We start from the raw sequence: 57,671 nt of genomic DNA, 5'->3' as shown, positions 1-57,671 counted from the left end.
TATTCAAAAGGATGCATCAACATACCTGGACAGTAGATGATGAATATGCTGCTTTCAACTGGTCGAATGCCTATAATGGTGTTACCAATTGTAACAGGATCATTTACCAGATAGAAGCTGACATCATTCCTGTACAGGCAGGTAAAGAGGCGCTGATTGCAGAATTAAGGGCACTCAGGGCTTCCTATTATTATACGCTGATAGATAATTTCGGCAACATCCCCATCATCACAAAGTTTGATCTTCCTGAAGGATTTCTTCCCGAACAAAGCAACAGGAAGGAAGTGTATGCCTTCATCATAAAAGAATTAACGGAATCACTTCCATTGCTGAGTGAAGCAGCTGATAAATCTACTTATGGCCGTTTCAACAAATGGGCAGCACATGCCCTGCTGGCAAAAATGTACCTGAACGCCACCGTGTATGCAGGACAGGAAGAATGGGATAAATGCATTGCTTCCTGCGATGCCGTGATCCAGTCAGGCAATTATTTACTGGAAGACAACCGGAAAAATATATTTGTAACCAACAACGAAAATTCAAAGGAGATCATTTTTGCGATTCCGTATGATGAAATATATGCCGGCGGATTTTTTATACATATGCAATCCCTGCATACTTCCAGCTATCTGACCTATAATATGCAGGTAATGACATGGGGAGGCGGTGGTGCAGTGCCGCAGTTTATCAACACTTACGACCATGAAGATGCCCGTCTCAAAGATGACTGGATGCAGGGACAACAGTTTGCTGCTAACGGCGATCCGCTTGAATGCGTGTATGGTGCTTTTAAGGGCCAGCCACTGGTGTTGATCAACAGTGTACCCAGTATCGATTCAACAGCGGAATTTCATGCATTCAGGGCAGCGAAATACGAATATAAAATGGGAACCCTTTTTGATCTGAGCAATGATGTGCCACTTTTAAGATATGCTGATGTGTTGATGATGAAAGCAGAATGCCTGCTGAGAAAAGGTTTGTCTGGCGAAGCTGCTGAACTGGTTACAGACATCCGGAAAAGAAGCTTCAAAGATAATCCGGGCAAAGCCCAGGTAACCGGTGCGCAATTGTTGCAAGGGAGCAGCTACGTTTATGGCCGGTCAAAAAATGATGTAATAGCACCTGTTGAAGGTGGTAGTGATGTCAAGTACGGACGGTTCCTGGATGAACTGGGCTGGGAATTTGCCCAGGAAGCACGACGCCGGCAGGACATGGTTCGTTTTGGTGTGTTTACCGCCAAGTCATGGCTTTCCCACCAGCCAAACGGCAGTTACAGATCGCTTTTCCCCATTCCGCAACAGGAGTTAAACAAAAATATTAATCTGTCACAGAACACAGGCTATTAATTATGCAGCATATCCGATTTTTAAAACGTTTTATTCCCGGTCTTCTTTTTATGGTCGTCATCGCCTGTGGTGAGCGCCGGGAAAAACATTCATTTGAAGGCTGGTCTGTGGTAGGAGGAAATGCTTCCGGCAATAAATATTCGTCCCTGTCGCAGATAGATACCGCGAATGTACAGCAACTGAAAGTAGCCTGGACTTATCGCACAGGAGATGCAGATACGGCCGCCCATTCGCAGATCCAATGCAATCCCATCATCGTAAATGGCGTCTTATTCGGAACATCCCCGCAATTGAAGTTATTTGCCATCGATGCTGCAACAGGTCTGGAAAAATGGGCTTTCAGTCCTCTTCAACATGTCGAAGGCGACAAGAACGGGCATTTCAACCTTAACAATAACCGCGGTGTTGCCTATTGGACCGATGATAAAAAAGACGAAAGAATATTTTATGTCGCAGGCAGGTACATGTATGCCATTGATGCCAATACCGGGAAGCCTGTTGAAACGTTCGGAAAGGACGGGAAGATAGATCTTCATGACGGATTAGGCGCTGATGTGGACGACCTTTTTGTGACCCACACTTCGGCTCCTTCCGTTTACAAGGATCTGCTGATCACAGGTACCAGGGTGTCGGAAGCGATGGATGCCGCGCCGGGGCATATCCGCGCATACAATATCCGCACAGGCAAACAGCAATGGATATTCCATACCATTCCACAACCCGGTGAACCCGGTCATGAAACCTGGGAAGACCCAGACGCCTGGCAATTCACTGGTGGCGCCAATAACTGGATGGGCATGACCATAGATCACGAAAGAGGTATTGCCTACGCGCCAACAGGCTCAAATTCCATGGATTTCTACGGTGGCAAAAGAAGGGGTTCCAATCTCTATGCGGATTGTTTGCTGGCGCTTGATGCCAATACCGGAAAACGCCTCTGGCATTTTCAATACATTCATCACAATACCTGGGACTGGGACCCTTCCTCCTATCCTGTGCTACTAACGGTAAAGCATAATGGAAAAGAGGTGGACGCTGTAGCACAAACCACTAAAACGGGTTTTGTATTCATCTTCAACAGGGAAAACGGCGAGCCTTTGTTTCCGGTAGTGGAAACAAAGGTGGACACCGTGACCGCACTGACAGGTGAAAAAATGTGGCCCACCCAACCCATTCCTCAAAAGCCCGCACCTTTCGTAAGACAGTCCTTTACCGAAAAGGATATTAATCCATACCTGGATAAATCTTCCTATGAAGATGTACGCGACAGGTTAAGAACATATCACACAGGCAGGCTTTTTATTCCGCAATCAAAAGAAGGAACCGTCATATTTCCGGGGTTTGACGGAGGCGCTGAATGGGGTGGCCCTGCTGTGGACCCTGAAACCGGTATATTATATGTCAATGCCAATGAAATGCCGTGGATATTGAAAATGCTGGACGCAGAAAAGGACGTGGAAACCAGGGAAAATTTCGGGCAGGCAGGCCTACGGTTATACAAACAACATTGTATGTCGTGCCATGGTGGCGACCGCGCCGGCGCGGGAAATTATCCTTCCATACAGGAAGTGGGTAAAAAATATGACGCTTCAAAATTAATTGATTTTATAAACACGGGCAGAGGGATGATGCCAGCATTTCAGTATTTAAGCGATGATCAGAAAATGGCCATTGCCAGCTTTGTGCTGGATCTGAAAAAAGAACAGGAGAAAAACTACGAACAGCAATTAACGCCTGTAGAAAAATTCAGGAAGCTGCCTTACAATATTTCCGGTTACCATAAATTCCTGAGTAAAGAAAAAAAACCGGCCATAGCGCCGCCATGGGGCTCTTTAACAGCCATTGACATGAATACAGGAGAGCACGTATGGAAAAATGTATTGGGAGAAGATCCTGAACTTTCTGCTAAGGGTATTAAAGAAACAGGTACAGAAAACTATGGTGGACCTATTGTTACCAAAGGCGGATTGTTATTCATTGGCGCTACCAAAGACAAAAAATTCCGGGCATTCAATAAAACGACCGGAAAGCTGTTGTGGCAAACCGATCTGCCGGCTGCGGCTTTTGCAACGCCGTCTACCTATGAATCAGGTGGTAAGCAGTATATTGTTATTGCCTGCGGAGGTGGTAAACTAGGTACAGCATCAGGAGACTATTATGTTGCATTTGCATTACCCGATTAATCATTGTTAATAACCTCATCACCCCTTGCAAGCGGACAAATCATCACTCGTATGATTTGTCCGCTTGCTTTTATTCCCCACCCTTCATCAGCTTATTAATATTCTCCGTAACCATCTTTGTTGTTTTATTGATCTGTATGGTATCATTACCAGCCAGTTTTGTTATCATATCCATTAAGGCGCCCGGAGAAATAGCCGTGCGGTCAGGATTTTAGAGGTCACGCAAAAAAGATACATTCTGACAACTATTAGGTACTTATCGCATGAGTCAAATTACAAATTTTAGCTTCCTTTGAATACAGGTTAGCCATGTTAGCTGCTGATAAACGGCTTCCTCAAAACGGGAAACGAACGAGGAATCTGCTTATGCGGCTCTTCCATCTGCCCCAACAACTATTTCATCAATTACAGGTGTTATTTTTTCGCGTCATAAAAGATATACAAATGATCAGAAGTAATATTAAGATCAGCATACTTTCATTAATGGCGATTTTATATACCTCGTTTCTTTTAGCCCAAAATACGGTAGCGCAGCAACGGTTGGCACCAGCATATCCAATTATTTTACATGATCCATACTTCAGCATATGGTCTGCAAGTGACCTGTTAAATACTTCTACCACAAAACACTGGACCGGGGAAAAAAAATCGATGAGGGGCCTCGTTAAAGTGGACAACCAGATATACAATCTGCTGGGCAATGAAGAGGAAGAAAATGACCAAGTAATAAATGCACAACAAAAACAGGTTACCCTGAATGCCACTCAAACCATCTATGATTTCACCTGTGGTAGTATCGACGTCCGGATAACTTTTACATCGCCGCTATTGATGGACGACCTGGATCTTTTGTCAAGCCCGGTTTCTTATATTACTTATACCGCGAAGAGCAATGACGGGCTTCCTCACCGTTTCAAAATATACTTTGGCGCTTCCACAGATATAGCGGTAAATACGTCCGACCAAGAAATCATTGCACAAAAATATAAAGCGTCCGGGCTTAACATTTTAAAGGCAGGTACAGTTAACCAGCCTGTATTAAAAAAATCAGGAGATAATTTAAGGATAGACTGGGGATATATGTATGTCGCCGTTTCAGCTGTGGCAAACAGTAAACAATATATTACCGCTGCCGGACATCACCGTGATCCATTTATGACCAATGACAGTCCATCCACCTCTTCCACCCAAGGAAAGGGTTTGTTTCTAAACACAATCATTGATCTGGGCCTGGTGGGCAAGAAACCTCAGGAACGGGTGCTTATGCTTGGTTATGATGATGTTTATTCAATACAATATTTCCAAAACAACCTACGTCCCTGGTGGAACAGCAATGGAAGCAAGACTATAGAAAACCAATTGGCACGCAGTTCAGATAAATATCAAGAAACGATCAGGAAGTGTACTGTATTCAATAAAAAAATGTATGATGCCGCTATTAAAGCAGGTGGCAGACAATATGCAGATTTATGTGTGATAGCCTACCGGCAAAGTATTGCTGCACACAAACTGGTTAAAGATACACAAGGCGGATTACTGTTCTTATCGAAAGAAAACTTCAGTAACGGATCTATCAATACAGTTGATGTCACTTATCCCTCTGCACCTTTATTTTTGCTGTATAATCCCGATTTGTTAAAGGGTATGCTGAATGGCATTTTTCATTACAGCGAAAGTGGTAAATGGACCAAGCCCTTTCCTGCGCATGATCTGGGTACCTATCCATTAGCGAATGGACAAACCTACCCAGGAGATATGCCCGTAGAGGAAGCAGGTAATATGATTTTATTGACAGCGGCTATTGCCAAAGTGGAAGGCAATGCCGGCTATGCCCGGAAGCATTGGGCTTCTTTATCTACATGGGTAAAGTACCTGGAGAAAGATGGATTTGATCCTGCCAATCAATTATGTACAGATGACTTTGCAGGTCATTTGGCCCGTAATACAAATCTCTCCATGAAAGCCATTACGGGTATCGCAGCATATGCCCAGCTCGCAGGTATGCTGGGAGACAATGAAAAGGCGCAGAAATACAGGGATATAGCAATAGAAATGGCCGCGAAGTGGCAGGTTATGTGCGATGAGGGCGACCATTATGCACTGACGTTTGACAGGAACAACACATGGAGCCAGAAATATAACCTGGTTTGGGATAAGGTACTTCAGTTAAACCTATTTCCAAAAACTGTATACGACAAAGAGATCAGATACTATTTAACCAAACAAAATGAGTTCGGGTTGCCGCTGGATAGTCGTAAAACCTATACAAAAAGTGACTGGGTTTTATGGACTGCAACACTAGCTGACAATCAAAGTGACTTTGAGAAATTTATCATGCCCATTTATAAATATGCTACAGAAGGCTCTGTGCGGGTGCCGCTAAGCGATTTTCACGAAACCACTACAGGGAAAATGATCAGTATGCAAGCCCGTAGTGTTGTAGGTGGCTACTTCATGAAGATGTTGGAGCAGAAGATGTTGGGGAATGGAGATTGATTTATTACTGGTGCCGCAACAAAAATGTTACGTTCTGAATCATTTTTGATATACAGGGAATAGCACTATTACCGGGTTTAATTTTACTTTGTTAAAGAAAGGAAAGGCTGCTTTCAGTCCGCATAACAATGAATAAATTCAACCTTTATTAGCCAAATCAGCATTATTACCAATTTACTTCATTTCCTAGTTTATAGTGAAACGATTGTCAAAACAAAATAAAAGTAAGTTTCCGGCAACATGGACAACATCCTGATCACGGAGCAAAAGAGTAATGTCAAAAAAAATAACCGGTCATTCCCAAATACCGGACCTGAAAGTAAAAACAGTTCTCTAAAACAGCAATGCAGCTTAGGGCTGCTGGATTATTCAGCCAAGATCACTTCTTTGAATATTGTCCCGATTTACCCGGTTGCTTGCTAAACCACTTACAAACATAAAAAAGCACGTTAAAATGAGAAGAATCCCTGCTCTAAGCCAGCACCACCGTTTATTGGCTAGTTTGTTCATTTATTTTTTGATTTTCTGTCTTAATGCCAATGCATCACCATTGGGTATACCAATACAAGATGTTAACGGTAAGGTGGTAGATCAGTCAGGACAGCCAATTCCCGGGGCCTCAATAAAAATAAAAGGAAAAAAAGGAGGAGCTATAACCCATCCTGACGGCTCCTTTACACTTACTGCCGAAGCAAATGATGTATTAGAAATAACGGCTATCGGTTTTCAGCGGACAGAAGTGACGGTGGGTTCCAAAACTCCCCTGCAAATTACGCTGTCTGCTTCTATTGGTGCTATGAATGAGGTGGTGGTAGTTGGGTATGGTACGCAAAAGAAAGTAAATATTACCGGTGCCGTATCATCCATAAAAATGGAAAAGATTAATGATATCCCTGTTACTAATGTTTCCAATGCGCTGGCGGGAAGAGCGGCGGGTGTTACCGTGATTAATACTTCCGGGTTTGCGGGCGCTACTTCTTCCATCAGTGTCCGGGGAGCTTTTGGCGAACCGTTGTATGTAATCGATGGGATCTTAAAAGATAAGTCAACATTTGATGCAATGGATCCCAACGAAATTGATCAGATGAGCATCTTAAAAGATGCTGCTACAGCAGCTGTTTATGGCGCTCAGGCGGGTAATGGTGTGGTCGTAATAACCACAAAGAAAGGGATTATACAAAAACCTGTATTTTCTTTCCAGGTATCCAACACTGTGTCCACTCCTACACAAACCCTGCTGAGCAATATGACTAACGCGACCGATGAATTGACCTATCAGAACAGGGTGGCGCAATTCAATGCAGAACAGGCGCATACCCCATATACAGCGCCTAATAATTCTGAAGTTTTCGATTATTTCAAGAACAAGTCTTACAATGTTAGCGACTGGATATGGCGAAACCCTTCAAACCAGAAATATTTACTAAGTATAAGAGGAGGAAGTGATAAAATCTCCTACTATTCCATGCTGAGCTATACAAATGAAAAAGGCTCGTATGTCAATCTTGATTATGGTAAATTCAATCTCCGGTCCGATGTTACTGCTAAAATAAGCGATGCTGTTTCTTTAGATTTGAATATTGCTGCAGCTCAACAGAGCCATGATCGCTTTTACTGGCCATTTGAAGGCGATGACGATTATAACGTAGGTGATTTTTACCGTGTTACTTTTAACTGGCCTAAGCTATACCCTTTCTACCTTGAGAAGGATGGCACACCTGCTAACCACATCACGCCATACCCGGTACAAACACCTATGGGCAGTTGGCAGGCGTGGAATGTTATTGATCAGGTGGAGGGCGATAGATATATACATACACGCAGAAGGCAATTAAATTCCACTTTAACGCTCAATGTCAAATTAGATCAGTTTATTAAAGGATTGTCCGCAAAATTTGTGGGCAACTATGAAGCCAACGATTTCTATCGTAAATGGTTTCTTACTTTTCAAAAGAATTATGTTTTCATACCGGCAGACCCCTCTGGCAACCAATATATTCCCGGACCGCCAGACCCCAATCAAACCAATACTTTTACATTCGGGCAGAACCTGCCTATGCTGAGCTATAACATTGCAACCGGCTCCAAGTATCAATTGGATGGATATCTTAATTATGACCGGAAATTTGGCCAACATTCCGTAAATGCGATGGTTGTATTTGAACAGTCTGAAATCAGGGGTTACGGCAGTACTGCTACAGGATACTCCCCTGTTTCGAATATTGACCAGATGTTCTCCTACTCTTCCTCATCGGGAAACAGGTATGGTGACGCAAACGAGGCTCGGGAAGCTTACCAATCATTGATTGGAAGGGTTAATTATAATTTCGCTGATCGTTATATCGCTGATTTTTCATTTCGAGATGATGGCAATTATTCCTTTGCACCAGATAGTAGATGGGGATTTTTCCCCTCCGGGTCTTTGGCGTGGAGAGTTTCCCAGGAACCCTTTTTCAAAGATGCTGTAAGATGGGTAGATGAACTAAAATTACGCGCATCTTACGGATCCACAGGAAATATCGTAGATGTAAACAACGACAAAATCAGTCCGTTTTTGTATGGAACCAGCTATGGTAACAGCGGTGGATATATGCTTGGTAATACTTATTATACTGCGATCAGACCTGGGCAAACTCCAAACCCCAATATAACATGGGCTACCATACATGAGACAAATTTCGGGCTCGATTTTGCGATGCTGCAAAACCGCTTATCCGGTTCTGCTGACGTTTTTGTAAAAAAGATGGAAAATATTTTAGGCCCCCGTACAGTTACCTTACCTGCTTCTTACGGACAATCGCTCGCTCCCGAAAATTATGCAGCAAGATCTTTCCGTGGAACCGACCTATCCTTGCAATGGCAGGATAGGATAGGTAAGATTTCCTACTCGATATATGGCAATATAGGGTATGCTAAAGACAGGTGGGATATTCTGGACCAACTTGCCATATACAACCCAGGCGGGCAGCAAAGCTTTTATAATGCCATAGGGCAGCCGAGTAACAGATTATTTGGGTTTAAAGCTGATGGTATTATACGTACACAGGCAGAATTAGATGCACTAATAGCAAAAGGATATAATTACTATGGTAGACAGCCATACTTAGGGGCCATCCTTTATAAGGACATAAGAGGCCAGAACTTTAGTACTACTCCTGATGGAAAAATTGATGATAATGATATTGAACTGCTAAGCAATAATGGTAAGCCCCGTATTAATTTCGGAGTTGGTTTTAATGTAGGATGGAAAGGATTTTCCTTAGATATGTTGTTTCAGGGTGTAAGTGCTTATGATAAGATGATCAGCAATTTAGAGGGAGGGGGAATACGGCAATGGGGCGGAAATTTCCGTACCTATTATCCCATCTGGGCCGGCGATGTATGGACACCTGAGAACACCAATGCAAAATATCCGCGGCCTGTAGGGCAAAACTGGTTAGAATCGGGAACAGGCGCGTCTTCATTCTGGATGCGTAATGGAGCCTACTTAAGACTTAGAAATATAAATTTAACCTACAACCTGCCTGGCAAGTGGGTTGAAAGAATCGGGCTGTCAGGCACCCAGCTATTCTTTAACGGCACCAACCTCTTTACATTTTCAAAAATGAAAGAGTTTCAGGATCCGGAACAGCTTAATTACGATTCATACCCTGTCATGAAATCCTTCACGACAGGCATAAATGTAAAATTTTAAACCGGACTGAAATAAATCATTCACTATAGATACATGCTCATGAAAAAGCTATTTATAATTATTCTTATTGGATCACTGGGAAGTAGTTGCTCAAAAGTTTTAGACGTTCCCAATCTTAACGCCTACGACCCATCCCAGGTTTGGAACGATCCTAATCTTGCCAAAGCATATTTAGTTAATATTTATGCCAGTGCATTCGGGAACTGGAATGTGAGGGCAGATGTAAACAGCGACCAATTGTCAGGAATCGCATTTTCTCAGGATGCTGTAACTGTTACAAATGGAGGGCTGGGCAACTGGAACTATGGCCAGGCCCGGTTAATCAACCAGGCGCTGGCAGATATACCTGGTGGAGATCTTTCCAAGGATGTAAAAAATCAACTCCTGGGAGAAGCTTACTTTCTCAGGGCATATACCTATTTTGGAATGGTAAGAACTTATGGAGGGGTTCCTTACATAAAGATCCCTCAGGATAGATATAAAGACAGCTTGAATATTCCCCGTAATTCTACAAAAGACTGTTTCAATTTTATTATTCAGGATATTGACTCAGCTATAGCATTATTGCCGCAGCATATTTTGCCTTCTTCGGGAGATTGGGGGAAGATTGATGGGAATTTTTCACTTGCCTTTAAAGCTAAAGTACTATTGTACAAAGCTTCGCCACAATTCAATCCATCCAACCCATGGAACAATTCTTTCTGGAGTGATGCTTATACGGTAAATAAAAACGCATATGATAATCTGCAATCACAGGGATATAAATTAGTAGCTGATTATTCAAATATTATATTGTCAGAAAGAAATTCTGAAGTTGTTTTTTCTGTTATTAATCAATTCCCAAACAAAACATCTAATTGGGATTATGGAGCACGCCCCGGTTCGTTAAGCAGAGATCACGCCAGCACTTGTCCTACATGGGAGTTTGTGAAAAGTTTCCCCATGAAAGATGGTAAATTGTATAACGATCCTACCAGTGCTTATTACACTACCGATGCACAGTTCCTACAATCTTACTGGCTGAACAGGGAACCTCGGTTTAACAAATCAATTCTTTGGAATGCTGCAATTTTTCCTGTTGCCGGTACGCCTACAGGATACAGGCAATACACTTCACTTGGAATTGCCAATGCTTTAGACAACTATGGTATTAACCCCAATTCCGGTACAAAATCGCAAAACAACGACACATACACCGGTTTCTTTATCTTAAAAAATTGCGATCTAACACTTACACAGGCAGCTGTTCTTCAATATGATAAAGATTTTGTACTGATGCGTTTTGCAGAAGTGATGCTGAATTATGCAGAAACGGCCAATGAAACCGGACATCCTGCTGAAGCGATGGATATACTAAAACAAATACGGAAACGGGCAGGGATAGAACCAGGGGCAGATGGAAACTATGGAATTACAGCTACTACAAGAGAGCAACTAAGGGAAGCTATCATGAACGAAAATAATATCGAGTTCTGTTTTGAAGGACACCGGTTTAATGACCTTCGCCGCTGGAGAATGTTCAGTGTATTAAACAACAGCACCAAGCATGGTGTGGAGGCTATTGCAATAAATGCCGATGGCTCAGAAATGCCACTAACAAATGCTTCACAGCTTGGGGCAACTTATCAATTAACAGAATCAAATTTTAAATAGCATTCTACAGGCGCCTCAATCTGGGGTAAAGATTAATATAGTACCTGATAAATATTACTTTGCTCCTATTTCGCAAAGCATTATTTCCAATGCAAATAAGCTTGAGCAGAATATAGATTGGGGAGGAACATTTGACCCGACAATTCATTAATCGTGATGTTATTCATTGGATAAATTGTAATAGCTACTATCTGACAATACAGCGGATTGCGCATGGCCAGGTAGTAGCTATTATTATAGTTTATGGTGATGCTCCCACAAACTAATTAACCATCCCAAATACGATACAGTTAACATCGAAAACCAATGACTTCAACAATCCCATCCTTTTCCTGAAATCAGCAGAGCTCCCGCTGATTCCCACAACAAACAACTGGTTGGTCCGCCCATCAATTGCCCACTCAATATTCAGTGGAAACCAATATCCTTTGTTACGGGCAAATTTTTCTATCGCAATTACCCATCTGGCAATCATCAGCACCTGTTCATCTTCCAGGCAAAATCTGCATTGCATGATTTTATCTGTGGGGATAACAGCTGTTTCTTCATAAGGATTACTACCGTAGATCATCATTTTTCCTTTATCCCCCATTTTCTTCTCAATGATGGGAATACCGGGCTCTTGTAAGGTAGACCTAAGCACAACAAATTCATCTGCTGATACCTTCTTCTGCATCACCAATTGTCCAGGGCCATAAGATCCATTTATCACTACTGCCCCTGTAAACTTGCCTCCAGTATCCAGGGCACAGGCGAGGCCGGAAGCCGCCAGGCCGGGGCGAACCATTTTCCGGATACAAACAGACGTTCCTATATTGAAAAGCCGGTGCCCCATAGCATACCGGTAGCTTATCGCCTGATCAGTAAACTGGTCTGCAAAACATCTCTTTATTATATCTGTCAGCATTGCCGCGCCTCTGACATTTATGTATGCTTCCCGCTGAGAATCAAATAACAGATCAGAAACATCGTCTTCCACAACTGATGAATATATAGCAACATAAGTATCTGGAATATGGTATTGCTTAGATAAAGCATTATAGGAACTGATAATCTGCCTGTGCAGCTCTGCGGGAAATTTCGCGCCCAGGATTAATTGCCTGATTTTAGCCGATGCGCTATTCAATGACTTCTTATTATCGTACTCAATAGCACGTAAATACTTCCTTATTTGCGATTCGAGCTGATTCGAAGACAAAAAATGCTTATATGCCTGAGCCGTAATCACAAAACCATCGGAAATATTAATTCCCTGCTGACTTAAATCTTGTATCAATCCACCTAAAAGCCCACACCTGATTCCCTCTTCAACATCACCGGCGCCCAACATACTTAGTGGAACAATAAACTTATTGCTACTCATTTTCGATTGATTTTGATAATAATGATGATAAGTATTCCATTGGCAATCTGACTGACTGCCATGTAAAATGAGATTACTTGTAATTTTGTATTACTTTCCCGCTGTGGGGTAACTATCTGGTAAGGTTCACCAGGCGATGAACTTATATCTATTTTTAACTCTCTTATAAAAAGTCAGGATTCACAACTAATTAAAATAGTCATATATTTTTTTTAAAATACCGGGTATCTGAAAGCCGTTAATATCTTTTTTCCAAGAAATCATCCATCAATCTCTATTACATCTGGTTACTATAATGAAAGTGCATTTGTTTTGGGCTAACAAACAATAAATTGATTTATAACACAAAGGAACTTCAAATTTATAATTTGACTTATGCCATAAGTATCAAAAAAAAGTCAAAACGTATCATTTTTGTAGTCTGGCTACCTTGTAAAGATCAGAACCCGGAACCCGTTGTGCTTTTCTTTGAAGTCACGCTGATACTTTTTGATGCGCACAGCTGATCAGTATCGGGCATTCATCCGGATATCCGCCATGTTAACAATCATTCTCTTCCTCTTTATCGTTTCGCCGGGATTGTAAAAACTGTGTTGGCGAAACCTTGAATTGCCGCAGGAAGTTCCTTGCAAAGTTGCTTTGTGACTGGAAACCCACCTTCATAGCCACTTCATAAACTTTATACTCTTTTGTTACCAGCAACTCAGCAGCCTTTTCAAGGCGTACCTGGTTAATTAATTGTGCAGGGGTAAGTTTGGATACTTCCCTTATTCTCCGATATAAGGTCATCCGGCTCATATTAAGCTTTTCGGCAAGTATTTCAACTCCCAGGTTTTCATCTTCGATATACCTGTTAATAACATCACAGAGCTGTTCGAGAAATTTTTGACTGGCCTTTGAATAATCTTTGCTCTTAAGATGCAGTAATGGTGATCCTGCAAGATAATTCTGAACATTATCTCTGTTTGCCAGTAAACTGGCTGTTTGCGCGAGGAGATGCTCTTTTGAAAATGGTTTTTCTATATATGCATCTGCTTTCAGTTCTAACCCACTTATTTTGGATTGCATCGTACTCTTTGCGGTAAGTAATATAAGCGGGATATGGGAAGTTTTATCATTCAACTTAACGATCCTGCATAATTCAAAACCGTCCATTCCCGGCATCATTACATCACTGATGATCAACTGTACTACTTCATGTTCCAATATTTCCAACGCTTCTGATGCACTTACTGCCCGAAGCACACTATACCGGCTTTTAAACATACGTTCGAGGAAATCCAGTATTTCTTCCTCATCATCGACAAGCAGAATCAGTGGATGCATTATTTCTTGTTTAGAAGTTTACTCAGATACATATAAATCAGGCTTAGTCCTTGGGGATTTATAAGGGATCGTGAGAATAAATGTATTCATATTCTCTTCGTTTCGTTGCAAGTAAAGCGAACCTCCGTGCAGCTCGGCCAACGACCTCGCCAAAGTAAGCCCTATACCTGTTCCTTTCTTCCCCGCCGTTTCTTTGATACGGAAAAAAGGTTCAAATATCTTTTCTTTCATCTCCATGGCAATAAGCGCACCATCATTTGATACTTCCAACGTTATGTTATCGGTATCTGTTACAGGTTCTATTAACCTTATATTTACAGTCGTGGAAGCATATTTCACGGCATTGCTAATCAGGTTAGTGAAAATTTTATACAACGCTTCCCCATCAGCCAGAGAAACAACTGCTATGTGTGGCAATTTCACTTCATATAAAAGTTTCCTTTTCTTTGCAACAAAATTGAATGTATCAAATGCTTCTTCCAGCAGCAGGTTTATATTCACTCTCTCAAAGCTGAGTCTGAATCCCTTTACTTCTGTTTGTCTGAAGTCAAGAATCTGGCTAACGAGATTAATAAGCCGGTCGGTATTCCGCTCCATCATAGCCAGATCTTCTTCTATTTCCGGCGTATCATGCGCAATTTCCCGCAGGTTATCAACGGGGCCTTTGATCAGGGTAAGAGGTGTTTTTATTTCATGGGCAATATTAGTGAAGAATTCCATTTTCGCATCGATGATCTCCTTTTCCTTTTTTGCATGTTGTATATGACGGTAACTACGCAACAGGTAATATGTCAGCCCCGCAAAAATCAGAAAGTATAACAGGTAGGCCCATATAGTGCTCCATATGGGAGGAAGTATCCTGATACCGAGTTCCTTTTCCGCTACCCTTTGAAAATCAGGACCAGCAGCTTTGACCCTGAACGTGTACTTCCCTGGTTTCAGATCAGTGAAATAAACTTTCTGGTTGGATTTAAGCCTGTTCCAGTCATTATCAATACCATCCATCCTGTAACTATACAGGATTCTTTCCGGTGATGCAAAACTTGCGGCTGCAAAGTCGATGCTAAAAGTGGACTTATTATACGGCAATACAATTTCATCTGTAAAGAGTATAGATTTATGCAGGATACCATTCGGGCTGATTTCCACCTCATTATTTTTCACCTGAAACCCGGTAATATATATTCGCGGAACAAACCGGCTTTGTGGAGATAGCGAAGGTTTAAATGCTATCATTCCCCTTATGCTGCCAAAATATAGATTGCCTTCCCGGTCTTTGTATCCTGAATTATAGTTAAACTGGTCACTCAACAATCCGTCTGCTTTCTTATAAATAGCGATCACCCCATCCTTAACGGACATGTTTACCAGCCCTTTTGTTGTGGTAATCCACAAAGTTCTATAATTGTCTTCCAGTACTTTAAAACAGGTATTACCCGGCAGGCCATCTGCAGTTGTATATCTTCTGAAGTTTTTTCCGTCATGATCAAATCGCCAAATCCCGTTTCCCTCAGTGGCCACCCATATATAATCGTAGCTATCCTGATAAATGGCTGAAACTAACATACTCATAATACCACTATCCAGCTTATTCTCATAACGCGTTCCCGTATTAGATAAGGGATTAAAAAAATACAGCCCGTTATTGGTACCCACCCATATAATGCCCATTTTATCTTCCATCAGACTGGTTATGGCAACCTCTGGCCAATCAGTGGCCACTTTCATAAAATTGTCTTCCGAAGGATTGTACTTATATAAGGCAACCTGGTTACCAATATAAATATCACCGCTTCTTGTTTGCAGGAAAGTCAGGATAAAACCGCTCTTCAGGTCTCCTTTACCGGTACCGGCATTATAATGCCTTTTTACCTTTCCGGTGCGTATATCCATGATGTCCAGTCCATAAAGGTGTGTTCCTATCCATAAGTCGTTTTTTACGACCAATAAGCCATGAATGTTTGAATGAGCAATACTGCCTGGACTGCTTCCAGGCATAAAATGTTTAACCTCCCTGGTCTTGGGATTGAGCCTGGTGATGCCTGCGTCTTCTGTTGCTATCCATAAATTTCCCGTGCTATCCTGGCAAATTTCACGCACAGCATTACCACCAATGGAATGCGCTGAATTATCGGGGAAAAATTTCTCGAACGTAGGGTATCTGTTGGGTAAATAATTAATGCCACCAAAGTATGTTCCCACCCAGATGCCTCCTTCCCTGTCTTTGCAGATCGTATATATAGCATTATCAGAAATCGAATAAGGGTCCAGGTATCTTCTCCGGATACTATGAAATTCCCCGGTTTGATTATTAAGCACCAAAATCCCCCCCTCCGTTCCAAACCAGATTTCCTGTTCGTTTACCTGCAAAATATCGAGTACAAAAATGGTGCTTCCATCGGAATGATGGTCGAGTATATCGGTATAGGTTAAAGTCGCGGTACTGAATTTTTTGATACCCTGCGCGAGTGTACCAATATAGATGAAACCATTTTGATCAGCAGCAATTTTCAGGACGGATTTAAATTCTGTAGGAGATGAATGACTAAACAGGTTGTATTTTTCAATCTTACCGGTGTTATTATTGAACCGGCATAAATAACCGCTACGTGTTCCGATCCATACAGTACCATCTGCTGATTGGCAAAAGCAGATCGGATCAAAATATGCTTCATTACTAAGTCTCCTTATCTTATTACTCCCTATCTCATAAATATATGCTATGTTATTGGATATAATCCAGAGCTGATTATACCTGTCGACCATCAACATGAAACTTTTGAGTGTATCAATAACAGGAACCAGGCGTTCTTTTTGCTTATCAAACCGATAGATTCCCTTCTGTGTGCCAACCCACAAAACGCCGCTACTATCAAGCGCCAACGCAGTAATATAACTTATGGACAGTCTATTGGGGTTTTCGCTTTCAATAGCCCATGTTTTAAATTGATGTCCATCAAATCTGTTGAGACCATCCCTGGTACCAAACCACATAAAACCTTCCTTGTCCTGCACACTACACGAAACTGTATTATGTGAAAGACCGTTCTCCACTTCATAATGCCTGAAATAATAAGATTGGGCATATAATCCCTGCCCAGCCAACAATAACAATATGCAAAAATAAAACTTCACTTCGCCGGATTTACAAACTTGCAAAATCAATACACACTCAGAATTCTGCACAACAGAAAATAATACGTTTTAGAAAAAAAATCATGTTTATACTTATAAAACAAGCCTGATTACTAATATAAGTTTTCTTTTTGTCACAAATCCGTTCATTATTTGTCATTTTTACCGCTTGCTTTTATTCCCCTCCCTTCATCAGCTTATTAATATTCTCCGTAACCATCTTTGTTGTTTTATTGATCTGTATGGTATCATTACCAGCCAGTTTTGTTATCATATCCATTAAGGCGCCCGGAGAAGCACTGATCTGCGCAAGATTCTCTTTAACAATATTCGGCGTAATACGGTATTGCTCGGCAATACTATTAATTCCGCCCACGATAGGTTCTTCTGTTATCAGTTTATTAAAGAGACTGGCGGTGATCCAGTTGGTAGCCATATCCGGACTTTTCACAGGAGGAGGAGGCGCCGCAGCTTTTATTATTTGCTCTTCCATAGCAGGCATCGGAGGTGGAACAGGATCACCTATTCCCTTTGTAACAGCAAGCGGCTCGTATGTTGTCCACACACAATCAAACATCATTTTAGATAGCGATTGTTCTACAATGCTACCCGGCGCTATTAAGTGCGGCTGTTTAAAAGATTGCTCCATATAAGCCTTCATACCCGCCAGGAGCATGCAGGGATAGGCCAGCGGACTATCAGGAATGACCTGTTTCTTATGAATAGCAGCCAATAAATTAAGCGCCAGTATATCAGGGGCGTTGGTATCATTCAAAATTCTATGCTGGATATTATCAACAATGATATCAAAAAGTACATCATTATCTTTACGGTCACTCAGCAGGTAAGCATAGCAGACAATGATGCCTAACATGGGATTCTCCCATTTTACATCTGCTACCCTGTCAATTAAATTCTGCGGAACATAGTAAATACCATTATGCATTTTCTGAACCATGGCATCCAGTTCGAGGTTATCCCGCTCCAGCACCTGGTATCCATTCCATGGGCGTGAAAGCAGTATCCTTGTACTCTTAAAGACCGGTGTCAGGTTGAAAGTGATAAACACCTGGGTTTGCCATTGCTCAAAAACATACAGCGGCATTTCTCTTTTCAGGGGACCATTGTACACCAGGAAATAAACTCCTTTGCTCAACGGCGCATTAAATGCCAGCCAGCCAACTTCATGGTCTTCCTCGATGAAGTGATCATCAAACGTGTATATTTCTTTTCTCGTGCTATCCAGCAATGAAAAATATTCCCCCATCGAAGTAGCCGCTTCAACCTGTTTATCTTTTACTTCTTTATTCGGATAGCGTAAAAAAACAAACAGCGAAGAATTCCGTACCTCCTCCGTAATACCAACTGTAGATTTTTTACTCCACATCTCAGCTGTATAAGAATAGTATTCATGCGAAGACAGCAGCTGCTGGTCAGGTATAGATGAATAGGTACCGGCAGCCAGCCAGCTATCCGTTATATCTTTATCAACACGATAGGTGCGTTGTATAATCTGTTCATTAAACTCAATATTGAGTTTGTAAAGTCCCTTCGGGATATTTACTGTTATCTTCCCATATGCCTCAGCTACCAGGTCATCAAATCCATTAAATAATTTCAATTTAACGAATTGTGATAGAGGGCCATCCGCTTCAAAAGAGAAGACATAATTGGAAATATTGTCAGAACTCATAATTAAAAGGATTTTGTGTTCCATCAATCCTGATCGTTTTCATATCAGCGTCATTATGCTCATACCGCATGCAGTAGTTCCCTCTTTTAAGTTTGAAAGCCTGCGGACCAGCATCCGTACTTCCGGTCCAGAGTATATTTAAATTAGGGTCTTCCAATACAACCATTTGTGCAGGCCGGGAAAAGCTAATGGTAACATCAATATCTGTTAACGTCAATTTTCCTGTAATCGGTTTATCAGGTACCCTGGAATTATTAATGAAGCGGGGAACCTGTTTCTTTTGTTGTTGTTTTGCCAGTTCGGGCAGATAGCTCTGCAGATACTCCATCAGGCTCATGATGGTTACCTGTCCATTCCTGGCGGCAGCGCCTTTCAGGCCACTTATAAGCGCAACGGTAAACAGGCCCCTGACGAGGTTATTATCCAGCACACCGTCTTTGCTGGTGACCATCTCTGCTTCATAAGCTGCATTGTCAAATTCAGTAGAATAACAAACGAGGCTATCACAATAGGCGGTACCCTGCGCCGGCTTTACGTTTCCAAATAATGGTTTGGCGCCGGTTGTTCCGGGAATCCTGTTTCTGCAACAATCCAGGAAAAAAAACACTTCTTCAAAAAAGCCACATTCTATCAGGGTATTCAGATAACTGGTAGAAGAAAGCGCGTAGTTTCTCATGATATCCGACCAGGGTGGAAGTGCCAGTGCCGTTTCATCCCAGGTGATGCCCAAGCCATGTCCTGAAAAATAAAAATAAAGTCTTCTACCCGTACCGGTAGCATCCCGCAGTGCTTTTAATATCTCTCCAAAACGTCTGTCAATATCATCCTGCAACGGTATCAAAGGCGTTTCCTTCGATACTAAAAACTTGCAATTTTCTTCGGGGATATTTCCGCCTTCTTCAGACAAAAGCCAGTCTCTGAAAGCCGCTGCATCCGTATCAGGGCCTTTCAAAGGTTTCAATCCTTCGTAATGACTTACACCAACTACCACAGCAAAATCCTTGTCATTTTTTGCCATATAGCTATTGTTTTATGAGATACATTAAACTATCGAGGGTTGCTTCCTTATCATTATCAAAATCGCCGTGATGCAACGCGGTAGAACGGAATCCGTCGGTGGAGTCATCGCCGGTAACGGAATAAGAGATTCTTCCATCTCCTTTTATAAAGTTCATGATTGACTGCAGCACTGGTTCCTTATCATAAGGTTTACCACCTGTAATATGTCTTTGTAATCCCAGGATAAAAGCATCGTTCTGCCGCTCTTCGAGAATACCGGAGATTAAATATAATAATGAACGCGGATAGAGTACCGGAACGAGATGATCTTTTATTTCATACACATCAGACATGGTGAAGCACCTGAAATTTTTAAATCTCGCAGGGCCTTTTAATATTGTTTCAGCAAACAACTCACACCTGCAAGCCGGCGCCATGAAAAGGATATTCCTGAATGCAAGGTCAATGTTTCTTTCATTAACAGCTTTTATTAATTCGCAGATGGCAATAGAACCAGCTGAATGTCCTACAAGATCAATGATAAGATCGGGATGATCCTTTTTATATTCAACGATTTTTTTCAACAGGTAGGTGCCGGCATGCCAATCCAAAGGATCTCCTGAAAAATCATCTTCATTCCACATATCCCTGGCCTTATCACGCATTCTTCCCCAGGCCCAGGTACCGATATCGGCTACATAAAACTCCCTTAATATTTCTTCAATGATTGTAGGATAAAAACCATGATTTCTTTTTGTGACATGTCTTCTTATAACGGCAATCGTAATTTTTGTGGCAGATATTATCAGCCTGGCAGGCAATATAATCCCTTTCTTACCGGTCGCATCTTCAATGGCAGGATGCTCTCCTTTCATGAGCCTTTCTTCTTCCGGTGGCTTGGGTTGCAAGGCCAGGTTCTGAAACGCCACATCACTGTAAACCTCTTCTTCTACTTCCGCTTCTACTTCAGATGCGATGGCCAGTTTAATGACCTCTTCATCCTGCATATTTTCAACAGCCACCAGGTTGACAGACTTCTTTCCCGGATCAACCTTGTAATCTTTGAAAGGTTCCTCTTTGGATAGTTCCGCATTTATTTCTTCTTCCGTCAGATTTCCAACACCTTTGGAAGCACCTATGAAATCAGCCACCTCAATACCCAGCATTTTACCGGCAATTTTTACTACTTTAATCAACAACTTTTTGAAAAAAGGAGAGTCGCCAATTACATCAAAATTCTGGCGTACCGTTTCCAGCAGCCCGGTTTCCCATACAAAACAAACCGGGTGCGAAGTGGTATTGTCCTTCACATATTTTGTGATCCGCTGTGCGGTATCCATACCACTATCTTCTCCGACCAGGCCCCCATGAAAATAAAGGACGAGCTTTTTCTGATCCTGCGCTTCCAGGTATTTAAAGATGTCATCGATATGCTCATAAGTGGAATCGTAGGCAGCTTCTCCTGAAGGCTGGAAAGTACCATGCTCTCCAACATTGATGTAATACAGTTTATCGAGTTGAATGATCGGGGGCATATACAAAGATTTATTGCCTGATTAAATATGCAGTTATAAAGAATGATGCGTTAATCTAATTTTTTTTGAAGCTGATATTTTTTATTGGAATTAAACAGGTTGAAGAATGGGATATCCACGCTTAAAAACATATTCCAGCGCCAGCTGGGATTATTGATAACAGTACCCTTTGTGTCAATCTTCCCTAACCCCGGACCATACTGACCACCAATGCCGATTGACAAGGGTATGTTGCCCAAAAATCCATATACCAGGTATACACCAGGAGAAATTATTTGCCCCAGTTTTATCTGGTAATCCTTCTTAATAATACTGCTGTCCTGGCCATTGACGCCAACGGTAGAATCTTTTTTCAGCTGGTAATCCACGATAGCACCGATATCAAATAAAGGCAGGAATAAACTTACAGATCCGTATTTAGAGAACCCATGACTGACAGCAATACCCACTGGTGCAGAGATGCCGAACTTATTGGTCCAGGAGGTATTTAAAGTAGAAGATTCACTACCTACACGCATATACGCACCTAAATAAGACTGCACAGAAATATTAAATTGCGTATTCTTTTTGATAGAAGAACTACCAACAGGTAAGATTACATTTTCCAGCACGGCCTGTACCTCTTCCGGTTTCTTTGCGTCTACAATATTGGCCATAAATAAACCGTACCGGGTTGTTTTAACAATGAAGTCATTCAGCCTGCGGAGTTGGCCGGAAGAAGTGATTAAGGCAATGCTCTTGTTGAGCAGCACCGTGTCAACTTTTGATAATGACCGCCCGCTACGGAATACTGCATTTATTTTAGCGGTATCGAGTGTTGTAATACTGTATCTTCTTTTAATACTATCCGCCAGGTTTTCCTTGTTACTGTTGATTAACTCCACAACGCCGCCCAGGATGTCCATTGCATTGGAAACCGCCTGCGTATATTCTTCTTTGTAGATGTGCCGGTACAGATCATTTGATTTATAAGCGATGTTGGCATAGTCACTGATAACACGTTTATCACTGGTAACAAATACATCTGAAATAGAGAATCCGTATTCAATAATATCCAGCGAAGCATTTATATAACTGTAATAATCGTCTTTGGTCAGTTCGATTTTATTTTTATTTTTCTGTTTTAATGTATCTATTATTTTATCCGCTTTTTCTGCCAGTGTAATAAATTCGGTCACCTTATTTTCAAACAGGAAAACATTATCTTTCTGCTGATCCATAATACTGGTAAAGGAATGGGTTATTTTATCATCCTGCCAATGTATATTTTCTTTCTTTGCCAATTGATAGATAAGCCCTAAATATATTCTGAACGCCACTTTATCCTTTACAAGCTCCTGCATGTTTTTAAAGCTGATCCAGGCTTTGGCGCTGTCTTTTTTTCTATCCGGATCTTTTGATAAGCTGGAAGAATCTCTTAAACTGTTGGAAAAAATAGCTGCCAGTTTTATCGTGCTTCCGAAGTTTTGAAATTTATAATTTGTGAGCGAGTCGGTCCATTCATCAAAGGCGGCGTATTGCGTTAAAACATCGGCGGGATGCATATCACCGGATTCAATACCATGTATCAGCCTTACTGATCTGATGGCCATACGCATTTCCGGAAAGTTTTTCAGCAGTTCATTGTAACGTGGCAATTCCAATACATCGTCCAGATGAAAAGTGATGTTCTTTAAATCTTCAAAGAAACCGGTTCTTAAAGCCGGCAGCATTTCAGGATATTTATACGCCAGCAGGTTGCTCAGGTTACCGGTGGTTTTCGGAAACAGTACGCGGAATTCCTGCCTGTCTTCCACAAACTTTTTAAACCGGTTAAAGAAAGTAACCGTTAATTCCTTCTTTGCCCTGTCTATCATCAGCATGGCTATTCCATTGGCAATGTTGGTAACATCTATGCCACCAATAGAGGAAAGAAAGGAAGGCGCACCGGAGGAAACAACATTTCCGTGAGGTTTTGTCCCCGCCCAGTGCATGAAAGGGTTATCTTCAAACCCGTTCATTAATAAATGCTTGTCGGAAGTATCGCTATCCGGTACATAATATTTCAGGATTTTGAATACGGCATTATTCTGTGTCAATAAAATTCTTCCCGAAGAATCAAAATCATAGGTGTGTGTTCCTATGCTATCCTCCCGTTTCAGCTTTATGGCGTCGTAATAGCTTATCTGACCACAGGCAATGGTATAAATAAACTGACCTATGAATAACAGCAGTAAATGCTTCATGATTTGGGAGTTATTATATTGAGTATGTCAAATTTATCCTTATCAAACCAGGACATGGATATACCAGCAACCTGTTGTCTGACTTCGTTCAAATTCATATCCCTGGTAATCTTGCCCGCAGATAACAGCAATGCTATTGCGGATGAAACAATTGCGCAGGAGTAACTATCTCCGTTATCGTTTCCGAATCCATTATTTTCAAGTGAAAATGAGGCATAGTTAAAGTCAGGAAGAATGAAGTCCAGCCTGTTATTCAGGCTGGTATTACTGATCAGGGCTGCATATTCTTTGGAGATACACCCTACGGAAATAACATCGGGAAGACTGGCCGGGAAAATGATGGTTTGATCCTGTAATGCTTTATTTGAACCGGCAGCAGCAACAATAATTTTATTCCTGAGTCCATTAAATAAATCAGCGTATTTAATACCTAAATCATAACTTATATTAACAATCATTAATTCTTCCGTGCTTTTCAAATATTCAAATGCCTGCAAAACCAGAAAATCCGGTCCGGCGCCATTTTGATCTTTAATAGGTAATTCTATGATCTCTACATTACTGGCAATACCAATAATATTTGAATAACCCGCTATAATGCCGGCAATAAAACTTCCATGATCATCAGCAGGATGGTCCACATTCATGGGTCTGCGTACCGGATTCCTGAATGCTATATTTTTACTGACCGGCGAATCCAGGATGACTACTTTTACACCTTTACCCTGGGTTGATTTTATATTTTCATCCAGGTTTAAAAGATAATTATAATCGAGTGTGCCGGTTAATTTTCCATTGCTATAATGGTCATTGATGTATTGCTGTGCATTTGGTAGCTGAACCTTTGCAATTAAGTCAGCAGCACTCCCACTAACGCCACCTGCCCAGTACCGCTGCTTTTCACCCTTATCATTTATTTTGAAATACCAGTCATCAATACCTTTCCAGCTCTCCCCCTTTTCAATACCATCCATGATGATATCCTTCCCACTCGGATAGATGGGTGCTAAATAATCGAAGCTTCTTCCCGGCCCTTTACGGATGTATATAGGGCGAACTATTTTTACAGCTATCATTATCCATCAATTTCATCGTTGCTTCCGGATGTATTTTTTGGGGTACTGCTTCCACTGCCGTTAGCCGGTTTTACTGCGGTACGCAGCTTCACAAATTTGTTCAGGAGATCAAACCAGAAAGGGGCGCCCAGACCTATAGCCCAGGCCGTGAGCATAAAGCCAAATACTTTGCGCCAACTCCATATACGATACCATACATAAGATCTTTTCAGGGATGAATCAAAATCATCGTTGTCGTATAGTAATGCAAATTTCCTTTGGGCGATGATGCTTTCTTTATTGGTTAACAGGCTATCTCTGTAGGCTGTTCTAACCACAGGTGTTGCGGCCAGGGGTTTGTTAGCAGCCGTATCAGCAACAGCCACACTCTTTACGATGACCGTATCTTTCAACAACCTGCTAAAATAAGCATTGGCAGAATCCTGGAAGACAGCGGAGGTATAAGCGATATATTGTTTGGTTGGCTTTCCCCAGTGGAGACTGTCTTTGAGACGGTGCTTCCTGAAAATGGAATCGCTACTGCCGAAATCACCCCAGCCTAATCCGATGATGGTGTTTATTTTGGAGATAGATACTTTTACAGAATCAAATACTTCTTTTGTTATCAATGAATCGCCGGCGGAATATTTTTGATTGCCGGCGGTTGCCTGTCCCAGTTTCACCATTTGCTCCCGCGCCGGTTTATTATCTGATAAATAGGTGGCTATTTCCGCAGAATCAATATTTAGTGTGATCGCCAGCGCCAGCCCTATTATCAGCAGTTGAAACTGCATCGTCCGTTTGTACCAGCCGCTTACCCTGTCCATGGTATCATTGTACCATTTCTCCATACGGTGTTTAAAAACATCCAGGTCCCCTGCCGCCTCGTTGAGATGGTAAATGAGTATAGCACGGGTTTCATGATCAATAACGTTGTTGTTGTTATTATCAACTATTGATTTGATCAGGGGAAAAGTAGCGAGACTTCCCTCATTCCCTTTCTCCAGGTTTTTAATGGTTTCAATAAGTATGGTGGAAAAATTTTCTGCGGTCAGATAAGAAGGCTTTTTAAAGAACAGGTTTTCGCCGTAATTTTTTATGGTAGGATGATCATAAAACTTATCATAGAAAGAAGATTTCTCATTTTCACTGACTAAAGATTTAAACCATCCACCTATCTCTATCCATAACTTATAAAACAGGTAGTTAATAAAATTCATTACAGTGCCCCTGTCTTTCGGGGTATTGGTGAGCATACTGCGGATACCTTTGTACAACGTACTGGCCCTCGTTTGGAGCATGGTAGATACAGACTCCTGTATGGCAGTTGCCAGCAAACTATACACCAAGTAAATGAGCACGAGCCCAATTACGACATCAAGAATGCTATTATTGAACATTTCATTATTTGGTTGATATATCTGGGGAAACTATAACGTAAAAAAAAGTCTGATTTTTGGGATATTTACTAACAATTAAATATACGCAATCCATTTATAATCCGGAAGAAATTTAATCCATTCCAGCCATTAATATATTAACAATCATCACAAATATTTTGCATTTATATATTTTAATGATTTGATTATTAAGAAGGATCTATTTGTTGATAACGATATATACAGGACTTTCTCCAATAGTGAGGGTAATACCCGAAACACCTGCTTTCTTCCACTGTTGTTGGGGTATATCGCCGGCAGCGGTAGCCATTGCGTTAACACTTACCGGAATGCCCGGTAAGCTATCCAGTGTGGCGGATATTTGATGGGGCTGGTAACCCTCCTGTTCCTGTGTTTTTGCACCTGTTGGCGACCAGGCCACCCACACCAGCTTTTTTGGATCGCTGCCATGCTCAAATTCATACACATACAGTTCTCCTTTATCCCTTTTTACGATGCGCTTAAAGCGGTAATCCCCCAATGTCTGGTACAGTTGTTTCACCGCCCAGAAAGACATTTTGGGTTTGAAATTGCGCGTTAACCCGGAAGCTGCATGAAAGGCGGCTTCATCTTCATCATTATAATAGTAGAGATAAGCGCGTTGTACATCACGCGCAGCAAAAACGAGGAAAGAGCGCACCAGGTATTGCGCCTGCATAGAATCGCTGGCGCCCTGCCAGTTGAGTTTCAGCATCCAGTCCTTCCGGTGCTTCATGGCTTCGGGCGTACAGGCATCATAGCCAAATTCTGTTACCCATACCTCTTTATCCTTTGCATTCCGGTTGCGCCACTCAATAGCCTCATCAATTACTTTCAGATAGTTGAGCGAGGCATCTTCAGGGAAGCTCCGGTTCCAGGTATTTTCAGAAGTCAATGATTTATCCAGTGTGGCGTAAGTATGTACATTAATCACATCATACAGCGGCAGGATATCCTTATCGTTGTAGATATCATTCAGGTCCTGAGAGTAGCCGTCGGCCTTGCGGGCATTCACAGCAGGTGTGAGGATCTTTGCACGTGGGTCACCAGCGCGGATACCCTGGGCCATTTTTTTAAAAAGGGTTTTAAACAGCGCAAGATCAAACCTGTTGCCCGGTTCATTGCCAATCTCAAAAGAGGTACATAACCGTTCCTCACCCGATGGTCCGTAATAAGCCGCCATGGCTTTACCATAATCATAGCACCATTGCTCGTGGCCCGCCCAGAATTGTTTGTAGTTGGGGCGGCCGGCGCCGAAAGAACTAAACTGGATACAGATATCCGTTTCAAAACCTTCTTTTTTCCAGGAACCATAAACATCCCGTTTCCAGTTTACCTGGTTGGCTGCTATCGGAATGGTGAGCGGATCACCGGGCGCCTTCACGTCCCAGTCAATATTATGGTAGCTGCGGGCAAGCCGGCAGGTTTGTGCGTATAACCGTGGCCGGAAAGTAAAATGCCCGTTAATGCCCATGAAATCTTTAAACAGGGGCCTGCCGATAACAGGAGCTGTTTCGGCAGATGAAGGTTCTGATGCGGAAGATGAACAATGCATCCCCGATCCGGCAAGACAAATAACAACAGCGGCGAGCAAGAAATGTTTCACAACAGAAAATTTAATACTTTAAAAAAATAGCATTCCTGTAAATGATTAAAGCACGATGTTCCGTCATACTTTCATTCTACTACGATCTCACTTAAAAATGTCCAACCGGGTTTACCTTTGTCTGCATGCCATTGTGGCAAGGCTTTTAGCGGGGTAGCAATTATTTTCAACACCTTTACGCTTGCAATCGGGAAGGAAATCTTTTCCTGGTTCAGGGTATTCTTTTCTTTTGCGGCAGGTATCCCCGGCGTTATCTTTCCCAATAATTTCAGCTTATTTTTCTCTATTCCACCCCACACTTCAATTTTTGCCGGCGGAAAAATATGCTGATCCAATCGTTTCAGTGTGTTCAGTAAAACCTGTTGTACGTTGGTGGCATGATTAAAATAAAGGTAACAGGCTGCATCATTTTTCTGGTACCCCATCCATTGACCATTACCAAAATCCATACCGCCCAGATCCTCGTCCACCAGCAGCATTGCATTTGCTTTGTATTTGGGGTCCGGTAGTGTGATCAGCTCAATAGAATCGGGCTTTACGCCTCTTTTAAGATATATAGCGGTGGCATCACTGCTACCCAGCCATCCTTTTTTAAATGCCCGTGCTGTAAATGTAACACTGCTATTTAACAAAATGGGTGTTTTATATATTTCACCATTCGCACTATCCGGGGAAGTACCATCTAAGCTATAGCGAATGATAGCGCCATGAAAAGGGTGTTTTACGGTTATTTCCACCGTATTATCAAAAACACGGGTGGGCAGGCTTATTACCGGCGGGCTTAATGCGGTTATTACACTTCCGTCGTCCGCAAAACCCGTTTCAATCTTTACTTTCTTGTATTTCTTGCGGATAGCTGCCAGTTGTGTGGTGTCTACTTTTGTATCCCAGATAAAAACGGAAGTCAGTTTTGGTAACCCCATTATTTTTTCCAGGTCCTTCACCTCAATACCTGTACCCGCCAACGTGATCTCCGTTAAATTTTTCAGGCCGGTCAATTCTTCCAGTCCTTTGGAACTGATTTCTGTGTAGTTCAAATTTAACTTCCTGAGATGTGGCATTTGTTTTACGATACCCAGGTCATCATCTTTTGCAGGCATGCGGGCGAGACTCAGTTCCGTGATCTGTTGTTTGAGGGGCAATAATTCTTCCAATGCTTTTTTGGTATAGGCATATTTTCCAAAGAAAGATACCGCCAATGCAGGAGAGCCGGTTCCCTGCGGTTTAATAACCCGGTAATTGCTGTTCAGTGCGTTTATTTTCTTTTCATCTGCGGCAGCAAAATCATATTGCGGCTGCTCATCTTTAAGATCAACAGGACCTAAAAACCTCGTCGCCAATACGCGGAAAGTATCCTGAGCAGGTAAAGTGGATAATTTTTTATTTAATAGCACACCGGTGTTAACCCAGGTACGCAAAAGTACTACTTCATCGTAGGTCAACTGTGGTCTGGACCGGGGAGGCATGTGCTTCTTATCAGATTCCGGCAGGTGGATCCGCTGCAACAGTAAACTCAGGTCTGCATTTCCTGCAACAAATAAAGGTCCCGTTTTACCACCTGCCAACAAACCGGCAGTATCACTCATCATCAAACCACCTTTCCTGCTTGCATGACTATGACAGGTCACACATTTCCTTTCCAGGATGGGTTGAATAACATCGCGGAAAACAAGTGCTTCATCAGGTGCAATTTTTCTTTTTATCTCCTTTGTAACAGGTCCGAACAAATAATTCTCGCCATGGGTTAATTCAGCACCGAAATGGCCAGTGAGCATAATGCCACAAACAGCCACCATTGCAAATATCTTCCCGTATTTATTTTTATTAGAGAAGAAAGCATGATAACGATAGAATAAAAAGCCCATCAACGTAATAGCAGCGCCACTCCATTTGTGCCACTGCAACACCTGTCCGCTCCTGTCGTCTTCCAATGACAACAGCATCCCCATAATGGCAGCTACAACGGCAGACAAAGCAGCTAAAAACCGTACGATCTCCGGCCATCCGTCTTCTTCCTTTTTAGCAGGCATCCATAGCGTGAGAAAAGAAAACAATAATAAAACAATGGGGAAATGCAGGAACATGGGATGCATCCTTCCAGCCACCTGCAACCAGGCAGGGATATGTAAGAATTGCTGGAAGATCATCAGAAATAACAGGAAACTCATTCCCGCATATAGAATAATATGGCCGGACCTTTTTAATATTCGCATGCCTATCGCTGTTTCATTTACAATTTCAGGGATAAAATTTTTTATCACGACATAATTCCTCTGATCACATTTCCTCCTACATCTGTTAAGCGGTAGCGGCGGCCCTGATGACGGAAAGTAAGGCGCTCGTGATCAAGCCCCAGCAGGTGTAAAACGGTGGCATGAAAATCATGTACATGTACCGGATCACGGGTAATGTTGTAACCAAATTCATCTGTTTCACCATACACCGTTCCGGGTTTAATACCACCACCAGCCATCCATATAGAGAAACAACGGGGATGATGATCCCTGCCATAATTATCTACTATAATACGCCCCTGGCAATAGTTGGTGCGGCCAAATTCACCGCCCCATATGACGAGTGTTTCATCCAGTAAACCTCTTTGTTTCAGATCTGTGATCAGCGCCGCAGAAGCCTGGTCTACATCTTTGGCCTGTCCCTTCATTTCATTGGGAAGGTTGCCATGCTGATCCCATCCCTGGTGATAAAGCTGAATGAAACGGACACCATTTTCGGAGAGCTTGCGTGCCAGCAAACAGTTGGCTGCATATGTACCTGGCTGCAAACAATCAGCCCCATATAATTTTACAATATCATCCGGTTCCTTGGATACATCCATGATGTCGGGAACGGCCGTTTGCATGCGGTATGCCATTTCATACTGTTGTATCTTGGCAGCGATTTCAGGATCGCCAAAATCTTTGTAATTGATCTCATTCAGCGCAGCTACCTGGTCCAGCATTTTTCTTCTCGTTGCCCGGTCCATACCTTCAGGGTCCTGCAAATAAAGAATGGGATTTTCACCACTGCTGAACTGAACACCCTGGTGAATGGAATCTAAAAATCCGTTCGACCATAATTTGGAATAAACGCCTTGTCCGTTTCCTTTACCTCTTGACAGCAATACACAGAAAGCAGGCAGGTTTTTATTCTCTGTGCCTAACCCGTAACTCACCCAGGAACCCATGCTGGCACGGTTTCCCTGCTGTGAACCTGTTTGAAAAAAAGTTAAGGCGGGATCATGATTGATCGCATCGGTATTCATAGATTTCACGATGCAGAGATCATCCACAATCTTGGCCATATATGGAAATAATTCACTTACCCATGCACCGGATTGTCCGTGTTGATTGAATTTATAATAGGAACCAACCAGCGGGAAGGATTTCTGACCGGAAGTCATACCGGTCAGCCGTTGCCCGGACCGGATAGATTCAGGCAATTCCTGCCCCATCATAGCATTCAGCTTAGGCTTATAATCAAATGATTCCAGCTGGGAAGGTGCACCGTTTTGAAACAGGTAGATCACACGTTTGGCCTTGGGCGCAAAATGCGGGATACCTGGCATAAAAGAAGCATCTTCGGGTGAGGAGCCATCAAATAAACCAGGGATCAATAAAGAACCGAGTGCGGCGCTGCCTAAACCAATGCTCAGGTTTGATAAAAACCGGCGCCGGTTGATGTTCAGACTACCCTCGAATAATACCTTTTCCATAACTATGTTTTTGTGATGGCTTCTTCCATGTTATAAATGATTTGCATTACCTGCATCATGGCCGCCAAATCAATAGCGGCGGCTGGATCGTCCGGCTTATATTCTCCTATTTTAATCAGTTTAGCCGCTTCTTTTGGATTTGCTTTGAAATAAGCCTGTTGTTCTTTCCAGTAACTGACCAGGATGTCAGTTTCCTTTTGCTCCGGATGGCGGCAGATGATCTTCGCAAAGCCATTGCTAATAGCTGCTCCGGGCGCTTTTTTATCTTTCAGTATTTCATCCGCCAATATCCGTGATGCTTCCAGTACGGTGGGATCATTCATCATGATCAATGCCTGTAAAGGCGTATTGGTCCGCAGCCTGATCACTTCGCACTGATCGCGGTTGCTGGCATCAAATATCATCATGCTGGGTGGTGGTACGGTACGTTTAATAAAAGTGTACATACCCCTTCTGTATAACAAGCTGTCGTGATCCTGTTTGTAGCTGGCTAAAATTCCCCTGCCGGAAGTAGCCATTTCCCACAATCCGGGTGGCTGGTAGGGTTTTACACTGGGTCCGCCGATAGTCCGGTTTAACAAGCCGCTACTGGCCAGCACCATATCCCGGATCATCTCTGCACTCATCCGGATGCGCGGTGCATGAGAGAGGTAAATGTTGTCGGGATCAGCTTTCAGTTTCTCCGGACTAATGGTTGCCGATTGGCGGTAAGTAGCCGACATCACTATTTGCTTCACCAGTCTTTTAATATCCCAGCCATGTTCCATAAAATCTACCGCCAGCCAATCCAGCAATTTCGGATGTGAAGGGAGATCGCCCTGCATACCAAAATCGGCGGATGACTTCACAATACCCCGTCCAAAATATTCCTGCCATACCCTGTTTACAAAAGTTCTGGCTGTTAAGGGATTTTTCGGATCAACTAACCACTTCGCCAATCCGAGGCGATTTTTGGGGTAGTTGTCAGGAAACGGGAGGATAGACGCCGGTGTGGCGGGATACACTTCCGTAGTAGGTGCATCATAATTACCCCTGCTAAGTATAAATGATTTACGGGTGGTATCCCTCTCTTTCATCACAGACACTTCCAGTTTGTTGGTGTCTGTTTGGTGGAGAAACCGCAAAATGCCTGCTTTATCTTCCTGGGTTATTTCCATACGGGGGTTCTTGGCATACGTTTCCGCCCCCCCTACAGTTGATTCCAGTCCTACTTCTTTAACATTATTAAAGAAAGCATAGAGTTCAAAATAATTCTTCTGTGTAAATGGATCGTATTTATGATCATGGCATTGTGCACATTCTACGGTGTAGGCCAGGAATGCTTTGCCAAAAGTATTGGCCCTGTCCAGCACATAGCTTACACGGTATTCTTCATCAATCACTCCACCTTCTTCCGTGATCTTGTGGTTGCGGTTAAAACCTGTTGCCAGTATCTGTTCTTTCGTGGCATCCGGTAAAAGATCGCCCGCCAGTTGCCAGGTGGCGAATTGGTCGTAGGGCATGTTTTCATTAAATGCATGGATCACCCAGTCGCGCCAGGGCCATTGAGAGCGGTAGTTGTCATCCTGGTAGCCGTGTGAATCAGCATAACGGGCTACGTCCAGCCAGGGCATGGCCATACGCTCGCCATAGCTGGGCTTTTTCAGGAATTCATCCACCATCTTTTCATAGGCGTCCGGTGCATTATCTTTTACAAAACGGTCTGTTTCTGCTGCCGAAGGCAACAATCCGGTGAGGTCTAAAGCAACGCGTTTCAGTAGTCTTTCTTTATCCGCTTCTTCATTGGGCGAAAGATTTTTCTGCTCCATCTTTTGCAGCACAAAAAAATCTATTTCATTCTTTGGCCACTTGCTGTTTGCTACTGTTGGAATGGGCGCTTTGGCAGGTACTACCAGGGCCCAGTGTTTTTCATATTTCGCGCCCTGTTCAATCCATTTTTTCACCATGGCTATTTCTGCGGCTGTTAAGCCCGGCAAATGACTCGATGGTGGTGGCATCTGATAGGCTGTATCAGTAGAGCTTACGCGCAGAAAAAGTTCCGACAAATGTGGCTTTCCGGGTACCAAGGCATGCGCATCCGGTTTTTCTTTCAATGCTTTATAGGCTTCGGCTGCGATATCAAGCCTCAATCCCGCTTGCCGTTTATTGGCATCGGGTCCATGACAGGCAAAACATTTATCAGAAAAAACAGGTCTTATCTGAAAGTTATAACTAATCATGTCCGGATCATCGGCCCCCGCACTAACGGAGCGGCCGGTAAACCTGATCAGTAATAATGCAGCACCAACAATAGCTACCAATGATATAAGGATCAGTGATTTTTTCATCGCTACAACTCACGGTTTATTTTTGATTGCTCAAATGTCACATGAACCAGCCATGCGTGGAATATATTATACCTTATTCACGGATGCGGGATCATGGCTATCCCGCCCGTTTAATTTATGTCTAATATAGTAACTGTTGGTGTCAGATTATCATTTATTTTCCCGCAGCCATTTTGCGTCCACATAAAATGTTCCAAAAGGGATGACGGATGCACACAGCGCCACCAATGTTTTTCCGATAGCCCATTTATGTGCAAATTTTACATTGATCACCAGCACCACATATAATAAAAACAGGATACCATGGGCCATACCTATCACCCTGACCGGTTGTGGCATATCAGCCATGTATTTTAAGGGCATGGCAATACCCAGCAGGATCAATAAAGACATCCCTTCCAGAAAGGCGGTAACCCGCAACCTGTCTATCGCATTCGTTAATACATTCAGTTTCATATAAATCCGCATTTTGATAACGGCAAAGGTACCATATTATAGGCTGCCAGTACCTCCATTCCTGCGTCAATCTGTCATTAAGGATTTTTCCTGGCAACTCTTTTGCCTGTATCCCCGTAAGCTGTTATGGGTACACCTCTCCGCCCTGTTTACTCCCCTGCCTGCCTCCCAAAAAATAATTTGTAACGGCACTGATGATGGCAATACACGGCTTTCCTGGTAAGCATTTATTTACACACAGTTAAAATTTAAAAAAAATGACACCACTATTTGAGCAACAACCGGTGATCAGCATACACCCCGGCCCGGGCTACAGCAAACAAACCAAAGGACGTAGCGGCATTGCTATTCTCAGCGGTGCTTTTATATTATTAATCCTGCTTATACTAAATACAGGTTGTCATAAAACAGACAACAATCCGCCGCCAACGAATTACCTGCAAACCAATCTTGTGGCAGACGTGGCCGGTCTTGGCGCCACCATCATTGATTCCAGCCTCGTAAATGCATGGGGTATTGCCGTTGCCCCTTCCGGTCCCTTCTGGCTAACGGCCAATCATACCGGTCTTAGTACCATATATGATAAAAACGGGGTCACATTACGGCCAGCCGTCAGCATCCCGGCCCCTGGTGGCTCCGGCATCGGCGCCCCCACCGGCATTGTATTTAACAGTACAACAGACTTCACCATTGGCGACCAGCCCAGCAGGTTTATTTTTGCCACAGAAGACGGCACCATCGCTGCCTGGGGAGCCGGTAATGCCGCTACCATTATGGCAGACAGATCTACCGCCAGCGCCATTTACAAAGGACTTGCCCTGGCTACGGATGGCGCAGACAACTTTTTGTATGCCACCAATTTTTTTGAAGGGAAAATAGACGTGTTTGATAAAGCATTTCATTACGTGACCGGCAAACCATTTATGGACCCGGCTATGCCTGCAGGCTTTGCACCTTTTAACATCCGGAATATCAGCGGCAACCTGTATGTTACTTATGCCAAACAAAAACCGGATAAACATGATGATGAGGCTGGCGCAGGAAATGGATATGTAGATATTTTCAAACCCGATGGCTCACTGGTAAAGCGGTTTACATCACAGGGAGCACTTAACTCGCCCTGGGGAATTGTACCAGCCACACCGGGCTTCTGGAAGGTGGATAACACCATTCTTATCGGCAACTTTGGAGATGGCCACATCAGCGTATTTGACCAGGATGGAAAATTCCTCGGACAACTGATGAATGGCGGCACTCCCCTGGCCATTTATGGCTTATGGGCACTCGAAAATAATGTACCCATGGCAGACCCGAATCAATTATTCTTCACCGCGGGCCCCAGTGAAGAAACTCATGGCCTGTTTGGTTATGTGGTAAAAGGACATTAGGGCTGTCCTCTTTTTAAACCAATAAAAGACCGCAAATGCGGCCTTTTATTGGTTTAAATTATTTCATATCATCTGCTACAATATCTTATCCAGGTTCCATACTTTCAGCGTATCCAGCTGCACATCCCCTTCTGCTGCAAAAGCGGCGAAGCCGGTAGCATTCTTTTCAGGAAATAACAGGGTAGTGAGTACTTTCTCTCCGTCGTTCACAAATATTTCCAGGGAAGATTTATCAAATAATACCTGCAATCTTATTTTATTATTCACCGGTTTAACCGCCATCTTTTCCAGCGTTGCTACCACCTTACCATCTTTTACCTGCGTGATATAGAGTTCCTGGCGCGCCATATTATATCCTACCACCGTTTCAGCCACTACCTTGTTACCGTCTTTTTGTTGCGCGATTTTGAAGCCGAAGTCCTGCGCTGTACCGGTTGTAAAAGTGGCGTCTATCCAGTTGGTATTGGTATTAAAACTTTTAGCACTGCTCAATGCCAGTTCATTGTTGTTGATCGTGATGTTCCGTTTCAACATCGTTTTTGCGGCGGACAGTTTTTTCAGGTAAGCATTCAATACTGCTGCCGGCTGTTGGTATAAGCGGATACCTTCCGGTGTAGTTTTCAGTGCCAGATCACGTGCAATGGACATTTGTCCACGCCATGGGTGAGTAGGCGTTTCAAAAGGAACGAGCCAGCCCAGCATGGTTTTCGCATCGCCTGGCAAATGATTGAAGGGAATAGCGGCAAAGAATGTTCTGCCATAGTCCACAAATAATTTAGTGGCCGCGTGGTTATCATTTGTAAATGTGCGGCCATCAAAATCTCCGGTAAAGTATTGCATGCCTACGCCATCACCAGGGCTGCTGGAGGAAATCATCAACAACCATTTTTTCTTTGCAGGATCACCGTCTACAAAAAAGGGTGTAAGGGACGGGCATTCCCACATCCTCCTGGTATCTCCCTGGCGATCAAATTCACTTAATAATTCCCAGTCCTTCAAGTTGGCAGAACTATAAAATTCGATCTTTTGTATACCAGGATGAGCTACACTCATCAACCATTTCTGCTGGTCTTCCAGCCAGATAACACTGGGATCGCGGAAATCTCCTTTCCTGAGGTCTATGACCGGATTATTGGCATAGTTAGTATAGGTAAGTCCGCCATCATTGCTGTAGGCAATGAACTGCGATTCCTTTTTCTGCTTGGGCTGATCTCCCGTATAAATAGCTACTACAGGACCTTTGCCATTCTTACCAAAACCGCTGGTATTGTGTTTATCCCACACCGCCGAACCTGAAAATATCCAGGTGGTGGTATCTTTCCCTTCTATTTCCGGGATGGCTACAGGCAGGTGCTTCCAGTTTATCAGATCCTTGCTGGTAGCATGCCCCCAGCTCATATGTCCCCATTTATTTTCAAAAGGATTATGTTGATAATACAAGTGATAAACCCCATTGAGGTAAATCAATCCATTCGGGTCATTCATCCAGTTCTTTTGTGGCGTAAAGTGGTATACCGGCCGCCATTGCGGCGTAGGAACGGGGTTGTCCTGCGCATGCAGCAATACCGGCAGTAGTCCCGCCAGTAACATGAAAAACAATTTCATCTTCATACTAAAATATTTATTTATCAGGATGAGATAGCCGTCTTCATTAATACTGCTATTTCCTGCGGATCATAAGCGGGGCAGCCACCGGATTTTGATGCTACCAACGCCCCCAGCGCATTCGCGTAAGCAAGACTGTATTCCGGTGTGCATTCACGAAGCTGACAGGTGAGAAATCCCGCCAGGAAAGCATCACCGCTGCCAATGGTATCTGCCACCTTTACCTTTAGTCCCGACTGATAGTAAAATGCTTCTTTTATATAACCCATGCATCCGTCGCCACCCAACGTTACCACGATGGTATCAATATTGAAGCGGGCGGCCAACGCCTGGATGCGCGCTTCATTGGTGTCATAACTGCCGTACCAGGAACTGATGAGTACCAGTTCTGCAATGTTCATCTTCAGCAGGTCACAGCTGTTCATTAACCATTCCAGGAGTTCCTGTGAGTAGTAAGGCGCGCGCAGGTTGATGTCCAGTACCTTGCGTACATTTGTTTGTATTACCTTACTGAGGGTGCTGCGGGTTACTTCATGACGCGCCTGTAAACTACCATACAGTACATATTGCAGCTCATCGCCCTGCAATAACTTTTCCAGTGAATCATTCCAGGAAATATGATCCCATGCTACCGGATATACGATATCATACTGCATATCATTGTTTTCATCCATGTGGGCAAATACTTTACCCGTAACATGCTCACTATCCTGCTGAATATAAGCGGTGGAGAGTTGCTGCTGTTCCATGAGCTGCAACAGGCGTTGCCCGTAATCGTCTGTTCCAACCCTGGATACCATTGCCACATGTTGCGACAGTTTTTGCAGGTGATAGGCCACATTCAGCGACGCACCACCCGGTAGTTCCTGGTCCGGCAATATATCCCAGAGGATTTCTCCCATGCTTACGATGTTATGTTTTGTCATAGCTGTTAGCTGTTTTTTATAGATCTTTTTAATGTGCTATCATAGTCATTTCTATCTCTTCCAATGTTCGTCCTTTTGTTTCCGGCATCAGGCGCCATACGAATAGCAGTTGCAATACCATCATCACGCAAAAGAAAAGGAAGATATACCCACCGCCGATATGACTGGCCAGGTATGGAAATGTAAATGCGATAACGGCAGCCATGATCCAGTGCGTAAAGCTACCCAGTGTTTGTCCTTTGGCGCGCACCTTGTTGGGGAAGATTTCCGCAATGAACACCCATATTACTGCTCCCTGTGAAAAGGCAAAGAAGGCAATGTATAATAAAAGATACGACACAACAGCGATACCTCCGGCATGCGTATAAAAAGAGAAGGCTACCAGGCCCAGGGTGACAATCAATCCTGCGGTGCCTATATACATTAAACGGCGGCGCCCAATCTTATCAATAAAGCGTATAGCCGTTAATGTGAATACGAAATTCACCACGCCAATCCCCACCGTAGAGAGCAGGGAAGAACCGGCGCCCAGTCCGGCCATCTCAAAAATACGGGGCGCATAATATATAATCGCATTGATACCGGATACCTGGTTGAATACTGCAAATAATACGGCCAGCATCATGGGTACGCGGTATTTAGCGGTAAAAAGCCTTTCCCCGGAGTTGGCGCCCGGCGCCGGTTGCTGCGATTGACGGATAGTGATAATATCATCCTGGTAGCCGACCGGGTTGATGATTTGCAGCGTGGCTATTGCCTGCGCTTCTTTCTTACGGTGTAATAACAACCAGCGGGGACTTTCCGGTACCCAGCGCAGCAACACCAGGAACAACGCCGCCGGCGCCGCCTGTATGCCCAGCATCAGACGCCATGAATTTTCACCATCGGTTCCTATCATAAAATTGGAGAGATAAGAAATCAAAATCCCAAACACCACGTTGAACTGGAAAAATGCTACCATGCGTCCCCTGTATTGCGCGGGAGATACCTCGGAAATATACACAGGCGCAGCTACAGAAGATGCACCCACACCCAGACCACCAATAAAACGGCAGATCAGGAAGAGATACCAGTTGGTAGCCATCGCTGTAGCTACGGCAGACAGCAGGAATACCAGCGCCACCAGTATCAGGGTTGTTTTGCGACCTAACCTGTCTGAAGGAATGCTTCCGCCCAACGCCCCGAATACCGTTCCTATTAATGCGATGGATACGGTAAAACCATGTTGCACTTCCGTTAAATGCCAGTGTTGCTGAATAGCCTGCTCTGCGCCCGAAATAACAGCCGTATCAAAACCGAAGAGAAAACCGCCTAATGCTACCACGAAAGCCCAAAAGAAAACGACGTTGTTGTTCATACTTTAATCATTGATTTTTTCACGGCAGTATGGAACGATGTATCCGTATTTCCCTGTAAGCGGAAATAGAACGATACCCGGTTTCATAACGCAGTATTGTTTACACTTCAAACCTACCATTTCCCGAAAGGGATACGTTGCGGTATAGGCGCTATTTCTTTCAAAATTGTATCTTGCTGAAAAATATTATATCTGATTAAAAATAAAATATTTACATATAATACAAATAACATCATTGACAGATCATTTCTAATTCCGTATCATTATCTTTTGAAAAAAGAACATTACAACCACGTTAAAACCAGCCAAGTTGTCCACTACACTTACCAGGTATATGTATGTTTGTTGCCTGTTGCTTATATTATTCAGTATAGGTTGCCGGCAGGAAAAAGCGCCGAAATACCGTATTGGTTTTTCACAATGCACCGGTAATGATGACTGGCGGAGGAACATGCTGGTGGAAATGAAGCGACAGCTTTTCTATCATCCGGAAATGCAGTTATTATATAAGGATGCGGAAGACGACAGCAAACGACAGATCAGCCAGATACAACAATTGCTGGCGGAAAAAATAGACATACTACTCGTATCACCCAATGAGGCGCAACCACTCGCGCCTGTTATCGCAGAAGTATACCGCCGGGGAATTCCGGTGATTATTCTGGACCGCAAAGCTGCCACCGATTCCTTTACGGCATATATAGGCGGCGATAACTATAACATAGGCAAACTCGCAGCAAAATATATAGCCGGGCAACTGGGAGGTAAAGGCCGGATCATTGAAGTGACCGGATTACCGGGTTCTTCTCCTACCATAGAAAGACACCAGGGTTTCCGGGATGAGCTGGTACAATATCCCGGGCTACAAATAACTGCCAGCCTGGAAGGGAACTGGGTACCCGGCAAAACAAGAGAAGCCGCCATCCGGCAGGAAGCCACTATCCGGCAAGCCGATGTGGTATTTGCACAGAATGATGTAATGGCGTATAGCCTGTTCCGTTATTGCGAAGAAAAAGGAATATCTCACCTCAAATTCATTGGCGTAGATGCCAGTCCTACTTCTGATGGCGGCATAGACCTCGTATCCCGCGGAATACTGAGCGCCTCCCTTCTATATCCGGGCGGCGGCAAGGAAGCCATCAATATGGCAGCCGATATACTGGCAGGTAAAAAAGCGCCCCGGTACACCCGCTTACAAACGGTACTGATTGACAGCAGCAATGTAAAGCTGATGCGCCTGCAAATCGATAAAATACAGGAACAACACCAGGAAATAGAAGGGCAACAGTCAGTGCTACAGGAGCAACGCCGCCTGTACCAGGATCAGCAACACCTGTTACGCATTGTAGCCACTATTCTCGGTGTCGCCTTTTTACTGGGTATTGTGCTGTTCTTTATATTGCGTACCAACCGCCGCATCAACCGTCAGTTGAAACAACAGCGTGATGAGATACTTCAACAACGCGACCAGCTGGTGGAAATGACAGCCAAAGCACAGGAAGCCACAGAAGCAAAGTTTGCCTTCTTCACCAACCTCTCCCACGAATTCCGCACACCTTTAACCCTCATACAGGCGCCACTGGAAAGCCTGCTGGACGACCGGCAATTTTCATCCATACAAAAACAACAGCTGGACCTGATGCACAGGAACGTTGTACGCCTGATGCGGCTGGTGAATCAGCTACTGGAATTCCGTCGTATAGAAAGTGGTAAACTGCCGCTGAAAGTATCCGAGCACGAACTACCTGCATTCATCACCGATATTATGGAAGCCTTCAAAGGCGTTGCTGTTAAAAAACATATCGACTTCCGGCTCATCAGCCGGCAACCGGGCATTAAAGCCTGGTTTGACCAGCACCTGTTTGACCGGGTGTTATACAACCTGTTATCCAATGCATTCAGGTTTACTACCGACTATGGCAAGGTGCACATATACCTGGAAAAGCCGGAGAACAGCCAGGAGACGACTATCCGCATAGAGGATGATGGCGCCGGTATGGATAAAACCACGCTGGCACATGCCTTTGAATTATTTTATCAGAACAGGGGGAGTGAACACAAAGGTACAGGTATAGGTCTGGCGCTCACCCGGGAAATCATTGCGCTTCACCACGGCACCATCCGTGTGCAAAGCAGTAAGGACACAGGAACCACCTTTACTATCACCCTGCCTTGCAGCAGTGATCCATTTACGCCTGAAGAGATATGCCAGGAAGCGGAAAGCGTGCATATCATCAACCACGCCATACAAGGTTATGTGGAAGAACCGAAGCACATCATTCCTGTTACACCAACATCATCTCCCGCAAAAGAACATAAGTATTCCCTGCTAATTATAGAAGATCATCCGGATCTGAATAGTTTCCTGGCGGGGCATCTGGGCGGGCAATACGAAGTATTTCATGCCGGCAACGGTGCCGAAGGTTTGCAGCTTGCCTTTCAACACATACCGGATCTGATCCTCTGCGATATTATGCTGCCCGGCATGAACGGTATACAGGTGTTAGAGACGCTAAAAAAAGATATCCGCACATCGCATATTCCGGTGATCCTGCTGAGCGCCAACAACAGCGAGGAACAAAGAATAAAAGGTATGCAACATAATGCAGACGCCTATATCAGCAAACCTTTCAACCTCGCATACCTGGGAGAAAGCATTGCCAGCACCCTCAACAACCGGGCGCTGCTAAAAACCCACTACATAGCAGAGCCTGAAACCAGGATGCATACCTCCCGGTCCAATAAACCTGATCGTAAATTCGTCAATGACTTCACCGCTGTTGTAGCGGAAAACCTGGGAAATGACCAACTCAGTGTAGAAGATATCTGCCAGCATCTTTCTATTTCCAGGGTGCAACTGTACCGGAAAGTAAAGCAACTGCTGGACTGCAATGTAAACGATTATATACTGGATGCAAGGGTAAAAAAAGCAAGATACCTGTTATTAAATTCCAGTTTACCGGTCGCTGAAATAGCCTATGCATGCGGATTTTCATCACCCGCTTATTTTTCTACGGTCTTTAAGGCAAGAAGCCAGCAAACACCAAAATCATTCAGGGAGCAGGTAAATAAAAGAACAGACGGCTAATATTATTCCACTGCTATAGCAAAGGTAGATGCAGGTAGCCCTTCACTATTATAAAGATTGGCATCCGTATAAGGTTCCCATCCATATTTAAGCGTGTGCGCGTTTACGTTAGTTTTTATAATAACCTGCCGCCCTTTTATTTTTGCTTTTAGGGAGATGTTATTATCGAGTGAAAAACCTTTCAAGGTGGCGCCTGCAGGCGTCATTAATTTCCTGCCAACAGACCGGAATGTTACGGTGATGGTGCCGTTACGCAACACCGCCTTCACTGGTATAGGCCCGGAACCCGCTACACTTTTACTATACGTATTATGCAATGCTACACGTGCCAAACGTGTTCCTACTGTTTTTTTATCTTTTGGGTGTACATCTCCCCGGTTGCCCACATCACTGGTAACGGCCATGCCTGTATGAGGAATGCTGTCTGTTAACCGGCGTTGACTGTCCCGGAAGGCGGGCCAGTTTTCTGAATGGTAACCCTTTTCGGTACCGATGGAAGAGAGCTGGCAATAATAAAAAGGCAGGTCCGGCTGTTGCCATTGATGGCGCCAATCGGCCACCAGTATAGGGAATAAAACCTCATGCTGCTGTACACGCCAGTCGCTGAGTGCATTACTCTCGCCCTGGTACCAGATGATACCTTTTACCGGGAAACTTACCAGCGGCGCAATGGCCGCCTCATAAAGAAAGCCGGGTTTAAAAGGGTGGTTGTAACCGAGACTGTCTTTCGGTACCGCCACTCCCTGCTGTACCAACGAATCCAGGTTCTCGTGACCACGCTGGATACACCAGGGCTCCAATGACTGGTTCTGCCACCAGTCGCCGGTGAACATGCGTTGTACCTGCGTATTGCCCGCAGCTGCCGCCGGGCGCAGCCAGGCTTCTGCCGGGGAGCCGCCTATCGCCACATGGATCAATCCTATAGGTACCCCTGTAGCGATCACCAGCTCCTTTCCAAAATAAAAACCCACTGCCGAAAAATTGCGTGCGGCAGCACTATCGGCTACCGCCCACTCACCACGGTAGTAGTGCGCCGGACGGAGTACAGCCGTATCCGTTACCTGGTAGGCAACGTTGTAGGTAGATGTTTGTTTTACTTTGTTAAGCAGCCGCAATCCCGGTATAGTAGCTTGTTGCAGCGTAGTAGCCGCATATTTATCATCCCGCAGCGGAAATTCCATATTGGATTGACCGGCGCAAACCCACAGATCCCCGATTAAAATATTATGTAGTTGCAGCCGGGCAGTATCCATACTAACCGTTAATGACTGTCCCTTTGCATTAGCCGGCATAGCTGGCAAGTCCAGTTCCCATAAGCTATCCGGCCGCACGGTAGTGGTCCCCTCTTTTCCCGCAAAACGGACGACCACTGTTTTTCCCGGTATGCCATGTCCGCGGAAATGCAGGGGTTTCTCCCGTTGCAATACCATGTCCGATCCAAAAAAATCATCCAGCCGCAACTGCGCGCCGGCCTGCTGTGCAGCCAGGAAACATACGATATACAAACACAGGTATCTCATTACTTCCAGTTTACCAATGCAAATGCAATCTCTTTATAACCATCTTTCTCAAACAAAATTCCTATCTGTCTCCTGCCAACAGGTACAATATCCGAATAAGCAGCATAGTCTTTGTTATTGGGGCTTTTTGCAATCAAAAACGATTGCTTCCATGTTTTACCTTCATCAGTACTGATCCGCAGCGTAAGGTTATTACGTTGTACCGTATCTGCCGCATTGCAAAATGCCAGCACGGCTTTTCTTTTTTTCCAGCCGATATTCACAAAACTACCCTGGCAAACAGGATCAGGCAATTGTCTGTCGTATCCGTACTGATCCCATGTAGCGCCGCCATCCTTGCTGGTAGCCACGATGCGCACTTTCTCATTTCCCTGCTGATTACGCGCATTCAGCATCAGGCGGCCATCAGATAATTCTACCGCCATACATTCATTACCTCCTTCTACAGGAAGTGTTTGAGAGAGATGAAAAGTTTTACCATGATCATCGCTATAATAACCATGCACAAAATAATCTTTGAAGTGTGGAACAGGATTTCCCTGGGAATGATTGGCTGCTACGTATAGCCGTCCACGGTACTTACCTTTACTAAACTGTAATGCATGCCCCGGTGTGTTGGCATAACTGCGCCAGTCTTCTTTAAAATTGTAGGCAGCATTTACCGCTGGCTGGTTAGGGCGGTGTACCTGTGTGGTAATATTCACTGCCTCCGACCAGGTAAGTCCTCCATCCACAGATGTTTTATACCATACTTCGCGCAATCCTTTGCCTTTGCGTACCTCGCCTTCATGGTTATTGCCGGTATTGTAAAACAGGAAAATTCTTCCTCCGGGAAATGCCGGATCTGTGAGATCCACTACAGGAGCAGGGTTCCCCGCCTGTAAAACATCATTATCTACTACATCCGCTAAGGGCGTCCAGGTGGCGCCGTGATCTTTACTGCGTTTCATGACGATATTGATATCGCCGAAATCGCCGCTGTTATGCACACGGCCTTCCGCAAAAGCCAGTAGTTCTCCGTCCGGTAAACTGATCATAGCAGGAATGCGGAAACTCTGGTATCCTTCTGTGCCGGAGGTAAACACCGGCACCGTTTTATATTGCGCGGATAAGGAAAACCCCAGTAAAATAAATAAGCCCGTCAGTAGTTTTCTTTTATTCATTATTCAGTTTTTTTTGTTGTTGATTGTGCCAGCAACCGCCAGCAGTACCATTCCTGCCGGGGCAGGTGAAACGGCCCCTTAAACATGTTTCCTTTTATCGACACAGATGCGCGGCCATCCCGGTGCAGGTAACCAAACCATTCTCCATGTATTTTATCATGAAAATGCGTGTAGGCATAATCATGCACCTGTTGGTGCCAGGTGGCATATTTTTCATCACCGGTCATGATATACGCGAGCAAGGTAGCAATGATCACTTCATTATGCGGCCACCAGAATTTCATATCCTGCCAGTATTCCTGTACAGGTTTTCCATCTACATCCCTGAAATATAAAATTCCTCCGTATTCCTTATCCCATCCCCGTTCCCACATGTAATCGAGCATACGGCAACCCAATGCCATCAGCTTCGGATCACTGTTGCGGTAGCGGGCTTCATGCAAGACAAACCAGGCCCCTTCAATAGCATGACCAGGATTGAGCGTACGTCCATCAAAATGATCGATGATACTGCCATCCGGCGCTACCTGTTCCATCACACAACGGATATCATCTTTCACAAAATCTCTTTCAATCTCCACGATCCATTTGCTGATCCATTCATCGCAACGTGGGTCGCCGATGGTTTCACGCAATTGCTGTGCGGTATTGATCATAATCATGGGTACGCCGATACCTTTTGCAGGGCGCACATCTGTAAATTTAGGCGTGAGCATACCCGGAATGGTAGCGTATTCAATGCACTTTCCGAACAGTTCCCGCGCCTTATCAGCCATCTCTTTGCTGCCGCTTGCTTTGGCATATGCCGCCAACGCAATAACGGCAAAAGTTTCTGAAAAAAAGTACCTTCTTTTACGAATGGGTTTTCCATCACGCGTAACGTGGAAAAACATGCGACCATCGGTATCGAAGCAATGATTAAGCAGGAAATCAATACCGCTCTTTGCCCCGTCCAGCCACTCCTGCCGCGGTTCTACTGTATTATACAAAGTGGCTAACAACCAGGCGGCACGGCCCTGTATCCATACAGCTTTATCGTCGTCCAGTAAAGTACCGTCGTGGTCTTTCATCAGCAGATAACCGCCATACTCTTCATCAATAGCCCCTGGAAACCAAAAGGGAAGTGTATCTCCAAGCAGCTGATCTTTATAGAAGGTACGTAACGCTGCTAATTTTTCTTCCGTATATGTCATACGATCATTAGATTTTATAGGTAGTCTTTTATTATTTTCTTTATGGGAAATGAAATGAAAACGATCCCGCCATCATTCCCTTTTTCATATACTAATCCAATTTCCTTTGATTGGATATTAACGATATCCGAATAAGCTGCCGGCCCTGCATCTACCAGGTATGCAGCCTTCCATGATCTTCCATTATCCGCACTGATCGTTATGGTCATCCGCTCTCTTTTTGTTTGGCTGGCAGGGTTACTGAAAAGCAGCAGGTGTTTCTTTTTATAGGTCAGGCTAATCATACTGCCTTCACAAACAGGATCGGGCAGCTGTTTTGCAACATAGGCCGTATCCCAGTGTTCTCCACCGTTTCGGCTGAATGCCAGTATCCTGTATTTCTCTTCCTTATTCTGGTAACGGATATTCTGTAGCACACTACCATCAGACAATTCCGCTGCCGTACTTTCATTACCGCCTACCACATGAACGATATCGCCTAATTGCCAGGTATCACCATGATCATTACTGTAAAAACAATGCGCCTTGTTGATGAGTACATGGCTATCTCCTGATTTTGTATTTGCAGTATGATTGGCCGCTACAAACAACCTTCCCTTGTTTTTACCACGGGTTAGCTGTAACGCATGACCAGGGGTCAATGCATTGGTCCGCCAATCCTCCGGGAAATTATAGGCACTGTTGGAAGCCGGCGCCAATGGCTTATGAACGGAGGTGGTAATATTCACCGGTCCACTCCATGTTTTCCCATTGTCTGTACTGGTGATATAATTTACCTCCCGTACACCGGATCCTTTTTTCACATCTGCTTCGGAAGTTGTTGCTGTATTGTATAAAAGAAAAATTCTTCCTCCGGGAAACCTGGGGTCCAGCAGATCCACAACAGGCGCCGGGTTACCGGCTTTTAATAATCCATTGTCAACCACTACTACAGGAGCGGACCAGGTTTTCCCCTTATCGGAACTTCTTTTCATCACCAGGTCAATATCCCCGAAATCATCACACTCTTTTTTTCTCGCTTCTGCAAATGCCAATAAATCACCGTTAGGAATGCAAATCAATGCAGGGATGCGATAACAGGCATACCCATCGTCTCCATTTCTAAAAATAAATTTTGCAGGTGTTTGCGCAACACAGGAAATGGCCGTCTGACAAAAAATCAAGATCAATAAATACAAAATATGCTTCTTCATAAAATCCGTTTGCTTATTTACTAATAACCAAATGCACATCCATCTTTACGTGGGTCTGATGCCCCGGTGTAAACCCTGGGGTCTGCTGATTTCCATATTCCCTGATAACCGCCAAAATAACGGGTCTGATCACTGAACTGGTGACCCATACGTTGCAATTGCTGTTTTACTTTATCGGAAAAGCCAGGTTCAGCTACTATTTTACCGGCATCTTTTGCTTTCTCATTGGTAAATTCAAAACTTTCCCGGTGCCACAAACGAAGTTGATCACCCGCTTGCTGAACAGACATCTTGTGGTCTATCATGTTCATAAGAATCTGTACTTGTCCCTGGGGCTGGAAATCTCCACCGGTAACACCAAATGAAAAAACAGGGTTGCTATCTTTTGTAACAAACGCCGGAATAATGGTGTGGAATGGCCGTTTGTGGGGTTCCAGTTTATTCCAGGCAGCTTCATTCAGCGAAAGCAAAGTACCCCTGTTCTGTAGAGCAAACCCAAGTCCATCCACTACATAATGAGATCCCCATGGTGAGTACAAACTTTGTATCAATGAAACCATATTCCCCTCCTTATCCGCCACGGTTAAATAAACGGTGTTGGAAGAATTTTTGATACGGCCCGGTTGATATGTTTGTTGGGCCTTCCGGGGATTAATCAGCGCGGCCCGTTGTGCTGCATAATCCTTGCTGAGTAATTCCTTAATAGCAGCCGTAGAAAAATCCGTGTCTGCATAATAAATCGCCCGATCCTGGAAACAAAGTTTTTTCGCCTCTAAAAACAAATGAAAACTTTCAGCTGAATTTGCCTTACATCCGGCTATGTCAAACTTCTCCAGGATATTCAGCATTTGTAAAACCGTCATGCCCTGGCCATTGGGTGGAAGTTGCCACACATCATAACCCCTGTAATTTGTATGAACAGGTGTGATCCAGTCTGACCGGTGGGCCGTAAAATCTCTTTTTTCAAACCGGCCCCCATGCTTTTTTGAAAATGCAACCATGCTGTCTGCAATTTCTCCTTCATAAAAAGCATTGGCACCCTGCGCCGCGATGATCTCCAGTGTACGGGCAAGGGCCGGATTACGGAATATCTCCCCGGCTTTCATTCCTTTGTTTTCAAAAAGAAAAGTACCGTTCAATGTGGCATAATCAGTAACCCCGTTTTCAGGTTTCCAATCGCCCGAAATGGCCGGAGTAACAGGAAATCCTTCTTTGGCATAATCAATAGCGGGTTGCAATAAATCTGATAAATTTTTGCTGCCGAATTTTTTTAACAGTTCATTCCATCCACTCACACATCCCGGCACCGACCAGCTTAAGGGGCCAAAAGAAGGGATCCTTTCCAGGCCCAGTTTACGGGCTTCACTAACAGACCAGTTGTACGGTGATCTGCCGCTGCCATTAAGACCATATAATTTTTTTTCTTTCTCAGACCATACGATGGCAAACAGGTCACCACCCAGGCCGCACATCATGGGTTCCGTTAAACAAAGCATTGCATTCACTGCAATAGCAGCATCTATCGCATTTCCCCCGGCTTTCAACACATCATAACCCGCAGCAACCGCCAATGGCTGACTGGCACATACCATCGCTTTCTGACCGCTTATCTCTTTTGTTCCCCAATGGGAAGCCAGCTCCATACCAGGAACTGGCTTGTCTGATATAAAACCTGCCGCTCTGCTGTTTAAGCCCAAAGCTGTTGTAAACACGCCTGCCGATCCCCACTTTAAAAAGTCTTTTCTATCCATGAGTCTTCATTAAGGAGTTAAAGCAATTATTTTGTGAAGATGTGCCCGTACTTCTTCCACTGTGCTGCGTGCTTCTGTCAGCGGATACGGATGTATACCGGTTTGCCTGAGTTGCGCCGCTTTTGCTTCATTAAAGCCGCCATCCATCGTCATATACTGCCCCCAGGCGCCGGGACCGAATCCCCCCGTGGCATTGAGTATCCTCACATGCTCCCGAAAACTATCCGGCCAGATATACTGGAACTTAGCCAGGCCATTTAACCAGGACCCACAACTCACTACCCTGATAGCAGGATAAGTTTTCACGGCTTGTTCCACGGCCTTCAACATCGTTGTCAAAAAATGATGCAGCTGATCAAATGGTGATCCGGGTTGATAGGCATTTACCAGGTGAAGCGCCAGGTGCGTATTATCATCATGAATGGTGTACCACCAGCAATGAAATTCTTTTGACGGGAAATGATAATTATCCTGAAAACGTTCCTTCAAAACAGGATATAGCAAATGCATACAGTCATGGGTCATTCCCGGAAGTTGTTCTTCTCCGGAACACTGATCCAGTCTTTTGATCAATTGGTGTTGTAGTGGAATCCAACCAGGTATCTCCGTTTGTTTTACTACATCAATTACACGTGTGTCCAGTGTTATCAACCGGCCAATCCAGGCACAATTCATGAGTGCTTCCAATGTGGTTGTTCCCTTCTCCATTTTCATCGTCCACGCATGTTCCAGCATCAGGGGAACAACATTTGCTACATATTTTTCAAAGGGCGCATACATACCGGAAATACTATCGGCAAACTCCTTTGGCGGATATCTCAATATTTTATTTTCCTGCATGTTGTATCAACAATTAATGGGTGATGCGATCCTACTATTTTCACTGGTCAACAAAGTCATTGACTTTTGGGCGCAACAAACCAAGCTGGATAATAATAGCCACCAGCACAACCCCGCCCAGCATGGCAAAGCTTTTGCCCAGGTTACCTTCGTCTGTTGATCTGCCCAACAGATCAGTAATAAATGCGCCAGCGAAAACACTGACCATATTCATCATGCCATACGCGGTTGCCCTGTATTTTGACGACACAAACTGGCAAAGAATAGGCATATTATTCGCATCGAACATCCCGTATCCAAAACCAAAACAAAATGCCGCGCCAATTACATGGAAAAGTGTATGTCCGAATCCCAGGAACAATAAAGCCGGGATAGTTAATGCAAGACCAATTGCACTGGTATAAATTCTACCCTTGTGATTTTTTTGTGCCCAACGATCAGATAAAATACCGCCGAAGATGACACCTACAAAAGAAGAAAAAGCAGTAGTGATAGTAGACAACGGTCCTGCCAATGTCATATCAATATTCAGATTTTGTGCAAACAGTGTAGGCAACCAGTTTTTAATTGCCCAACCCGGTACGCTCGGTGCAGTAAAGCAAAAGAGGATCACCCAGAATGAAATATTGGTAAACAGTAGCCCTAATCCTTTCAGGATTGGTGGCTTGCTTTGTGGTATTCCAAAACCAAGACTATCTATCTCCTCATACGCACCTCTTTTTTCTTTTAAAAACAAGATCAATATGCCCGCGTAAATAATACCAACGATGCCAAAAGTATGAAATGCCTGTTGCCACGAAAAGGAAGCGGCCATTGTAGCACCAAACCCGCCTAATGCCTGTCCCATGTAAAGACCGGTCATGTGAATACCGATGGCTAATGATCTTGTTTTGGGACTATGGAAATCAGCGATCAGCGATAACCCCGCCGGAATATACAGTGCTTCACTTATTCCCATGACAGCCCTCAACCAGTACAGTTGATTAAAAGTGGTGGCGTACCCCATTAAAAAAGTCACCACTGACCATACAAACAGACTTCCGACGATCAGCCATTTCCTGTTGACCTTATCCGCGATAAGGCCGGAAAACGGACTTACGAAACCATAGATCCAAAGGAAAATGGCCATCAGGTAACCGAAGTTGGCAGCGGATTGCAGTTCAGCAATATCCATTTGCATAGCGGGCTTCATCGTGGAAAGCATTTGCCTGTCCATATAGTTCAGCAAGGCTACTACCCACAATAATGCAACTAACAACCACTTATAATTCTTTGCGTTTTTCATTTTCCCGTTATATAAATATTGCTATACAATCGTTCATTGACCCGGTATTATTTACCCGGTAGTTTCCCTAATAATAGCTGGGGTGTACGTACGCCCGCCCTGATTTCACCACTGGGTATTATCACATCATTTCCCCAGGCAACGGCCACCGTGGTAACCGGTGTTTCAAAAGGAATGGAGCCTGCCACAGACCAGACATCTGTTGCTGTATTATAAACCAGTATTTCGTTGCTGAACCCCGGATGGGTTGATTGCAACCGGATTCTTTGTTCTATCAGTGCCTGTTTTTTCACCGGATCTTTTTCACGTCCGGTGGCAGCGTTCAGGGTTTCCGACTGATGAAACGTTGTTCCTTTATCTCCGCCAAACAGGAATATAGATCCCTGCGCTGTTCCGATACCCGTACCGGCACATAAACTATAAGGCATGGATCTTTTTTCTTTCCATGATTGCGTTAGCAGATCAAACATATATACGGAAGTATATAGCTCACTAATGCCATCCGCATTCTTTTTCCGGCCACCCATCAGGTAAACGCCGGGATGATCACCACCGGGTTGAACAATGAGCACCATATGTGATACCGGTTTCGGAAGAGTGGGTAATTTTGTCCAACCCGCAGTTGTATGGCGGAGGTCCAGTGAGTAAAAATTGTCTGAAACGCCATTTACTGTTTCACCACCTGCAAAATATACGTTGTTACCATCAGCGGATGCAGCACCGTTTGTAATAGCTTCCGGCAGATCCGGCAAGCTTTTAACGACTGCCTTTTCAGTTGCAATATCCCATTGCAATAAATATACTTTGTTACTTATTCCGTTTTCATTTTCGCCACCGGCATATAATACTCCCTGCGGGGTACTACAACTTGCCGCATAGGCAACCGGTGCAGGAAGTTTGAAGGTTTCCTTCTGCAATAATGGATGCTGCCCACTTCCTGCATAAACAAATCCTTCATCGTAATATTTTTTCTTTCCACCTTCCCAGGGCATACTTTCCGGAAAGTTTGCCCCGCCGGCAACGAGCAGTATGCCACCATATAAACCAGCAACAGGGCCTGCAACGCCCAATGACCGGGAGCATCCGTTGCCAGGCGGCAATTCACCGGCTATGGTCCATTTGATTGACTTATCGCCTGTTTGCTGCGCCGGAGATAGCAGGGAAGAACCCATGAGTAATAATATTAACTGAATTGTTAAGCGATTCATTTTTAAAAAGATTAACCGTAGCCGCCTAGTGGGAGGAGAAGCTACTAAAGTTAAGTTGCTCCGTATCCTGCTGAAATAATTCAAACTGTCCGGCAGACATATTTTTAACGGGTAAACGAAATTCTCCGCAATCCATTCCTATCAATTTCATATAGGCTTTACCGGTAGCAATGCCACCGTATTTACCCAACAGCCTTATCATATCAATGGATTGTTGTTGAAGATCGCTGGCTTTCTTCATATCGCCTTCCTCAAATGCTTTCATCAGGCTGAGGTATAGTGGTGCAGCGTAATTAAATGTACTCCCTACCGCGCCTTTAGCCCCCACAGCCAGGGCGGGTAGCATGTTTTCATCTCTTCCCCAGAGCATGTCATATCTGCCACTGTTAAAATTCATGCAGGAAAGGAAATCCATAAAGTCTTCATGTGTATATTTAATACCGCAGAAATTGGATATACGTCCATCTACTTCTTTCAACAGATCTATCATCTGGAAATTAACGCCTGTCAAAACAGGAATATGATAGTAATAGAATGGCATATCAGGAACGGATGCGGCTATTGCAGCACAGGCTTCTGCCAGCATTGCAACGTTTGCCGGCATAAAATAAAAGGGCGCTGTAAAAGAAACCCCGTATAATCCGCATTGCTTTGCATGTTTTGCCAGCTCTATACCATCGGTGATGCTGGTACCTCCCACTAAAGTCATTACTTTAAATGAAGGATCATCACTCGTGCACTTCGCCCAGGCTTCCGCTACGGCCATTTTCTCCTGGGTTGTCATGGAAACACCTTCTCCTGTAGACCCACATATAAAGGCGCCCGAAACACCATTATTTTTGAGTAGTTGATAATATCCAGGGATCAAAGACAGATTTAATGAGCCATCCTTTTGCATGGGTGTGAAGGGAGCCGCTATTAATCCTTTTAATTGTTCAAATTGCATATCGATGGATTGAATAAATAAATGTTCATTATAATAAAAAAGTCTTAAAAACCGGGGCTACAAATGAGCCCCGGTATTCTTCATTGTTCCCGCCTACTAAATAAACTGAATGTTGAATTTATTTATCACCGGCTAACTGAAACCTATCTATAGCCGGGGTTTTGTTCCAACAATCTGTTATTTGTTAACGATGTCTGGTCAACCGGCCAAAGCAGCCGGCCCGCCGGATCACTGTTGGCAAACTGGGATACAGGTATATGGTTGTAAACAAAGGTGTCCCCCATTCTTCTGAGATCATACCATCTCTTCCCTTCAAATATAAATTCCAGTAAACGTTCTTTTAAAATGGCTTCTTTGCTGTTTGCATCTATAGCCTGGTTAGGATAGCCCTGGATAGCCACGTCATAATTAGCACCAAAGGCTCTTTGCCGTACCTGGTTTATTTCACCCGCAGGATCTTCCCCAAGTATCACTTTTGCTTCTGCCAGCAATAACAAGAGGTCAGCATACCGGTAAATGGGATAGTCATTGGTATATTGACGGCTACCTGCATTATTCTCTCCGGAAAATTTCTTTACAAAGGCTCCTTTTATCACCATTGTATCTGCAGTGGGTCTTTTTGATATATCAATACTATATCCTGGCTGAATGGTAGCCAGCTTCCTGGAATCTTTATCATCAAACTGGCGGAAAGTTGATATTAGTACCGGTGCCCGTAATAAGCCACCCCAGTTATCTTTTATCCCATCATTCATTTTCCTGTTTTGGGCAGAATCATAAAAATTAGAGATAAGACTTGTTTGCGGAACAAATGAAGAAGGTATAAATGCTATTGTGGCTTCGTTGAGCTGATAACGGGATGCAAAAATAATTTCACCGTTTCCTTTGACAGAAAAAACGTCTGTAAAATTTGGCAATAACGTTAACGCGGGTACGTTAGTTTCAATATCTGTCAGTGCTGTTTTTGCAACCGTCGCATCCGCACTACCACCACCTCTTGCACTGGTCCACAGGTATACTTCTCCTTTCAGCATTAAGGTAGCCGCCTTTGACCAGAATGATTTATTATTCTTGAAACTGTAATCTGTACCAAAGCTGTTTACAGAATTATCAATATCACTTTTAATCAACGTTATTACATCCGCTTCACTGGAAGGGGCTTTTGCCAAACCGGAAACATCGGTAATAGAGATAACCGGATCTGTTTGAATGACTACTTTACCCCATGACCGGAGCAGTTGAAAATAATAGAACGCCCGCATACCATAAGCTTCCCCCAGGTAATAGTTTTTAAAACTGGCAGACACCAAATCATCAGTAGCACTAAGCTTGTTGATCAACAGATTCAACTGATCAATATTAAAATAGAGGTTGCCAAAATTGCTGACACCCGGAAAAGACGGATCTAATGTTTGCGACCACATTACTTCAAGTCCCTGGCTGGACTCCCCCGTAAATGTAGCACCAATACCCGGTTCAGTGCCAAAAACATCGGATCTCATTTCTCCGAGAAACTGAAAAACTCCATTATCGGTTCTGAACCTGGCATGTACACCGGTAACAAACGCGTCTACCTGATCAGAGGTTTTCCAGTAACTGGCATTACTGATCGAACTAACCGGCACCAGATCTAAATTTTTTGCGCATCCGCTTACTAAAAGTAGTATCCAGCTCCCCGTGATGATTAATATATTCCTTTTCATGATTGTTACATTTGATGTGTTAAAAAGAAACCTGTACGCCTACGACAAATGTTTGCGGTGTTGGATAAGTACCCTGGTAAATACCATTAATAGTAGTTGTACCGGGTGCTACAGGAGGTTCCGGTGTAGGACCGGTGAACTTCGTAACATAAAACAGGTTGTTAGCGTTACCAAACACTCTTGCCTGTGAGAGTATTTTTGTTTTTTCTAACAGTGATTTTGAAAAATCATATGATAAAGTAAGTTCCCGGCAGGCGAGATAATCACCTTTCTCATAAAACCGGGAGTTATTACCATTCAGGACAGCGCCTGCGGCATTGCCCCTGGTGTAGTTCTTCTTGCCCTGGGGAGCGGCCCTTTGGTCAGCAGAATAAACTTTAGGAATGTCAGCATTGGTATTTTCCGGAGACCAGGCATCTTTTTGCATTTCCAGGTAATTAAATGTTCCCTGGTAGTTTCCCAGTGTTCTTGCTACGAGGTCATTGTAAACGGTATAACCCAGTGCGAATTCAAATCTTGTATACAGCGTAAAACCTTTGTATGATAAGGTGGTTGAAAATCCGCCTGTCCATTTAGGGTTGATATTACCCAGGTACACCTGGTCCTTTGTATTGATGGTATCATTACGATCAACATCCAGCCAGTTAACATCGCCGGCAGTGATTCTTCCCAGGTTATTGGCATTCAGGGGAAGGTTAGGTCCTACAATTTTAGCAATGTCGTCATATCTTGAACCGGCTACCTTCGCTACTTCCTGATCATCTTTAAAAATGGATACCTGTTTGTAGCCATAAATTGCACCTAAAGGTTGTCCTTCCTGTAAGCCACCTACCCAAATAACCTGTCCTGATTTAGGATCATACACCTGTATCCCGTTTTGCCTGTTGTGTTCATTTCCGTTATAAGGAAGTTTGAGGATCTTATTTTTAACAAAAGATCCATTGACTGCCACATCCAGTTTTAATCCGTTTGGATTGTTGATGATATTCGTGTTTAAAGTAACTTCATATCCTTTGTTCTGTAAAGTCCCCAGGTTAGTTTTCACCGCTGCAAAGCCAATATAGCTGGGCAATGTAAGGTCCGTTAACAGGTTGCTTGTTCTTCTGTCGTAATAATCAAATAATATACTAACCCTGTCTTTCAGCAGTCCGATATCAAGACCGGCATCGATGGTCTTACTTTTTTCCCATTGCAGCTCACTGGTAGCCAGGGAAGTATTCAGGAAGCCGCCGTTTCCGTTGTAGTTACCCTGGGAAGCATACACACCCTGAACATCGTAGGGCCCTATGCCGGCAATATTACCATTCACGCCATAACTAATACGCGGTTTTAATGTGGATATGACATTAGCAATACGGCTGTCCTGGAAAAATTCCTCGTTGTGAACATTCCAGCCAGCGGACATACCCGGGAAATATCCGCGTCTTTTATCTTTTGACAGGTTGGAAACGCCATCACTTCTTAAAACTGCTGACAATAAATACTTTTGGTTATAGTCATAAGTCAACCGGCCAAAATAAGAAATGATACTGTTCTGCGTACGTTGGCTCCGGTTGCCATTACCGGCCACAAAGGTGGTAGAGGCATTCACGGTAGGAATATCATCTGTCGGCGCATTCGTACCGGATACGATGGATAAATAGTTCTTCAGTGTATAAGATTCTGCACCCAGCATCACACCAATATTGTGACGCTGTTTAATGCTCTTGGTATAGTTTATTATTCCATTGTAAGTCTGTTGAAAATCCCTTACTAATGAAGAAGATGCAGGCCGGGAAACATTGGCATTCGCACTCGTGAGCGGACCTGTATTTATTTGCGTGTATGTTTGCGTGGCTTTGGTAAAGGACTGGTTGATCACTTCCTGTAAGTAGATACTACCAGATGCATTGATATACAAACCTGGCAACAGGTCCCATCTTACCGCAGCTTTGGCCGTGATCCTGTTAACCTCGTTGCTTCTTACCTGCTTGTCCAGCCAATACAGTGGGTTACCATCATTGATACCATTACCCGGATTGGGCAGGGTTTTGGCGGAATCTATCCATGGATTAAACGTAGGCCAGATCGTATTATTCCGGTAAAGGTTATTTACTTCTGAACCATTCACACCTAATTGAGAGGAAGTGGACAGGTTTGTACCACCACTTACTTCTATATTCGGTTTCACTTTATAAGATCCGTTTATATCGCCTGTAAATCTTTTGTAGCCAGAACCTACCACTACGCCATCTTCTTTATAATAATCGAAGCTGCTGAAATACTTACCCTTTTCATTGCCAC

At 43.7% G+C, this 57,671-nt stretch carries 35 protein-coding genes (2 of these 35 cut by a window edge); 7 read left to right on the top strand and 28 right to left on the bottom strand.

Annotated features, from left to right (window positions below):
- From ABQ275_RS02365 to ABQ275_RS02345, 5 genes are all read left to right on the top strand, one after another.
- On the top strand, nt 1-1,346 hold the 3' portion of the coding sequence (locus ABQ275_RS02365; protein WP_349316666.1) for a RagB/SusD family nutrient uptake outer membrane protein. It extends 268 nt beyond the left edge of the window; only the last 1,346 of its 1,614 coding nucleotides appear in the window; its start codon lies beyond the left edge, outside the window; its stop codon occupies nt 1,344-1,346.
- A gap of 2 nt (nt 1,347-1,348) precedes the next feature.
- Entirely contained in the window at nt 1,349-3,529 is a 2,181-nt protein-coding gene (locus ABQ275_RS02360; protein WP_349316665.1) for a pyrroloquinoline quinone-dependent dehydrogenase, read from the top strand.
- 444 nt (nt 3,530-3,973) lie between these two features.
- Nucleotides 3,974-6,025: a glutaminase domain-containing protein gene (locus tag ABQ275_RS02355; RefSeq protein WP_349316664.1), complete on the top strand. Its 2,052-nt coding sequence runs from the start codon at nt 3,974-3,976 to the stop codon at nt 6,023-6,025.
- A 454-nt stretch (nt 6,026-6,479) separates the two neighbouring features.
- Nucleotides 6,480-9,719, top strand: a complete 3,240-nt coding sequence (locus tag ABQ275_RS02350) for a TonB-dependent receptor (protein ID WP_349316663.1) — start codon at nt 6,480-6,482, stop codon at nt 9,717-9,719.
- Nucleotides 9,720-9,758: 39 nt separating this feature from the next.
- Nucleotides 9,759-11,372 carry a RagB/SusD family nutrient uptake outer membrane protein gene (locus ABQ275_RS02345; protein WP_349316662.1) on the top strand — a complete coding sequence of 538 codons (1,614 nt, stop codon included), beginning with the start codon at nt 9,759-9,761 and terminating at the stop codon, nt 11,370-11,372.
- Nucleotides 11,373-11,634: 262 nt separating this feature from the next.
- Here ABQ275_RS02345 and ABQ275_RS02340 read toward each other — a convergent pair whose 3' ends face one another.
- The 14 genes from ABQ275_RS02340 to ABQ275_RS02275 all read right to left on the bottom strand — a co-directional run bounded on the left by ABQ275_RS02340 (nt 11,635) and on the right by ABQ275_RS02275 (nt 34,222).
- Entirely contained in the window at nt 11,635-12,735 is a 1,101-nt protein-coding gene (locus ABQ275_RS02340; RefSeq protein WP_349316661.1) for a PEP/pyruvate-binding domain-containing protein, read from the bottom strand.
- Nucleotides 12,736-13,275: 540 nt separating this feature from the next.
- Nucleotides 13,276-14,061, bottom strand: a complete 786-nt coding sequence (locus ABQ275_RS02335; RefSeq protein WP_349316660.1) for a response regulator — start codon at nt 14,059-14,061, stop codon at nt 13,276-13,278.
- An 18-nt stretch (nt 14,062-14,079) separates the two neighbouring features.
- Nucleotides 14,080-17,196, bottom strand: a complete 3,117-nt coding sequence (locus tag ABQ275_RS02330; protein WP_349316659.1) for a two-component regulator propeller domain-containing protein — start codon at nt 17,194-17,196, stop codon at nt 14,080-14,082.
- A 175-nt stretch (nt 17,197-17,371) separates the two neighbouring features.
- A complete protein-coding gene (locus ABQ275_RS02325) occupies nt 17,372-18,889 on the bottom strand; it encodes a hypothetical protein (protein WP_349316658.1) in 1,518 nt (505 codons plus the stop codon).
- Nucleotides 18,879-19,907 carry a caspase family protein gene (locus ABQ275_RS02320; RefSeq protein WP_349316657.1) on the bottom strand — a complete coding sequence of 343 codons (1,029 nt, stop codon included), beginning with the start codon at nt 19,905-19,907 and terminating at the stop codon, nt 18,879-18,881. Before ABQ275_RS02320 ends, ABQ275_RS02325 begins: the two co-directional genes overlap by 11 nt.
- A gap of 4 nt (nt 19,908-19,911) precedes the next feature.
- Nucleotides 19,912-21,423 (bottom strand): hypothetical protein, encoded by a 1,512-nt coding sequence (locus ABQ275_RS02315; RefSeq protein WP_349316656.1) that lies wholly within the window; start codon nt 21,421-21,423, stop codon nt 19,912-19,914.
- Between the two features lie 50 nt (nt 21,424-21,473).
- Nucleotides 21,474-23,648 carry a hypothetical protein gene (locus tag ABQ275_RS02310; protein WP_349316655.1) on the bottom strand — a complete coding sequence of 725 codons (2,175 nt, stop codon included), beginning with the start codon at nt 23,646-23,648 and terminating at the stop codon, nt 21,474-21,476.
- Nucleotides 23,645-24,724: a S8/S53 family peptidase gene (locus ABQ275_RS02305; RefSeq protein ID WP_349316654.1), complete on the bottom strand. Its 1,080-nt coding sequence runs from the start codon at nt 24,722-24,724 to the stop codon at nt 23,645-23,647. Before ABQ275_RS02305 ends, ABQ275_RS02310 begins: the two co-directional genes overlap by 4 nt.
- Nucleotides 24,724-26,064: a hypothetical protein gene (locus ABQ275_RS02300; RefSeq protein ID WP_349316653.1), complete on the bottom strand. Its 1,341-nt coding sequence runs from the start codon at nt 26,062-26,064 to the stop codon at nt 24,724-24,726. The genes ABQ275_RS02305 and ABQ275_RS02300 overlap by 1 nt, the downstream gene beginning before the upstream one ends.
- A 238-nt stretch (nt 26,065-26,302) precedes the next feature.
- On the bottom strand, nt 26,303-27,727 hold the full coding sequence (locus tag ABQ275_RS02295; RefSeq protein ID WP_349316652.1) for a cellulase family glycosylhydrolase: 1,425 nt from the start codon (nt 27,725-27,727) through the stop codon (nt 26,303-26,305).
- Nucleotides 27,728-27,798: 71 nt separating this feature from the next.
- Complete coding sequence (locus ABQ275_RS02290) at nt 27,799-29,940, bottom strand: c-type cytochrome domain-containing protein (RefSeq protein ID WP_349316651.1); 2,142 nt, start codon at nt 29,938-29,940, stop codon at nt 27,799-27,801.
- Between the two features lie 44 nt (nt 29,941-29,984).
- On the bottom strand, nt 29,985-31,439 hold the full coding sequence (locus ABQ275_RS02285; protein WP_349316650.1) for a DUF1501 domain-containing protein: 1,455 nt from the start codon (nt 31,437-31,439) through the stop codon (nt 29,985-29,987).
- Nucleotides 31,440-31,441: 2 nt separating this feature from the next.
- Nucleotides 31,442-33,766: a PSD1 and planctomycete cytochrome C domain-containing protein gene (locus tag ABQ275_RS02280; RefSeq protein ID WP_349316649.1), complete on the bottom strand. Its 2,325-nt coding sequence runs from the start codon at nt 33,764-33,766 to the stop codon at nt 31,442-31,444.
- 150 nt (nt 33,767-33,916) lie between these two features.
- Complete coding sequence (locus ABQ275_RS02275; RefSeq protein ID WP_349316648.1) at nt 33,917-34,222, bottom strand: DUF3817 domain-containing protein; 306 nt, start codon at nt 34,220-34,222, stop codon at nt 33,917-33,919.
- 257 nt (nt 34,223-34,479) lie between these two features.
- On the opposite strand from ABQ275_RS02275, the gene ABQ275_RS02270 reads away from it, so the two are divergent.
- A complete protein-coding gene (locus tag ABQ275_RS02270; RefSeq protein ID WP_349316647.1) occupies nt 34,480-35,610 on the top strand; it encodes a TIGR03118 family protein in 1,131 nt (376 codons plus the stop codon).
- Between the two features lie 75 nt (nt 35,611-35,685).
- Here ABQ275_RS02270 and ABQ275_RS02265 read toward each other — a convergent pair whose 3' ends face one another.
- Genes ABQ275_RS02265 through ABQ275_RS02255 form a run of 3 tightly spaced genes read right to left on the bottom strand, consistent with a single transcriptional unit; the run spans nt 35,686 to nt 39,498 of the window.
- Nucleotides 35,686-37,221 carry a glycoside hydrolase family 32 protein gene (locus ABQ275_RS02265; RefSeq protein ID WP_349316646.1) on the bottom strand — a complete coding sequence of 512 codons (1,536 nt, stop codon included), beginning with the start codon at nt 37,219-37,221 and terminating at the stop codon, nt 35,686-35,688.
- A gap of 17 nt (nt 37,222-37,238) precedes the next feature.
- Complete coding sequence (locus ABQ275_RS02260; protein WP_349316645.1) at nt 37,239-38,141, bottom strand: carbohydrate kinase; 903 nt, start codon at nt 38,139-38,141, stop codon at nt 37,239-37,241.
- Between the two features lie 28 nt (nt 38,142-38,169).
- Nucleotides 38,170-39,498: a sugar porter family MFS transporter gene (locus ABQ275_RS02255; protein ID WP_349316644.1), complete on the bottom strand. Its 1,329-nt coding sequence runs from the start codon at nt 39,496-39,498 to the stop codon at nt 38,170-38,172.
- 310 nt (nt 39,499-39,808) lie between these two features.
- On the opposite strand from ABQ275_RS02255, the gene ABQ275_RS02250 reads away from it, so the two are divergent.
- On the top strand, nt 39,809-42,586 hold the full coding sequence (locus tag ABQ275_RS02250) for a substrate-binding domain-containing protein (RefSeq protein ID WP_349316643.1): 2,778 nt from the start codon (nt 39,809-39,811) through the stop codon (nt 42,584-42,586).
- A 2-nt stretch (nt 42,587-42,588) separates the two neighbouring features.
- Here ABQ275_RS02250 and ABQ275_RS02245 read toward each other — a convergent pair whose 3' ends face one another.
- From ABQ275_RS02245 to ABQ275_RS02195, 11 genes are all read right to left on the bottom strand, one after another.
- Nucleotides 42,589-44,106 carry a sialate O-acetylesterase gene (locus ABQ275_RS02245; protein WP_349316642.1) on the bottom strand — a complete coding sequence of 506 codons (1,518 nt, stop codon included), beginning with the start codon at nt 44,104-44,106 and terminating at the stop codon, nt 42,589-42,591.
- Complete coding sequence (locus ABQ275_RS02240) at nt 44,106-45,269, bottom strand: sialidase family protein (protein ID WP_349316641.1); 1,164 nt, start codon at nt 45,267-45,269, stop codon at nt 44,106-44,108. Before ABQ275_RS02240 ends, ABQ275_RS02245 begins: the two co-directional genes overlap by 1 nt.
- Nucleotides 45,269-46,462 carry an AGE family epimerase/isomerase gene (locus ABQ275_RS02235; RefSeq protein ID WP_349316640.1) on the bottom strand — a complete coding sequence of 398 codons (1,194 nt, stop codon included), beginning with the start codon at nt 46,460-46,462 and terminating at the stop codon, nt 45,269-45,271. The genes ABQ275_RS02240 and ABQ275_RS02235 overlap by 1 nt, the downstream gene beginning before the upstream one ends.
- Before the next feature lie 14 nt (nt 46,463-46,476).
- Complete coding sequence (locus ABQ275_RS02230) at nt 46,477-47,655, bottom strand: sialidase family protein (RefSeq protein ID WP_349316639.1); 1,179 nt, start codon at nt 47,653-47,655, stop codon at nt 46,477-46,479.
- 20 nt (nt 47,656-47,675) lie between these two features.
- Nucleotides 47,676-49,406, bottom strand: coding sequence for a gamma-glutamyltransferase (gene ggt, locus ABQ275_RS02225; RefSeq protein ID WP_349316638.1), 1,731 nt, complete (start codon nt 49,404-49,406; stop codon nt 47,676-47,678).
- Nucleotides 49,407-49,415: 9 nt separating this feature from the next.
- Nucleotides 49,416-50,246, bottom strand: coding sequence for a hypothetical protein (locus tag ABQ275_RS02220; protein ID WP_349316637.1), 831 nt, complete (start codon nt 50,244-50,246; stop codon nt 49,416-49,418).
- Between the two features lie 40 nt (nt 50,247-50,286).
- A complete protein-coding gene (locus ABQ275_RS02215; protein WP_349316636.1) occupies nt 50,287-51,531 on the bottom strand; it encodes an MFS transporter in 1,245 nt (414 codons plus the stop codon).
- 47 nt (nt 51,532-51,578) lie between these two features.
- The gene (locus ABQ275_RS02210) at nt 51,579-52,739 is read right to left on the bottom strand and encodes a hypothetical protein (protein WP_349316635.1); all 1,161 of its coding nucleotides are present in this window, start codon (nt 52,737-52,739) and stop codon (nt 51,579-51,581) included.
- A 25-nt stretch (nt 52,740-52,764) separates the two neighbouring features.
- Nucleotides 52,765-53,685, bottom strand: a complete 921-nt coding sequence (locus ABQ275_RS02205) for a dihydrodipicolinate synthase family protein (RefSeq protein WP_349316634.1) — start codon at nt 53,683-53,685, stop codon at nt 52,765-52,767.
- Between the two features lie 143 nt (nt 53,686-53,828).
- Nucleotides 53,829-55,388, bottom strand: a complete 1,560-nt coding sequence (gene nanU / locus ABQ275_RS02200) for a SusD family outer membrane lipoprotein NanU (RefSeq protein ID WP_349316633.1) — start codon at nt 55,386-55,388, stop codon at nt 53,829-53,831.
- Nucleotides 55,389-55,407: 19 nt separating this feature from the next.
- Nucleotides 55,408-57,671, bottom strand: partial view of a SusC/RagA family TonB-linked outer membrane protein gene (locus ABQ275_RS02195; RefSeq protein ID WP_349316632.1) — the 3' portion only. Its footprint extends 1,084 nt past the window's final position; the window shows 2,264 of its 3,348 coding nt (coding positions 1,085-3,348); the start codon falls outside the window, past its right edge — the gene reads right to left on this strand; the stop codon is at nt 55,408-55,410.

The sequence above is a fragment of the Chitinophaga sp. MM2321 genome, assembly GCF_964033635.1.
GTDB lineage: Bacteria > Bacteroidota > Bacteroidia > Chitinophagales > Chitinophagaceae > Chitinophaga.
The sequence above is the reverse complement of the archived record's forward strand: the minus strand, read 5'-3'. Positions and strand labels throughout refer to the sequence as shown.

Bases quoted from the DNA above. Each gene is read 5' to 3' on its own strand.
- ABQ275_RS02285 (WP_349316650.1), bottom strand. From the start codon at position 31,439: ATGGAAAAGGTATTATTCGAGGGTAGTCTGAACATCAACCGGCGCCGG.
- ggt (WP_349316638.1), bottom strand. From the start codon at position 49,406: ATGGATAGAAAAGACTTTTTAAAGTGGGGATCGGCAGGCGTGTTTACA.
- ABQ275_RS02210 (WP_349316635.1), bottom strand. From the start codon at position 52,739: ATGAATCGCTTAACAATTCAGTTAATATTATTACTCATGGGTTCTTCC.
- ABQ275_RS02350 (WP_349316663.1), top strand. From the start codon at position 6,480: ATGAGAAGAATCCCTGCTCTAAGCCAGCACCACCGTTTATTGGCTAGT.
- ABQ275_RS02270 (WP_349316647.1), top strand. From the start codon at position 34,480: ATGACACCACTATTTGAGCAACAACCGGTGATCAGCATACACCCCGGC.
- ABQ275_RS02240 (WP_349316641.1), bottom strand. From the start codon at position 45,269: ATGAATAAAAGAAAACTACTGACGGGCTTATTTATTTTACTGGGGTTT.
- ABQ275_RS02335 (WP_349316660.1), bottom strand. From the start codon at position 14,061: ATGCATCCACTGATTCTGCTTGTCGATGATGAGGAAGAAATACTGGAT.
- ABQ275_RS02245 (WP_349316642.1), bottom strand. From the start codon at position 44,106: ATGAGATACCTGTGTTTGTATATCGTATGTTTCCTGGCTGCACAGCAG.
- ABQ275_RS02290 (WP_349316651.1), bottom strand. From the start codon at position 29,940: ATGCGAATATTAAAAAGGTCCGGCCATATTATTCTATATGCGGGAATG.
- ABQ275_RS02275 (WP_349316648.1), bottom strand. From the start codon at position 34,222: ATGAAACTGAATGTATTAACGAATGCGATAGACAGGTTGCGGGTTACC.
- ABQ275_RS02265 (WP_349316646.1), bottom strand. From the start codon at position 37,221: ATGAAGATGAAATTGTTTTTCATGTTACTGGCGGGACTACTGCCGGTA.
- ABQ275_RS02355 (WP_349316664.1), top strand. From the start codon at position 3,974: ATGATCAGAAGTAATATTAAGATCAGCATACTTTCATTAATGGCGATT.
- ABQ275_RS02320 (WP_349316657.1), bottom strand. From the start codon at position 19,907: ATGGCAAAAAATGACAAGGATTTTGCTGTGGTAGTTGGTGTAAGTCAT.
- ABQ275_RS02315 (WP_349316656.1), bottom strand. From the start codon at position 21,423: ATGCCCCCGATCATTCAACTCGATAAACTGTATTACATCAATGTTGGA.
- ABQ275_RS02345 (WP_349316662.1), top strand. From the start codon at position 9,759: ATGAAAAAGCTATTTATAATTATTCTTATTGGATCACTGGGAAGTAGT.
- ABQ275_RS02260 (WP_349316645.1), bottom strand. From the start codon at position 38,141: ATGACAAAACATAACATCGTAAGCATGGGAGAAATCCTCTGGGATATA.
- ABQ275_RS02255 (WP_349316644.1), bottom strand. From the start codon at position 39,498: ATGAACAACAACGTCGTTTTCTTTTGGGCTTTCGTGGTAGCATTAGGC.
- ABQ275_RS02340 (WP_349316661.1), bottom strand. From the start codon at position 12,735: ATGAGTAGCAATAAGTTTATTGTTCCACTAAGTATGTTGGGCGCCGGT.
- ABQ275_RS02235 (WP_349316640.1), bottom strand. From the start codon at position 46,462: ATGACATATACGGAAGAAAAATTAGCAGCGTTACGTACCTTCTATAAA.
- ABQ275_RS02230 (WP_349316639.1), bottom strand. From the start codon at position 47,655: ATGAAGAAGCATATTTTGTATTTATTGATCTTGATTTTTTGTCAGACG.
- ABQ275_RS02310 (WP_349316655.1), bottom strand. From the start codon at position 23,648: ATGAAGCATTTACTGCTGTTATTCATAGGTCAGTTTATTTATACCATT.
- ABQ275_RS02205 (WP_349316634.1), bottom strand. From the start codon at position 53,685: ATGCAATTTGAACAATTAAAAGGATTAATAGCGGCTCCCTTCACACCC.
- ABQ275_RS02325 (WP_349316658.1), bottom strand. From the start codon at position 18,889: ATGAGTTCTGACAATATTTCCAATTATGTCTTCTCTTTTGAAGCGGAT.
- ABQ275_RS02360 (WP_349316665.1), top strand. From the start codon at position 1,349: ATGCAGCATATCCGATTTTTAAAACGTTTTATTCCCGGTCTTCTTTTT.
- ABQ275_RS02215 (WP_349316636.1), bottom strand. From the start codon at position 51,531: ATGAAAAACGCAAAGAATTATAAGTGGTTGTTAGTTGCATTATTGTGG.
- ABQ275_RS02220 (WP_349316637.1), bottom strand. From the start codon at position 50,246: ATGCAGGAAAATAAAATATTGAGATATCCGCCAAAGGAGTTTGCCGAT.
- nanU (WP_349316633.1), bottom strand. From the start codon at position 55,388: ATGAAAAGGAATATATTAATCATCACGGGGAGCTGGATACTACTTTTA.
- ABQ275_RS02280 (WP_349316649.1), bottom strand. From the start codon at position 33,766: ATGAAAAAATCACTGATCCTTATATCATTGGTAGCTATTGTTGGTGCT.
- ABQ275_RS02305 (WP_349316654.1), bottom strand. From the start codon at position 24,724: ATGATAGCTGTAAAAATAGTTCGCCCTATATACATCCGTAAAGGGCCG.